Here is a 57671-nt window from a genome sequence, read left to right as displayed (position 1 = left end):
ACCTTATTTTGATTCGTTTTTCAACGGCTTTTCAATGCCTGAAAGAAGATGGGTTTATGCATTAGCTCTATCTACAGCTGGCCTTACTGCAATGCTTGTTCAACATATCCAAATGATCACAGTAAAACAATTTCTTTTAGCATCTGTACCACCTATTTTATTCATTACTATTTCAGCATTTTGGCAACAATCTTTTTATAGTTGGCTCATTTTCATACCAATAATGCTCGTTCTATTATTATTTAAAATAAAACATCCGTTTAAATATTTGAATATAGCTATTTGCTGTGTACTTATTGCATACCAATTTACGCTTATACAAAACTACCAAGATAAAGTTATTAAAAAGTATACACCAAATATTAAAACTGTCAGTAAATCAAATATATATTCACAACAAACATCCTCAAAAATTCAAAAACTAAAAGAAAATCAAATTGATGATTTAAGACGTATTGATATGTTAAGACCACTTTCTATCAATTCAGCAATGTATTATAATTTTAATGGGACTAAACTTTATAGTAGCATTTACGACGCAGAAATACTTAAATTTTATGAAAAAGATTTATTAGTCAGTATGCCAAGAAATAGCAATAGTTATTACGCTAGCTTTTCTGAAAGAACTAACTTAAACAGTTTATTTAATGTTGATTATACTATTAAAGCAAAAGATAATTTACATTATCCAGCACTTTCAAAAAGAATTGACTCCTTTAAAGACCAAGATGAGTATTTCCACATATATGAAAATACAGAAAAATTGCCTAGCGCAAGAGTTGTTAATAACATTTATAATGACACACATTTAGACAGTCCTTTAGAAAAAGAACATGCCATGTTAAACGGCATAATTACAAATGATAAAAAATCAAACAAACAAATTAAACCACCTAATGACTTACTTAAATCAGCAAACATTTCATACAATAACGCAAGTTATAATGGTAAACGTTTAACTGTAAATAAAAATGGTGGTGGCTTAACGATTGATTTACCAAAAAATACTGCTGAAAAATATAAAACATTATATTTAATGATGGACGCTAAAATAATAAAACCTAGAGATATGAACTATTATATTTCAACTAATGAAAATAAAATATTTAGATATAGATTAAACTATCGTTATATTAGACCACATCACACTACAACAGCAAATATAAAATCAACAAATACCGTTCATATAAAATTTAAAAAAGGAACATATCATTTCAATTTAAAAAACATACAAGGTGAAGATTATTCAACATTAAAAAATGCTACTAAAGATGCTCAATCTCAAAATATTAAATTTCATAACAAACACACACATTATGAAATAGATTTAAACAAAAATCCTTCAGGAAATCTCGTTATGCCAATTATTTATAATAAAGGATTAAAAGCATCAATTGATGGAAAACCAGTTAAAATAAATAAAGTGAACTATTTAATGTCTAACATCAAAGTCGATAAAAATGATAAAAAAGTAAAAATAACATATGAAACACCATTTTTCAAAACGAGTATTTGCGGAATGTTGATAGGACTGATATTGCTAGTATGGTTAAGAAAAAAGTATAAATTATAAAAGCATAGATGAATAATCGTTGGAAGAGGCTGAGACAAATTAATTGTCTCAGCCTTTCATTGTGCGGTGTTGATTTTGAGGATGTCTTCGATTAACTTTCGACTTAATCTACAACTTGGCCGATCTCTTAGATTAACTTCCGATTTAATCTACAACTTGATCGATCTCTTCGATTAACTACTGACTTAATCTACAACTTAGCAAAACTCTTAGATTAACTTGTGACTTAATCTACAACTTGGCAAAACTCTTTGATTAACTAGTGACTTAATCTACAACTTGGCAAAACACTTCGATTAACTAGTGACTTAATCTACAACTTGATCGATCTCTTCGATTAACTACTGACTTAATCTACAACTTAGTCGATCTCTTCGATTAACTCCTGACTTAATCTACAACTTAGCCGAACTCTTCGCTTAACTTCCGATTTAATCTACAACTTGGTCAATCTCTTCGTTTAACTTCCGAATTAATCTACAACTTGGTCGATCTCTTCGATTAACTACTGACTTAATCTACAACTTGGCTGAACTCTTCGATTAACTACTGACTTAATCTACAACTTGGCCGATCTCTTAGATTAACTACTGACTTAATCTACAACTTGGTTAATCTCTTAGATTAACTACTGTCTTAATCTACAACTTAGACTATCTCTTCGATTAACTATTGACTTAATCTATAACTTGGCCATACTCTTAGATTAACTCCTGACTTAATCTACAACTTGGTCAATCTCTTAAATTAACTGCCTTATAAATTACATCTTATCCAATTTTTCAAAAAAATTTATTTTTATCCCACTATCTTCATTGTATAAGGGACATAATTCTGAGAAATGTCCGTAAGAGGTGCTGTTAGGGACATAATTCCGAGTAATGTCCGTAAGAGTGCTGCTAATGGACATAATTCCGAGAAATGTCCGTAAGAAATTGTGTCTAATGATCACAATCCAGAATTCTGCTACTAAGAATAATCTAATGAGCACTATCCAGAATTCTGCCACTAAGAACAATCTAACGTGCACAATCCAGAAATCTGCCAGTTAGCACACACTTAGCACACGACCTATAATCAATGCCTTCAAGTTCCACAATCAATCCTATCTTCACAATCCCATTTTCTCTACACAAAAAAGAGCTTAGAATAATATATTCTAAGCTCTTTTCTTTAAGTACAAAGGTCAATGACCTAAGTCTTAATTTATCTAATTTCTTTAATACGAGCAGCTTTACCACGTAAGCTACGTAAGTAGTAAAGTTTCGCACGACGTACTTTACCGCGACGTTTAACTTCGATTTTCTCGATTTTTGGAGTGTGTACAGGGAATGTACGTTCAACACCAACACCGTAAGAAATTTTACGAACTGTAAACGTTTCAGAAATACCGCCACCACGACGTTTAATAACTACACCTTCGAATAGTTGGATACGTTCGCGACTTCCTTCAACGATACGTACGTGTACAGTTAAAGTGTCACCAGCACGGAATGTAGGAATGTCCGTACGTAATTGGTCTTTAGTTACTGCTTCGATTAACTTATGATTACTCATTATTTTCTCTCCTTCTGACTATGTTCTTGCCCAATGTATATAATTCAATTAAATGCTAGCAGCGGATCATAGTGATATTGTGCTCACACACTTATATTAATATATCACATCGGGTAATTTGATTCAATCTATTTTTTATTGCTATTTAAGAATTTTTGATCTTTTTCAGTTAAAGGATATTGCTCTAATAAATCTGGTCTTCTCTGTTGTGTTCTCAATAAGGATTGTTGATGTCTCCAATTTTCTATGTTTGCATGATTACCTGATAACAATACATCTGGAACCTTTAATCCTTCATAATCTGCCGGTCTTGTATACTGAGGATGCTCTAATAATCCAGATGAAAATGAATCATCTTCATGAGAAACTTGATTGCCAAGTACTCCTGGTATGAGCCTCACAATAGCATCTGTCATAGTCATACTTGCAAGCTCGCCACCAGTTAATACATAATCGCCAATTGAGATTTCATCCGTTACACAATGCTCTCTTATACGTTCATCATAACCTTCGTAATGACCACATATAAAGATGATATGCTCACTTTCTGATAATGACTCTGCTTTTTGTTGAGTAAATGGTTCACCTTGAGGACACATTAAAATAACACGTGTCTTTTCAGTTTTATCCAAAGCTTCTAGGGCATTAAATATAGGCTCTGGCTTAAGCACCATACCTTGGCCGCCTCCATAAGGATAGTCATCAACTTGTGAATGCTTATTATTTGCATAGTCTCTAAAATTAACAGTGTTAAACTGAACAATTTCTTTGTCTTGTGCTCTTTTCATTATGGAATGATTAAGCACACCTTCATACATTTCTGGAAATAAAGTTAAATAATCTATTTTCATTAATCTAACAAACCTTCTAATGGTTCGATTTTAATTGTTTTGCGATCAACATCAACTAATTTAACAACATCTTCAATATAAGGTATTAAATATTCTTTATCACCTTTAACGACCCATACATCGTTTGCACCAGTTTCCATAATATCAACGACTCTACCTAAAGCTTCGTCTTGAACAAACACAGTACATCCTATAATTTGATAATAATAGTATTCATTTTCTTCTAGTTCAATCGATTCATTTTCTTGATCTTGAAAAATTTTGCAACCTTTTAAATGTTCAATATCATTAATATTATGAATACCTTCAAATGTTAATAAATGAAAGTTCTTGTGTATTCTATGTGATGCAATTGTAAAAGGAATTTCTTCGTTTTTATTTTTCACTTTTATAAGTTGACCTTTTTTAAAACGTTCATCTGTAAAATCTGAATCGGTTAATATTTTAACTTCACCTTTAATGCCATGTGTATTTACAATTTTACCTATTTCAACATTCATTGAGCCAAGCCTCCTCAACTGTTTCTTAATTAACAATAAAAAAGAGCACCGAATAGGCACTCTTAATTAACTTCTACAAACACTTTCTTGCCATACTCGTTCATTGAACCAGACACAATTGTACGAATGGCTTTAATCATTCTGCCCTTCTTACCAATAATTCTGCCAATGTCTTCTTCATGAACGTCTATATTGAACGTAATGCTAGAATCTTGTTCATCTTTAGATATATTGATGTTCTCCGGATAATCTACGAGCGGTACTATAATTGTTTGTATTAATTTTTCCAATATAATCTACGCTTTACTTAGAAAGTTTAGAATTATGGAATTTCTCCATGATACCTTGAGTTGATAAGATATCACGAACTGTATCAGTAGGTTTTGCTCCATCAGCTAACCATTTTAAAGCTAATTCTTCATTAACTTTGATTTCTGCTTCAGGTTTAGCAACTGGATTGTAAGTACCGATTGGTTCGATAATACGACCATCACGTGGAGAACGTGCATCTGCTACTACTATACGATAAAATGGGTTTCTTTTTGAACCCTTACGTGTTAAACGAATTTTAACTGCCATGTTTAAAAAACTCCTTACTCATTTATAATTTATCTTCTACAAGTAAATACTATAACAGGATATAAATAGTTTGTAAAGTGTTTTCTCTTTACCAATTTGAATTTTACTAAAAAAGAAGAACGATGATGATTATTAAAGTCGTTAATCATACACCGTTCATCGTAATCACATTAAAACGGTAAGTTCATACCTTGGAATGGATTACTAGCTCTTTTGCCCTTTTTACCTTTTTTATTACTACCTGTAAATTGTTTCATCATTTTCTTCATATCGCCAAATTGTTTTATTAATCTATTAACTTCTTGTAAAGATCGTCCAGAACCTTTTGCTATACGACGCTTTCTAGAAACGTTTAAGATTTCTGGATTATTTCTTTCTTCTAAAGTCATAGAACGAATAATTGCTTGTACATTATCAATTTGTTTAGGGTCCATGTTAGCATTCTTCATGCCTTTCATTTTGTTTGCCCCAGGAATCATATTCATTAGATCATCTATTGAACCTAATCCTTTTACTTGTTCCAATTGTTCTAAGAAATCATCAAAAGTAAATGAAGAAGTTCTCATTTTCTTTTCTAATTCTTTAGCTTTCGTTTCATCTACACCCTCTTGGGCTTTTTCAATTAAACTTAAGACATCACCCATACCTAAAATTCTAGATGCCATACGTTCTGGATGGAATAACTCAAGTCCATCAAGTTTCTCACTCATACCGATAAACTTAATTGGTTTATTCGTTACGGAACGAATTGAAAGCGCAGCACCACCACGTGTATCACCATCTAATTTCGTTAACGTTACTCCGGAAACGTCTAATGTTTTATCAAACGATTCAGCAACATTTACTGCGTCTTGACCTGTCATGGAGTCTACTACAAGCATAATTTCATCAGGTGTAGATACTTCTTTAACATCTACAAGTTCATTCATTAACGCTTCATCAATGTGCAAACGACCTGCTGTATCAATGATTACGAAATCTAAATGCTCTTCTCTTGCATATTTCAAAGCATTTTCTGTAATTTCTTTTGGACTAACTTGATCACCTTCTGTATAGACAGGTATATCAATTTGTTTACCAACAGTTTGTAATTGTTGAATAGCAGCTGGTCTATAAACATCACATGCTACAAGCAATGGCTTTTTGTTATATTGCTTTCTCATTAACAATGCTAACTTACCTGCAGTTGTCGTTTTACCAGCACCTTGTAAACCAACCATCATAACAACAGTTGGTGGTTTACTGCTCATATTAATTTTACTATTTTCTCCACCCATCAACGAAGTTAATTCATCTTGTACAATTTTGATAACTTGTTGACCTGGTGTTAAAGATTGCATTACATCTGCACCTAATGCGCGTTCAGATACTGTGTTAACAAAAGATTTAACAACTTTAAAGTTAACATCCGCTTCTAACAATGCTAATCGTACTTCACGCATCATTGCTTTAATGTCTTGTTCTGTAACTTTACCTTTACCTTTGATGCGTTGCATCGTGGCTTGAAGTCTTTCTGATAACCCTTCAAATGCCATAAATTTCTCCTCCTATTCAAGAATTTCTAAGCGTTCTATTGCTTGCTTAAGTTCTTGATTATCTCCTGACAATCTTTTTAATTCGTCTATAATTGTTTGTCGTTCTTTAAATTTGTTAAAGAGTTGTAATTTAGTTTCATACTCTTCTAGTAATTCATCTGTTCGCTTTATATTATCATATACAGCTTGTCGACTCACATGAAAAGTCTCTGCTATTTCACTTAAAGCATAATCTTGTAAATAATACAATTCTAAATAATTACGTTGTTTTTCTGTTAATAAACCTTGATAAAAATCAAATAAGTAATTCATTCTCATCGTTTTAACGAGGTCATTACTTTCCTTCATTATGATCAACTTCTTCAGTAGTATTTTCAATATCTTCATTTGAATCAATCATGTCAGCGAATAGTCCATATACATAACTTTCCGCATCAAACGGTTGTAAATCGTCTAACTTTTCACCTAATCCAACATATTTAACTGGGATTTGTAATTCATTACGTATTGCTAATACAATACCACCTTTTGCAGTACCGTCAAGTTTAGTTAATACGATACCTGTAACTTGAGTGACTTCTTTGAATGATTTTGCTTGAGACAATGCATTTTGTCCAGTTGTAGCATCTAAAGCTAGTAATACTTCATGCGGTGCACCAGGAATGTTACGATCAATAACTTTTCTAACTTTTTGTAACTCATTCATTAAGTTAGCTTTATTTTGTAATCTTCCTGCAGTATCACAAATAAGAATATCTGCACCTCTATTTTTTGCAGCATTTACAGCATCATACATAACAGCTGCAGGGTCAGAACCTTCTTTTTGACTTATTACTTCAACACCAACTCTTTCACCCCATACTTTCAATTGTTCAATTGCTCCAGCACGGAATGTGTCACCAGCTGCTAAGACTACTTTTTTACCTTCTTGTTTATAACGGTGTGCTAATTTACCGATAGTTGTTGTTTTTCCAACGCCATTAACACCAACCATTAATATAACATTTAATCGGTCATCTTCAATGTTCATACGATCAATTTTTTCATCATCTTGTACATATATATCCACAATCTTTTCAACGATAACTTCTCTTAATTCAGATGTTTCAGTTATGTTTTGACGTTTCGCTTCCATACGTAGTTCATCTACTAATTCCATAACCGTGTTGAAACCAACATCAGCTTGAATTAACATTTCTTCTAATGCTTCAAAGAAATCTTCGTCTACTTTTCTATAAACTGCTAATAAATCATTTAGTTTATTTTGGAAATTCTCTCTAGATTTTTCAAGTCCTTGTTTAAATTTCGCACCAAGTTGTTCAGATTCCCATTCCTCAAATTCATCCAATGACATAAGTCCGTCATCAAATTGTACCGCTTCAGGATTTTCTTTTTCATTGGATTCAGGTGGTAAGTCTTGAACTGGTTTTTCTTCTTGAGTCTCTAATTCTTTATTCGTTTCTTCTGAAGGAGAAAATTTACTTTTTAATCTTTTAAAAAAACTCATGATTGTAATGCCTCCAATTCTTCTTCTTTAATTGATTTTAAGTTAACACTCACAAGTTTAGAAATGCCTGCTTCTTGCATAGTCACACCATATAAACTATCAGCGTAAGACATGGTACCTTTTCTATGTGTTATCACGATAAATTGCGTTTCTGCTTTTAATTTATCCAAGTATTCAGCGTATCTGATTACATTTTGTTCATCAAGTGCTGCTTCTACTTCATCAAGTATAACAAATGGAGCTGTTCTCGACTTCAATATCGCAAATAGCAAACTGATAGCAGATAATGCTCGTTCTCCACCACTTAACAATGATAAATATTGTCTATTTTTACCAGGAGGTTGCACAACAATTTCAACTCCCGCATTTAGAATGTCTTTATCAGTAAGCTGCAATTCTGCTCTCCCACCATTAAATAGTGATTTAAACACATTGCCAAAATGATGATTAACTTCATCAAATGTTTCTTTAAATCTTGTTGATACTTCACTATCCATTTCTAAAATAACTTGTTCTAAAGTTTCTTTAGCTTCTAATAAATCAGTTCTTTGATCGCTTAAGAAAGTATATCTTTCATTCACTTCTTTAAATTGATCAATAGCATTTATGTTTACATGACCTAATTCATCTATAGACATCTTAGTTAATTTCACAGTTTTTCGAGCTTCTGAAATATCTTCTGGCATTTCATAAAGTGACTGTGCTTTTTCAAATGTAAGTTGATAGGTTTCATTCAGATGTGACAATTGATGTTCTATCATAATATCAATTTTAGAATGTTTACTTATCATATCTTGAAGTCCGGTTTCTAAACCAGAAATATTTTGATGTAATGTTTGAGTATCTTGTTCTATTTTCCCAATTTCTTCTTGAATCAATTTATACTTATCTTGTTGATCCATCATTTTAGTTTCAATTTCTTGTTTTAAGACAGTAAAATGCTGAATTTGACCTTCTACTTTTTCAAACTGTCCACTGCCTGTATATTCATCAGAATTAATTAATTCTAATTGATCATTTATTTTACTTAGTGTATGTTCTTGTTCATTTAAATCTTCTTTTAATCTTTTCTTATCTCGTTCTTTCAAACGGTTACGTTCTTTTTCGACTGCAAGGTTTGAACGTTTTTCATTCAATTCATTTTGGATAGTCTTTTCACTGTCTTTATTATTAGATAAAGAGGCATTGAGTTGATTAATATTTAAATCAATTTTTTCTAACTCATTTTTTATAGTAACAAGTTTATTTTTCTTTTCTTGTAATGTTTCTTGCCCTTTTACAAAATTATATCCATCATTTTTTTCAAACTCAAAAGTCTCATTTTCTTCTTTCAAACGTTTTTCTTTAGCTAAAACTGCATCTAGTTGTAATGTTACTTCGTGTTCACTTGCTCTAAGTTCTGTACCTCTTTCTTGAGTTGTTGAAAGAGATTCTTCTAATTGCTGAATGTCTGCTTTTAATGATTTTACTTTTGATTCAATTTGCGTAGTTTGTTGCATGAAGTTTTGATATTTATCTTCAGTCGTTTTCAGTTCATCTTTTTGAGATAGCAAACTTGCTTTCTTCTCTTTACCGCCACCTGTCATAGCGCCACCAGGTGTAATAACATCACCTTCAAGGGTAACAATTCTATGCTTAAATTGAATTGTTCTAGCGATTTGATTCGCAGTTTCTAAGTCTTTGGCAATGATTGTGCTACCAAGTAAGTGTTCTACAATATTGCGGTATTTCGGATCAAATTGAACACCTTCAGATGCTACTGTTATAAACCCATTATCTCCACTTATTTGATCGACAATATTTTGCGGTACAAAACGTTTTTTCACAACATTCATCGGTAAAAATGTTGCTCTGCCTAACTTTTTATCTTTTAAATATTTTATTGCAAGTCGAGCATCTTTTTCTTCTTGCACAATAATATGTTGAAGTGAAGCTCCTAATGCTATTTCGATTGCAGTAGTTAATTTTGATGGTGTATCGATTATTTCTGCTACTGCACCTTCTATACCTTTTAAAGATTTTTCTTTTAAAACATGTTTAACTCCAGAATAAAAACCAGAATACTCATCTTGCATACTTTTCAGAGTATTAATACGTGTCTTCATTTGTTCTGTATATCGATAAGCTTGATACAGTTTAGACTCAGCATCTTTATATTCTTGTTCTTTATTTTTCAATAGTGCGTGGTCTGATTTATATTTTTCAGTCGTTTCTTTAAGTTCATTTTCTACTTCATTCAATTTCTGAGTAAAAGAATCTTTTTCTTCCCAAACTTTTTGAAGTGAATCATATACTTCTTTTTGACGACCATCTAATCTAGATTGTTTTTCTTGATGTGTTGTTAATTTATCCTCTAAAAATCGAATATCATTATTTATATCTGATTGTTCAGTCATAAGTTGATAGTAACGATCTTTAAGCTGTTCAATTCTTTCTTCAAATGTACCTTCTTGATTTGAAAGCTGACTTTCTAGTTGATTTATTACTTGAACCATCTCTTGATATTTACTTTTAAAAGTGGATAATTCATCATCAATTTCTTTGATTTGTTCAGAAATTTTATTAATTCTCGTTTGTGAAGCATGCTTTTCTTCTTCTAGTCTTTCATTAGTTGCATCACTATTTTTTTGGCGCTCTTTTAATACTTCGAGTTGACCTGTAAATCGTTCTAATGACTCTGTAGCTTCTACTAATGACTTATTAGATTCTTGAATTTGATAAGAAATGTTGTCTCTTGCTTTTTTCTTTTCATTTAATTCAAACGTCATTGCATCTAGTTCATTTGTTTTTTGATCTTTTTGATTTTGAAAATGCTCAATATCTTGTTCTAATTGTTTAAAATCTTTATTTAAACTTTCAATATCGTATACAGTCACTGTAATATCGCTTTTTTTCATTTCTTCTTTCAAAGCAATATATTCTACAGCAATTGCTGCTTCTTCTCTTAAAGGCTCAACTCGCGCTTCTAAGTCAAATACAATATCTTCGACTCGATTTAAGTTTTGTTCAGTTTCATCTAATTTATGAGTAGCTTCTTTCTTACGTTTCTTATATTTTAAGACTCCGGCAGCTTCCTCTATTAAATATCTTCTATCAGTTGGTTTAGCATTTAACACTTCATCAACTTTACCTTGTGATATTATACTGAATGCTTCTTTACCTAAACCTGAATCTAAAAATAAATCTATAACAGATTTCAAACGTGTACGTTCCTTATTTAAATAATATTCACTATCGCCATTTCTATATAGTCTACGTTCAACAGTGATTGTATCTTCATCTATATTTAATTTTCTAGAATGATTATCTAGTGTTAATTTAACTTCTGCATATTGACATTTCTTACGTTCCTTAGACCCATTGAATATAACATCTTCCATCTTAGAACCACGTAAACTTTTGGCAGATTGTTCGCCTAGAACCCATTTTATAGCGTCCGTAATGTTACTTTTCCCACTACCATTCGGTCCAACAATAGCTGTTACACCATTATCAAAATCTACATGTGTATGTTCAGCAAAAGATTTAAACCCATATGCATCTATTGATTTTAAATAAACCATAAACTACCCCTTATTAACCATTATTCAGCGCTTTTTTAGCTGCATTTTGCTCTGATTCTTTTTTCGTTCTACCTTGTCCAGTTTCTAAAGGATTACCATTTAACAATACTTCTGAAGTAAATAACTTATGATGAGCTGGACCACTTTCATCTAACAAATTATAAGTAATCGTACCTTTATTGCGACGATGCATAAACTCTTGTAATTCAGTTTTGTAGTCTCTATTAGCCGTATAACTGTCATCTATAACATGTGGATATACAACTTTATTTAAAAATACTTCTACAGTATCAAGACCTTTATCCAAATATAATGCACCAATAAACGATTCAAAAGCATCAGCTATAAGAGAAGGTCTTTCACGTCCACCCGTTTTCTCTTCACCTTTACCTAATAAAAGTAATTCATTCATATTCAAACTCATTGCAAATGTTACAAGTGATGGTTCACATACAATTGATGCGCGCAGTTTAGTGAGCTTACCCTCTGGAAGTAATGGGAATTTCTTATACAAAAACTGTGACACCGTCAATTCTAACACCGCATCTCCTAAAAATTCTAATCGCTCATTATGACTTAGTTTATCAAGTTTAAAATCATTAATAAAACTAGAATGAGAGAACGCTTGTACATATATATCATAATTTCCAAATTCGATATCGACTTCATTCATGAACTCATCGAATCTGGCTTTAAACTGGGTTATGATTTGTGATTTATTTTTAAACATGCCTTTCCTCCTTAACATTATGTTTCCTATCTATTTTACGTTATATTTCATAAAAAAAAAAGAATATTATCATAAAGAACAATAACAGTTCATAATCTATATACATATTACAAATAAAGGAAAGAATATAAACATATATCTAATAGAATGCATAAAAAAACTGCCAACAAAATATAAACTTTGTCGACAGTTTGAATTAATTAACTTACATTTAATTAGTTTGGTCTGATAAACCACATTTCACTTTCGTAATCGTGTGTAATTCGCTGAGCAACCTCAGTCTTATCAGTTCCACCACCATACCAATTTTGATCAAGACTTTGGAATTGCATTAAGTTTCCATCAGCATTACCATTTAATACAATTGCTGTATGACCTGCTCCAGAACCAAAATCTCCATTAAATACTACAATATCTCCAGGTTTTGCAACAAATGAAGGTGAATTCTTATAAACTGTAGCTTCACCACTAAAATTATTAGCTGTTGGAATATCTTTTGCATAATCACCGTGTAAACCATGACCATATAAATAATTCCAATAGTAGTTCACAAGATCAAAGCACTGCCACCCATAATAGCCATCAAAATCCCAGCCTTTACCTTCTAATGAATAAATATAATTCATGGCAGCTGTTGAAGATTTCGCAACTTCTTTTTGGACCTTGCTCGATTTTTTATCATAATCTCTATGTTCAATTTCTACGTTCTGTATCTTAGGTGTTTTGTCTTTAGATGTATCACTACCGCCGCCATCTTTAGCATCAGCATCCATATTCATATTCAGTGCAGTCAAACTCGTAAATGCGATCGCTAACAATAATTTAGACTTAATTTTCATACATCCCCTTTAACATTATGTATTTAATATTCCTATTTGGAATATTAAAACATTTTAACATATATAAAGTATACTGGATAGGTTATATAGATTAAGTATAGATTCCAATTTTTGTAAATTATTCAATTAAAAACATAAAAGTAACTGTAAAGAAATCTAGTGTCCTAGAGTTCTTTACAGTTACTTTTATGTTTGATTTTATTTATCTTGTCTTATACTTTTAAATAAATAAAATAAATATAAAACCCCAAAGCAGCAAAAAATAACTATAAATATATTAATAATTATGCTTAATATATTTGGTGTAGGTAAATAGGAAAATAAGAACAACATTGGTATAAAACATATAAATTCTAATAATGTTATACTTTCATATATTTCTTTTAAATTGTTCACAATATACCTCCTGTCTAACTTAGTATTTTACATGCATCATTCCCTCTCTTGTAATAAGTTTTAAATTCTAGTATAGCTATTTTATCTTTTTTACATTATATACCAATTTACCTTTTATTGTAAGAATTTGAATACCTCTTAAAAATACCCACAATACAGAAATCACGGAGGTATAGATGTTTCTCTTTAAGAGCGATTCAGATGGTGTTTCGCTAGAAGTATGAATGAAAAACTTATCAAAGAAGAAAGTGAAGAAATACTAAATCATAATAGTGACTCTCAAGTTATACATGAAGTATATAATAAATAATTAAAGGCTGAGACAAAATTTGTCTCAGCCTTTCTCAAATATAGAATTATTTTTCTAATGATTCAATATATTTAACAGCGTCACCAACTGTGTTGATTTTTTCTGCTTCCTCATCAGGGATTTCCATATCAAATTCATCTTCTAATTCCATTACTAATTCAGCGATATCTAAAGAATCAGCACCTAAATCATCTTTAAATGAAGCTTCAGGTGTTACTTTTTCAGCGTCTACGCCTAAACGATCTACAATAATTTCTTTAACTTTATCGAAACTTGCCATTCCATTCACCTCCTTTAAATAATTGTCTATTCTATATAATAAGAAATACAATTTCTCTTACTACCATGTATTACTATATAATAAATCCTATTGCATGTACATTCCGCCATTAACATGAATTGTTTGACCTGTTATATAACTTGCTTTATCGCTTGCAAGGAACGCTACAGTATTCGCAATATCACTATCTTCACCAAATCTTGCTAATGGTATTTGTGACTTCATTTGTTCTTTTAAATCATCTGATAGTTGATCTGTCATATCTGAAACGATAAAACCTGGGGCTACAGCGTTACAAGTTATACCTCTTGATGCTAATTCTCTTGCGAAGGTTCTTGTCATACCTTCTACACCTGATTTAGTAGCAACATAGTTTACTTGACCAGGATTACCTAAAGCACCAACGACACTTGAAAGGTTGATAATACGGCCTGACTTTTGTTTTAACATAGGTCTTGTAACTGCTTGAACACAGTTAAATACGCCTTTTAAATTTGTGTTAATTACGTCATCCCATTCATCTTGTTTCATTCTCATCAATAAATTATCTTTTGTAATACCTGCATTATTTACTAATACATCAATTGTTCCAAATTGATTCGTAGTTTCTTTAATCATAGCTTTTACTTCATCAATTTCACTAACGTTAGCTTGTATAGCAAATGCATCTACACCGAATTCTTTTATTTCAGAAACAACTTGTTCAGCTTTTTCTTTGTTTCCTGCATAGTTTACGACTACGTTATAGCCTTCTTTACCAAGTTCTAGTGCGATTTTTCTACCAATACCTCTAGAAGCACCCGTTACGATTGCTGTTTTTGTCATTATTCATTCCATCCTTTAATATCATCAATAGTTTGAATTGATGTTATTTTAACATCTCGGCTAATTTTTTTGACTAAACCAGATAAAACTTTATTCGGACCTACTTCAATAAAATGATCTACACCTTGATCAATTAAATATTCGATAGATTGACTGAATTCTACTGGTGAAAATAATTGTTTCACCATGTTTTCTTTTATTACTTTATGGTCTGTTTCAGGTTTTGCATAAACATTTTGAACGATTGGATGTTTCGCATCTTTCCATTCAAATTGGTCAATATAATTTTCAAAATCTTCAGCAATTGTTTTCATCATTGAAGAGTGAAATGGCCCTGAAACTTTCAATGGCATAACACGCTTTGCTCCATGTGATTTACCTTCTGAGACTAATTTATCTATTAATTCTGAATGTCCAGATACGACAATTTGACCAGGGCAATTAATATTTGCAGGTTCAATTAATTTATCTTCTGTAGATAATTGCTCACATATAGCTCTTACTTCATCAATATTTAGTCCTAAGACTGCAGCCATAGAACCTACGCCTTGTGGAAAAGCTTCAGACATTAATGTACCACGTTTATGTACAATTTGAACTGCATCTTCAAATTTTAATACACCTTCTGATACTAATGCTGAATATTCCCCTAAACTATGTCCTAAAGCAAAGTCATAATTTAAATTTTCCAACGCGTTCATTAGTGCTGAACTATGTGTTAATAAAGCTGGTTGAGTATATTCTGTTAAACCTAAAATTTCTTCTGGATCTTTAAACATTATTTCAAGCAAATCAAAAGATAATGATTCATTTGCTCTATCTAAAATGGATGTTGAATTAATTTCTTTTTGATATAAATCCTCGGCCATCCCTACTTTTTGAGAGCCTTGACCTGGAAACATAATGGCAACTTTACTCATTTATTTCACCTACTGCTTTCTTCATTTTATCTACTATTTTAGTATCTGCAGCTAGTTTAGCTTGTTTAATCGCATTATAAAAAGCTCGTTCGTTTGATGATCCATGTGCTTTTACGACGATACCATTCAGTCCTAATAGAACGGAACCACCATATTCGGCATAGTCCATTTTATCATTAATTTTTTTAAAATCTTTTTTCAAGGTAAGTGCAGCTAGTTTATTTTTAGTTGATGCAGTCATTGCCTCTTTTAACATTTTAAATATACCAGTTGCTGTACCTTCTATTGTTTTTAATACCAAATTCCCGTTATATCCATCTGACACAACAACATCACATGCATCTAAAAGTAAAGATTTTGACTCAACATTACCAATAAAATTATCAAATTTTTCTTCTTTTAATAATTGATATGTTTTTTTAGTTACAGCATTACCTTTAGATTCTTCAGTACCTATATTTAGTAAGGCAAGTGAAGGATTATCGATTTTTCTAACTTGTTTTGCATATATCTCACCCATTTTTGCATATTGAACTAGGTGTTCAGGTTTAGCATCTGAGTTTGCACCGATATCTAAAAATACAAATCCTTTTCCTGTTACTGTAGGAAATGTAGCTACTAACGCTGGTCTTTCTATACCTTTAATTCTACCTACAATAAATAATCCACTACTCATCAACGCACCCGTATTACCAGCTGATACACACGCTTCTGCTTTCCCTTCTTTAACAGCATTAGCCATCAAAACCATAGATGAATTTTTCTTTTTCTTTATAGATCTTACAGGTTCATCATCCATAGTTATCACTTCATCTGTATGTTGAAAAGTTATACGTTCATGTTGATAGTTATATTGTTTTTCATCTCCATACAATAAAATTTCTAATTCTGGAAAGTCATGAATTGCTGTTTTTACCGATTCTATTACGATACCTGGTGCTTCGTCTCCACCCATCATATCTATCGCAATTTTAACCATTATTTTCACCCTCGTTCGAATAATACATTTCAAATTGTCCTTGGAAAACAAGTTCCCCATGAACAGTACTTGTTACTTCAACTTTAGCTATATGTTTAGATTTACTAATAACAGTAGCTTTAGCGATTACTCTATCTTTTAAATTTACTGATTTTTTGAATTGAACATTACTCTTAGTAGTTAATGCTAATTCGTCATTGATTAAAGCTACACATAACGAATTTGCTTGAGCAAATAAATAGTGACCTCTCGCAATTTTATTACGTGTAAACACATGTTCTTCTTTAATATCTAAAATTGATATAGCGGATTTATCCAGCTCAATATCAATAATTTCCCCTATTACATCTTCAATGGGCAATGATTTAATTTCATCATGATTTTGTGTTGCTACGTCTTTAATACGTCGTCTTAATTCAGGAATTCCTAGCTCCATTCTATCCAGTCTAATAGTTTGGATGCTTACTTTAAAATATTCACTTAAAGTTTCGTCAGTTATGAAAGGTTCTGCTTTCAAACGATTTGTTAATTCCTTCTGGCGATCTGCTTTCGATAATTTCATTTCATCCATATCCATTCTATTATGTACTTATAGCTAAAATTAGCACCTGCTATCATGACCTACTTTATTTATACTAACACGGGTATAACAATATACTCAACAAATAATACAATAAAAAAGAGTGAAATTTAATTTTTCACTCTTTTAATATAAATTATGATGATTTTTCCTCTACAGCAGTATATATCATACGCTCTTCAAATAATAAAGTTTCAGGATTATAAGTATCACAAGTAATTAATGTTAATTGGTTAGGTTTACCTTTGTGTTCATTCAAAACTTCAACTTGACTAGGTTTAACATTTTTTATGTTATTGATTTTGTATTTTTTTGTACCTTTAACTGTAATGAGCTCAACGCTATCTCCGACTTTAGCTCTATCTAAATTATTAAATCTAATACCTGCCCCTTCGACACGATGACCAGCTATTGCAACATTTTGCTCATTAAGTTGTTCATTTTCATCAACTAATGACAGACCATTTTTCAAATTCTGTTCCGTTGCTGGACCTTTAAATATAGGCTCAGATATATCTGCAGATGGCACTTTTAAATAGCCAACCATATTATCATTAACTTTGAGTTTATTCGTTTCAGTCTTCGTAATCCACGATTCAATCGGATTCACTTTAACTTTATCATTTTGATTTTCATATGATTCAATCACTTTATCATTAACGCGTTCCGTAAAGTAAGTTCTAATATCATTCCAGAAAAATATTGAAATAGCTGTAATGATTAATAAAATTCCTATAATTTTTAAAACCCACCTCATGTATCTTACCTACTCTCAAATTATGGTAATTATAATTTATACAATCCATCTATTGATGTCAATCAAAATTTTGTTCTTCCATTGATTCTTGAACAAGCATTCTTAACTTATCATATTGTGGTTTAAAAAATTCACCCGACTGAACTAATTCACTTGCTTCATCTCTAGCGACTTCCAACATTCTATAATCTTCAACAATATTTGCAACTCTAAAGTCTGGCAATCCACTTTGTTTTACACCAAAGAAATCACCCGGACCTCTCATTTCTAAGTCTCTTTCAGATAAGTAAAATCCATCAGTTGATTCAGTCATAATATGCATACGTTCTACTCCACTTTCAGTTTTTGGAGATGCAACTAAAGTACAATAACTTTGGTGATGACTACGACCTACTCTTCCTCGTAATTGATGTAGTGTAGATAAACCAAATCGATCCGCATCATAAATGACCATATATGTTGCATTAGGGACGTTTACACCTACTTCAACAACCGTTGTAGATACTAAAATTGCTATTTCATTATTGCTAAATTTATTCATAATTTCATCTTTATCGTCAGCATGCATTTTCCCATGAACAAGTCCTACTTTTTCAGAACCAAATCTTAACTGCAACTGTTCATATATTGCTACAACATTTTGAACATCAAGTGCTTCACTCTCTTCAATCAATGGACATATAACATACGCTTGACGTCCCTTTACGATTTCACTATTGAGTTTATTTAACACATTATCTATCTCATCATGTTTAGCCCATGATGTTATAATTTCTTTACGACCTTTAGGCATTTGTTTGATTGAAGTAACGTCCATTTCTCCAAATGCTGATATTGATAAAGTTCTAGGTATTGGTGTTGCAGTCATAAACAACACGTTTGTATCAGCACCTTTTTCTCTTAACTTTTTCCTTTGATTCACACCAAAGCGATGTTGTTCGTCAATAATAACTAAACCTATTTCATTAAATGATACATCATCTTGTATTAATGCATGTGTACCCACTAAAATATCAATTTCTCCAGCTTCTAACTGCTCTAAAAGTATTTTTCTTTTTTTACCTTTAACTGAACTTGTTAATAAGGCTACATTTAACTTTCCACCAAACAATTCATCTAAGCTAATTGCATGTTGTTCAGCAAGTATAGCTGTTGGAACCATTAAAGCACTTTGTTTACCAGCATTATACATAGCATATATTGCTATAGCTGCAACAACCGTCTTACCTGATCCTACATCACCTTGTAATAATCGATGCATTTTAATAGGGGCTTTTAAATCTCTAAAAATTTCATTCACGCTATTTTTTTGAGCATCTGTTAGTTCGAAAGGCAATGTTTCAATAAATGATTTCACTTCATTCACGTCATAATTGAGTCCTTCAATTTTATTAGATTCTTTCTCCAATTTACTTAACCACTTCATTTTGAGCTGAAATAGAAATAACTCATTAAATGAAAATGTACGACGAGCTAATTTTAAATGCTCAAACTGTACAGGTTTATGTAATATAGGTATGACATCTTTTAATGACATTAATTTATATTTTGTCATTAATTCTGGAGATAACCATTCGTCTATATCAACTAGACTTAATGCTTGCTCTATATATTTATTAAGTTGCTTTTGTTTAAGCCCCTCTTTCGATCTATATATAGGGGTTAATGCATTGCCACCATCTTCTTTTTCCGCCATAACTTTTTGACCTGTTATAACTTGTTTCTTTTGTTCCCATTTGCCCTTCACCGTTACCGTTTCACCCATTATGAGTCTTTTTTTCAAATATGGTTGATTAAAGAATGTTACTTTTACAGCTATATTATCTATCATCATATGGCATGTTAATTTTGATTTATTTCTACCAAAAAATGCAACAGTTGGACTAGAATATACTTCTCCTATAACTGTTACAACATCACCATCATTAGCTTCATTTAAATTGATGACTGATTCATCTTCATAACGAGTTGGTAAATACAGTACAAGGTCTTCTAAAGTATAAATATTTAATTCATTTAACAGCTGAAGACTTTTCGGTCCAACACCTTTAAGTTCTTGCAGTGTATGGTCTGTATATATCAGATGTTGCTTTCTCATTTTTATCACCTATATTAATTAATACTCTAATTATAGAACAAATATTTATGATTAACCAATCGAATTCATTTTACAAACAATTGTGTAGAACAATTAACCTTATATATAAACAAAAAAGAGACTGTGACAATAAAGTTTTGTCATAGCCTCTAAATATCCATTCTAGTTACCAAATATTTCTTGTTTTAATCTTTCACCTGTCGGCGTACCTGCCAAACCACCACGTCCTGTTTCACGTAGAGCTGATGGCATTGTTTGCCCAATTTTATACATAGCTTCTATTACTTCATCAGTAGGTATTCTTGATTTCACACCTGCTAATGCCATATCAGCTGAAATAACTGCATTTGATGCACCTGCTGCATTTCTTTTAACACAAGGAACTTCTACTAATCCTGCAACTGGGTCACAAACAAGTCCGAGCATATTTTTTAAACTAATTGCAAATGCTTCTGCAGATTGTTGAGGTGTACCTCCAGCCATTTCCACTGTTGCAGCTGCACTCATTGCAGCTGCAGAACCAACTTCTGCTTGACATCCACCTGCTGCGCCAGAAATAGATGCATTATTTGCAACGACAAAACCAAAAGCACCTGTTGTAAATAAGAAATGAATCATATCTTCTCTAGTTGGATTCAATCTTTTTTTAAGTGCAAACAACACACCAGGAGCGACGCCTGCCGAACCTGCTGTAGGTGTTGCACAAATTTTACCCATTGCTGCATTAACTTCATTTGTAGCTACTGCTTTGCTAACAGCATCAATCATTAAATCACCTGAAAGTGACTGACCACTTTCTAAATATTTTTGTAATAATACAGCATCCATGCCTGTTAATCCAGTTGTAGATGATACACCATTAATCCCACGTTCTATCGCTTTTTCCATTGTATCTAAATTGCGTTCCATATTTTGATATATTTCTTCTTTGGAGAGCTTCGAAACACGCATTTCCTGTTCAATCATGACTTCGTATATTTTTTTATTTTCTCGTTCACAAATTTCTATAAGTTCTTTCACACTTTGGAACATGATAACCCTCCTTCTATTATTCCCCCATTAATGACACTGTTTGTACACCATCGATATCTTTTATTTTCCCTAATACATCTTCTGGGATATCATCGTCTAGTTCACAAGTCATTAAAGCAAGTTCACCTTTTTCTTTACGGGCAACTTGCATACTTCCAACATTAATTTGATGATCACCAAATACATTTGTAACTTTTCCAATCGTACCAAACGTATCATTATGGAATACTAATAATGCTGGATAATTCCCACTGATCGCGATTTGGAAACCATTTATTGCAACGATTTCCACTTTACCGCCACCAATAGAAATACCTTCAACTGAAATTTCCATTTCTTTATTTCTCATACTTATTATTGCAGTATTAGGATGCGATCTTTCCTCGAACATTTCGATAAAGTTAACATCTATTCCTTGTTGTTCAGCTTCTTCTAAGCTCGTTTTAATTCTGTCGTCATCAGTATCATAACCTAAAATACCTCCAACAAGTGCAACATCTGTTCCATGACCTTTATATGTTTCCATAAAAGACCCGTACAAATATATATCTATATGATCTGGTTTCCCATCAAATAACCCTCTAGCTATCAAACCAATTCTAACTGCTCCTGCAGTATGTGATGAAGATGGTCCAACCATGACAGGACCTATAATGTCAAAGACACTTCTATATTTCATCAATAATCACTCGCTTCTCTTTTAATTTCACCTTATCATTATAACAATTTTAATACATTTTGTAAGCGTTTTAGAATATAAAAAACAACAATGCTTTTTGTTTAACATTGTTGTTTTTTTATTTAACAAAATTATTCTACTGAGAATAAGAATGAATAGATCGGTTGATCACCTTGATGTACTTCTACTTCAACGTCTTCATAGTTTTCTTCAATGTATGATTCTAATTGAGCAACTTCGTCATCAGAAGCATCTTCACCTTTTATAATTGTAAGGATTTCACTATCTTCATCAATCATTTCATCGATTAATTTCTTACTAACTGAAAGATGATCAGCATCACTTACTTTAATACTGCTTTCATGTATTCCCATGTATTCGCCTTTTTTAATAGTTATACCATCAATATTTGTATCTCTAACAGCATAAGTTACAGATCCAGATTTAACAAAACTCATCGCTTCTTCCATTTGAGCTTTGTTTTCTTCAATTGATTGTTCTAAATTAAGGTTTAACATCGCTGAAAGTCCTTGAGAAACTGTTTTTGAAGTCACAACAGCTACTGGAATATCAACTAAATGTCCTACTTGCTCAGCTGCCATTATAATATTTTTATTATTTGGTAATATGATTGCATTTTTACAACCAGATTGTTTAACAACTTTTACGATATCTTCTGTTGAAGGATTCATTGTTTGGCCACCACTTATTACATGTGTAGCACCAAGTGATTTGAATAACTTAGTTATACCTTCGCCCATAGAAATCGTAATAATAGCTGTGTCTACAGCTTCTTGTTGCTGTTCTTGCTTAATTTTCTTATCTGCACTTTTTCTAAGTACTTCTCTATGTTGTTCACGCATATTTTCGATTTTAATTTTGATAAGTTCTCCGTACTGGCTGCCATATGTAAGCACTTCTCCCGGAGTTTCTGAATGCACATGAATTTTAACGATTTCATCATCTGAAATCACTAATAAAGAATCACCAAATTGACTCATATCTTCTCTAAATTGGTCTTCATTGAAAGGTTTTTTATCTTTTCCAAAGCGAACCATAATTTCAGTACAATAACCAAATACGATGTCTTCTGTATTCATAACACCACCAAAATCGTGGTCATCATTTATAAATTCATCAGTATTAACTTTTTCTTTATTAGGTTCAATTTTTTCACCTTTTAAAGTTGCTAAGAAGCCTTCGTATACAAACATCAAGCCTTGTCCACCACTATCAACTACACCGACTTCTTTAAGTACAGGCAATTGATTGGGTGTATTTTCTAACGCTTTTTGTCCTTGTTCAATTACAGCTTCCATAATTGTAATGATATCATCTGTCGTTTCTGAAGAATTCATAGCTGCTTCACCTGCAACTCTCGCTACAGTTAAAATAGTTCCTTCTACTGGCTTCATAACAGCCTTATAAGCAGTGTTAACACCAGACTGGAAAGCTTTAGCAAATTGTTTAGCGTCAATTTCACTTTCATTCTCAATTGATTTTGAGAATCCTCTAAATAATTGAGATAAGATAACACCTGAGTTACCTCTTGCTCCCATTAATAAACCTTTTGAAAATACTTTACCCACTTCACCGATATGTGCGCTATCTTGAGATTTCACCTCAGCAGCACCAGATGACATAGATAAATTCATATTTGTACCTGTATCTCCATCTGGAACTGGAAATACGTTTAAAGAATCTACAAAGTCTGCATTGTTTGATAAACTGTCTGATCCTTGAACGATCATGTCAGCAAACAATTTGCCGTCAATCTTTTTCATACTCTAATTGCCTCCCTATGCTTCCTCATCATCATTAATAACTCTAACACCTTGGATATATATGTTTACTGCGTTGACTTTTAAATTTAATGATTGTTCTAAAGTATATTTAACAGCAGATTGGACATTGTTTGCTATTTCTGAGATTTTCGTACCATAACTCACAATTATATACATATCTACATCAAGTACACCTTCATTTTGAGATACAATAACACCTTTGGCATAATTGTCACGTCCTAGAATTTCAGCAATTCCATCTCTTACTTGGTGTTTACTTGCCATTCCTACGATACCATAACATTCTACTGCAGCTCCGCCAGCAAGTGTTGCGATAACATCATTTGAAATATCGATACTTCCATACTCATTTGTAATTTCTAAAGTCATGATTACGTCCCTCCTACACATCTAAGTTATAAATAACTATCTTTACTTTTATATGTTCTGTTTAATTATACTTAATAACATACTCAAATCGCAAGAATTCATAATTTTATTCACGTTATTTTATACAACGTTTTCACAAGATATCATTATAACAAATAAATCGAACTTTAAAACACTTTTTCCGAAATTTGTTATTATTTTTTCTGTTTTTTGTAAAAAATCCGTTGAATAAATTATACCTGCGTGTTATATTATTAAAGTGTGTAAACGTAAATAAATGTGTATTTATATTTCATTAAAGGAGGATATTTATGGCTAAAGAATGTTTCGTAACAGGTCGTAAAGCTAGAACGGGTAATAATCGTTCTCACGCATTAAATGCTAACAAACGTCGTTGGAACGCTAACTTACAAAAAGTTAGAATTTTAGTTGACGGTAAACCTAAACGTGTATGGGTTTCTGCTCGTGCTCTTAAATCAGGTAAAGTTACACGCGTTTAATGAATATAAGTCACATATAGTAAAGAGAACCTTTGTGTGGAAGGTTCTCTTTTTTTATTTATCTTTACTTTGAATCACTAATATATTTCCAAGCTCAACTGTTACTTTAGGCTGTTCAAACCCTTCTTTAAACTCATTACTAATAGTCAAAGTCGAACCTTGTTCTAAAGTTGTATATGGTAATTCATATTTAAATTGTTCTAATTTCACACGAATATTTGATGTTAAAGGTACAAAAGAGATATACTTCATACCCTCATTTTGTGAAATTCTATGATTCCCCCGTTTCAAAACATTAATTATATTTTGATGATCAATTAGAGATATTTTAATATCATCTGCTAAAAATTCTGGTTTAGTTAATATTTGAATTGCACCCATAAAGTGATCTAAGCGACCACCAGTTGCTCCATATATCTTAATTTCAGAGTAACCTAATTCGACTGCAAGATTAACTGCTAATGCTAAATCTGTATCATCTTTTTCCTTTTTTACTGGGTCAATTTCAATTTGTTCTTTTATTTGATTTAACTCTTTCTCTGTGACTGAGTCAAAATCACCAACTGCTGCTATAGGTTTTATTTGATGATTTAATAATTCTAAAGTACCTCTATCTACACCTATCCAGTCAGATTGTTGTTCTAGAAAAACACTTTCATCTACATTACGTAAACTACATAATAAATTCACTTTCAAAATTATTCACCCTTTAATTTACGAACTGGTTCTTTATAGTCTTCATGTTTGAAATAATAAGATCCTGCAACTAAAATATCTGCTCCTTGATCTTTACATAATTTTCCTGTTTGATCGTTTATGCCACCATCTACTTCTATTTCATAGTTTAAATTATTATCTTTTCTATATTGATTTAACCAAGTTATTTTATCTAATGTACTTTCAATAAATCCTTGTCCACCAAAACCAGGGTTTACCGTCATGATAAGTACGAAGTCTACATCAACTAGTATTTGAGATAATAGTACTACAGGTGTACCAGGGTTAATAACAACACCTGCTAATTTATTATGTGACTTAATTTGTTGAATTGCTCTATGAATATGGTTTGTTGCTTCATAATGTACAGATACCATATCACTTCCTGCTTCACAAAATAAATCGATCATTTGTTCTGGATTTTCAATCATTAAATGTGTATCAATTGTCATATCTGTTACTTTTCTCAATGATTCTAAGATTGGTAATCCAATAGAAATATTTGGTACGAATTGACCGTCCATTACATCAAAATGAAGTATCTCTGCTCCAGATTCTTTAACGCTCGTTACTTCTTCTTTCAATATTGCAAAATCACATGCTAAAAGTGAAGGTGCTATTTTAACCATTAATATCTTACCTTTCTATTTTGAATTTCTTCAAACAATGTTAAATAGTGCTTATATCTTAATTTATAAAATTCTTTTTCTTCGATAAGTTCTTTTACTGCACACTTTGGTTCGTTAATATGTGTACAATTTCTAAATTTACATTCTGACTTGATCGCTTCAAATTCTGGAAACAGGTCAGCCAACTCTTCTTTTTCTATATGAGAGAAATCTAAAGCACTAAAGCCAGGTGTATCCGCTAAGTAACCATCTTCCATTTCATACAATTCTACATGTCTTGTCGTATGTTTACCTCTATTAAGTGCTTTTGATATTTTATTTGTTTCCAAGTTTAAATCTTTAAATAGACGATTCATAATTGTTGATTTACCGACACCTGATTGTCCACTTAATACAATTATACCTTTGATTAACGGTTTAATAGATTGTGTTAAATCATCGTCTTCACCAACAAATAGTGTTTCATAGCCGACTTCTTCATAATTTTTTAATATTTCTTCTATTTTACTAATTTCAACTTTATTTGCTAAATCTTTTTTAGTGACGCATATTATAGGGGTAATATGATATGAATGTACCACTACTAAAAATCTATCTAACAATTGTTGACTAAATTCAGGTTCAATCGCACTAATCACTACAATGACTCTGTCTATATTAGAAACAGGTGGTCTTAATAAAATATTTTCTCTTGTATGGATATGATGAATATAACCACCAGTCTTATTTTCAACTTGAAAATCTACTATATCTCCTACTACTGGAGACATTTTCTTCTTTCGAAATAAACCTCTAGCTTTTGTAATATATACGCCATCACTAGTTTGAACTGAATAATCGCCACTAATTGATTTTATTATACGACCAGTTTTCAATATAACACCTGCCTCACTTTATTTTTATTATACCAAATGAGGATAACTTTATAGTCATCACACATTATTTTTGAACAAAATTGTAACTTTAGTACCTTTATCAACTTCACTATTAAAGAAAATATGAGCATCATGATGTTCAACAATAGAATCAACAATCGATAAACCTAGACCATTACTATCAACATGCACATTATGTGATTGATCCCCTTTATAAAATCTATCTTTAATCTGACTTAATTGTTCTTGTGACATTCCATAACCTTCATCAATGATTGCTACAGTTATAAAGTCATCTTGTTGAAATACTTTAATTTGAATCATGCTATATTCTGGAGAATATTTAATCGCATTATTTAAAATATTATAAAATGCTTGGTATAACAATTTATTATTACCTTGAATTACTATTTCTTCCATATCAAAAATTATAGATACTTCTTTCTCGTCTAATAAATAATTTAAATTTCTGACGACTTCTTTCATAATTTTATTTAATTCAACAGTCTCATTAAATGAAAGGTGTTCGCTATTATCTAATTCAGATAATAATAATAGTTGTTTCGTCAAATTACTTAAGCGATATGCTCTACCGTATATATCCTCTATGATTTGTACTCTTTTACTTTCAACTTCTTCGTATTCTAGTTCTCTTAACAAACTTAGAATAGATTGTAATGGGGATTTTATTTCGTGAGATACGTTTTGTACAAAAGATTGGCGCATTGTTTCAAGTTGTTTTAACTCGTCTCTCATTTCAATAAATCTATATTGTAGAATTCCGATTTCATCGTCTCTTGTTACTTTAATTTGCACATCAAAATCACCTTTACCTAATGACTCTGTCGTCTTCATTAATCTTCTGATTGGCGTAGCAAGTGAGTGACTTGAAAACATCACTAACACTAATGAAATAATGACCAATAGCACAAGTAAAATCGCTAAAAATATTCTAAATTCACCTAGCATTAAGCCGACACTTGGTCTTAAAAACAGAGCATATTCCGCTCCTTGATGCTCTAATTTCACACCAACAGTATTTCGTGTTTCATTGTCAAAGAACCCTGTTATAAAAATATTAAATGGGCGTTCTTTTATTCCATGATACGTGTTACTACTCAATACTTGTTTAACAGCTTTCTCATTTAAATTATATTTTCTAAAATGATCACCATAATATGTTGCTTCCATCTTATCATCGTATAAAATAGCTTGATAATGCAGTTCACTTAAATGTTGTAAATATGCATTCAAATCCAATTCATTATCTTTATCAATATACTTTTGAACTTGTTTTAAAGTTTTTGTAACTTTATAGTCATTCTTTTCTTTTAAATCTATGTGATAGTATATATTTGTCAGAATAAACCCTAAAATTGAACTGACTGCCATAACTACGATTGTATAAATTGTAATGCGCTGTGCTAATGATTTAAACTTCATCTTCAAGCACCGCCTTGTAACCAACGCCTCTCACTGTTTTTATCAAGACATCGCTCTCCAACTTTTCTAGTCTTTTTCTTAATCGCTTTATATGGACATCAAGTGTTCGTTCATCACCTTCAAAATCTATGCCCCATACGACCTCAATAATTTTATCTCTTTGCAATACTTTATCTTTATTTCTCATTAAATAATCCAAAAGTGCAAATTCTTTTTTAGGTAGCAGCATTGATTTCTGATTAATTGTTATTTCCATATCAACAGAATTCACAAGCGTGTTTCCTATTTTTAATTCACTTGAAGAATTAATTTTAAACCTTCTTAAAACAGCCTTAATTCTAAAGAGAAGCTCTTTCATTTCAAATGGCTTAGTGACATAATCATCTGTTCCGGCTAAGAAAGCATTTTCTTTATCACTCAGTTCATCTCTAGCAGTTAACATGATAACTGGAATATCAAAACTTTCTTTAAGCGTTTGGCATAATTCAAAACCATTCATACCTGGCATCATAATATCTACAACAGCTAAGTCTATATATTTATGTTCAACAACTTCCAATGCTTCTTCTCCGCTGAGGCTAGTTACAACATTTATATTTTCACGTTCTATTTCTCTTTTCAAATCATTTAATATAAATCGATCATCATCGACTACTAAACAAGTTACCATGTTATCACCTCTTTCCTATAATGATACCAAATATGTTGTGTATTTATTACAAAAAACTCAAATATATAACGCTTCACTTAAAAAAAGACTACCAACAAATTATATTTTTTGTTGGTAGCCAATTACATTTAACTATTTGAAATAGCGTAAAGTTATTAAACAGATTCTACGTTACGGTTAACTAACGCATTTACATTTTCAATAATTGTTCCACTTACAACTCGACCAGGTAATTTGTTTAATTTCACAGATAAATCTTGGTCTTGTTTCATATCATATGAAATATTTCTTGCGAAGTATTTCATTGATTCTTCCATAATGATGATTGTCATCCATTCACCAGCACAACGGTGATTTGTATTATAATCTCCGCCACCTTGTGGAATTAAATCAAACGGACTACCATCCCAATCACTGAAACGGTTAGGATAGAATCTTTCAGGATTTTCCCATAAACCTTCTTTATGCAATGTTCCGTAAATATCCATTATTAAGAAAGTATCTTTTTCAATAGTATATCCATCAAATTCAATATCAACTGCCGCTTTACCAGGTAAGAATGGCACGAAAGGATAGAATCTTCTTACTTCTTGCACAAATTTATAAGCATAGTCATCTTCGTTATTGAAGACTTTTTCAGCTTCTCCTGGATAGTCATGTAACGCTTTAACACCAAAGCTAACGAAACGGTTAATCGCTACTAGAGGACGTACTACGTTCATTAAATCAATAGCACATAATCTAGAATCCATTAAGTTACCTTCGAAATCTTCCCAATGACTAAATTCATGTAAAGCTGTACCTTGTGGAGGCGTTAATTTGCCTTCACGTACCGCAATAATTTGATTTTCAAGGAAAGTTTCAACTCTAGCTCTAGCTTGTTTAGCTTCTTTATAACCTTTAAATGCTGTACCGATATTTTTAAATGAATCTATCATTGTATCCATATCTTTCGCGCAGCTTTCAATTTCTTCTGGAGAAGCAATGATACCAGCCCATCTAAATCCTACTTTAGTTAATAAGACTATAGATTCTTTATAAACATTTACTTCATCCATTCTTTCCATACGTTCAGTATTCATAAACCAAGTACTACGTGTAAGTTCTCTTAAGTAGTCTAAGTTCTCTTCAGTCATTAAAGACATAAATAGAGCTTTACGGTCTATATGTTTTTTACCACCAGTAGTATGTATAGCACCTTTACCGAATAAAGTATTTACAACACGTTTAGGTAATGTTCCTTGTCTTTCAATTAACTCATTGTTATAAAAAAGCTCTGCAGCTTCTTTACCGCTAATTACTACTGTTCTTCTTCCGCCTAAAGCTCTTAATTCGAAAATATTAGAATCAAATTTTTCAAGTCTACTAGGCACATAATTATATCCTTCTTTTAAAACTTTAAATGTACTATCAAGCCCTCGATCTTTTGGTATTTGCTTACCCATAAAATCATTGCCCCCTAAAAATTATTGTAAATTTCATATACTTACATATTATTTCATTTTCTTGGAAAATAATCAATCAACTACTATTATCAATTGAAAATTTTATATCTTTATCTACAATTGCGTGTCTTTTTGACCATTCGATTAATATTTCCGGGTATATAACTTCATCTTTTATTTCATTGTTCACATTCTCGACAGGAAACGTTAATACAAATCTTTGGTCTATAACTTCATCTACTAAATTAAAAAATTTCAAATTACCTTTAGTTGGTCGTCCTACAAGATTAACAATTCCCGAATTTGATACTTTATAAACTAACCATTCAGCTGCATTTTCAGTATCTTTATCAATTAAAATCGTTATTTTTTCAAAACGACTTAAACCAATAAAGTCGATTTTATTGTCATCAAAATATTCCCAGTTACCTGAAGGTTGATCCATTAAATTTTGATAAAATGCTTGTTCATTCATTTCTTCGCATTGTTTAAAAATTCGTTCTATTTTTTGTTTATATAACGATTTATGTCGTTCACGGTCAATCACTATATGTGTGTCACTAGTTAATATTGTTTCTTGATTGCCAATTTCATAAAAATATGGAATAAGAAATTCTGCAATACTTAATTTATCAAAAGTTGCTTTCCTAAAATCAAATATTATATCCTTTGATGACTGTTTAATTTTGGATAATTGATATAAAGCTTCCACAGTTTGTTCAAACGTAATATTACCAACAAACTCTGCAATAGGTGTATTTTCTTTAATATACACATTGATCGAAGCCTCATCATTTAATTGATACTTTTTCAATTCAAAATGATAATACTGATTGCTTCTCTTTACATCCACTTCACTTTGAAACGTCAAAATATGTTCCCATTCTTCACGATGATAAGGTTCATCGCCTAACAAACGTTTATATCGCTTCCTACAAAATTCTATAGGATCTCCAGATAATGTTACAATTTCATCGCCTAATACAAAGCGAATATCATTTATAACTTCTGTTACTACAAGCGAATCTTTAGTTGCTCTAACTTTAATGCCAACTTGTTTTTCAGGTTCTTTTAAAGATTTTATTTTCGTATTAAATAGACCAATATCAAAGAAATAATTATTCATTACTTCTATAAATACTTGGTCCGTTAATTGTGGTGAAGTAACGATATTTTTATATTCGTCATAGATATTATACTTCTCATCAATATTTTGAATAGCATGTTCAACCTGTTTGTGCATATATTCATACAAAGATACATATGGAAGCATATTTTCACCTCGGATTCATTTTCTAAATTTTACTAATAACCGCTTATTAAATCAATTAAAAATATAAAAAATTATAAAAAAAGCTACTTCCACAACTAACATGTCTAAAAAGGATGATATCAAGACATTGGCAAGTTATGAAAATAGCTATATTATTAATTAAAAATCATCGTAATCGATTGTATTGCTTTCTATTTCTTTACCGTCTACTTCTACACGATATTCAGCTGATTCACCTTTAGGAATCGTGAAATCAATACTTTTCGTTGTATCTTTCTTAATAGTAAATGAATCAGATACTTCTTTTATATCATTAGTTTTATCTTTTACAAAAATTTCTACTTTTTGACCTTTATTCTTATCTGATCCTGTAAAAGGTATATAAACAGATTGAGTATAAGTCTTGTCTCTAAGACTGTCTTTATCATCAGATTTGTCGCCTTGCTTATCATCAGATTTGTCGCCTTGCTTATCATCAGATTTGTCTTTGTTAGAGTCTTTGCCTTTTGACACATCAAGATATATCGTGGATTCAACAGGTAGTTGACCATTTTTAAATGACTGCTTAACTACAGTATCTTTTGATTCTTCACTGTCAACCTCATTAGTTTCAACTTTAAATCCTAATGATTCTAGTTCAGAAGTTGCTGTCGCAACCTCTTCACCAGTATAGTCTTTAACATATTCTTGTTGTACACCTATTGATTTTGTTAATATAATCATCGTGTCTTTAGGCACTACTTTACTACCTGGTTCAACATTTTGGTTAATAATTGTACCATTTTCAGCTTTGTCATATTCTTCTTTTATTCGAACAGATTCAAAGCCTTGCTTCTCTAATTGCTTTTTAGTATTATCAGCTGATTTACCGACGTAATCCTCTATTGTAAATGTCTTAACACCTTTTGAAATAACTAAATCAACTTTAGACATTTCTTTTACTTTCGTACCTACTTTAGGTGTAACTTTCATAACTTCGCCTTCTTTGAAGTTATTACTATAGTCTTCAGTGATTTTTCCTTTACGCAATCCTTTTTCATTTAATAAAGCAGTTGCCTCACCTCTAGATTTGCCTAGTAAGTTTGGTACGTCTTCATATTTAGGTGCCGTTAAAGCAAATCCTATTGCTCCAACTAGCATACATAATAAAAGAATTGGTACAAAGACAATTAACCATTTGTTTCTTTTATGTTTAGGTTTTTCATTTTCTTGATTTACACTGTTTGAAGTACTGTGACCTGTATCTGCAACTGGAACTGTCTTGGTTTGGTCTCCATTGTCATCAGTTTTTACGACAGGTATTGTCTTTGTTTCAGAACTCGATTCGTATCTTGGTGTTTCATCTTTACGCTCTTCATCTAAAGCCGTTAATAAATCATTATACATTTCATTAGTATCACGATACCTTAAAGCTTTTTCTTTTTGTGTTGCTTTCATTATAACGTTTTCTAAACTTTGAGGTACTGATGGTCGTTCATTTCGAACAAAAGGCAGTTCTTCTTGAATATGTTTAATTGCAACACTTACAGGTGTTTCTCCATTAAATGGCGGATGTCCTGTTAACAATTCAAATAATACGATACCAATTGAATATATATCAGATGATTCATCAGTAGATTGACCTTTAGCTTGTTCAGGAGATAAATATTGAACTGATCCCATTACATGATTCGTTTCAGTCAATGCAGTTTCACTTAAAGCTCTAGCTATACCGAAATCTAATATTTTTAAAGTACCCTTTTTAGTCATTAAAATATTTTGTGGTTTTATATCTCTATGAATAATTCGATGATGATGTGCATGTGCAATGCCTTTTAATATTTGAAGCGTCATTTCTACCGCTTCTTCTGCAGATAACTTACCTTCTTTACATAAATACTCCTTTAATGTAGGACCATCTATATATTCCATAACTAAGTAATAACAATTATCATCTTCTTCAACGTCCAACACATTCACAATATTATTATGACTCAAAATAGTTGTGTTCTGAACTTCTCTTTCAAAACGTTCAACTGCTTTTTCTTTTTCATATGGCGGTATATTGATGACTTTAACCGCTACATCACGGTTTAAGATGTTATCTTTTGCTAAATAAACATTACTCATGCCACCGCCACCTAGATATTTCACAAATTCATAGCGACCGGCGATTATGCGACCTATCATATTTTCCCACCTTCAAATGGGTATAATACTAAAGAAATATTATCTTTACCTTCAGCTTCAACGGTTTCTTCTATAAGTGTTTCACCTATATCTTCCGTTGAACCTTTATGAGTCATAATAATTTGTTGTACATCATCTTCACGTAAATAATCAGTTAAACCATCAGAATTTAATAAAAGATAGTCATAATATTTAGTGTTATAGTAAAAAACATCTGGCTTAACTCGTTTATCTGTACCCATTACTTTCGTTATTATATTTCTTTGAGGATGTGTAAAAGCCTCTTCTTTAGATATTTCTCCAATCGTAACAAGATGATTAACAAATGTATGATCATTTGTTAATTGCATCATTTCACGACTGTTAATCAGGTAAGCACGTGAATCACCTATATTAGCAACAACGATATCTTTTTCATATACAATTATACAAACACAAGTTGTACCCATGCCTCTAAATTCTTCGTTGTTCATAGACTCGTTATATAATTGTCTATTAATATCTGCAAGATTGGATTTCAACCAATCTTCAGCATGATCATATTCAATATAATTTTCTTCTTCGAATCTATCCTTTAGTGAATCATTCACAAATTGACTTGCAACTTCACCTGCAGCATGTCCACCCATTCCATCACAAATCACTAATAGGACTTGCCCAGTTTGGTTCGTGTAGATACCACCTGCATCTTCATTTTGTTCTCGAAATTGACCGACATCTGTAAAAAAACGTGCTTCCATGATTTCTTACCTCGTTTCTTCTTTTCGCTCTTTTGCTCTTAGTTGACCACATGCAGCATCGATATCTGCACCTTGATTACGTCTAATTGTAGCATTTATGCCATTTCTTTTTAATTCTTTTTCAAATTTAAAGATATCTTCTTTTGAAGTCTTAACATAATCACGTTCAGGTACATGATTTACTGGAATTAAGTTAACATGACAATTTAAATTTTTGATTAATTTTGCTAAAGCTTTTGCATGATGTACTTGGTCATTTACGCCACCAAATAAGCCATATTCAAAAGTGATTCTTCTGTTTGTTTTACTAACATAATATTCTATAGCTTCCATTAATTTATCTAAATCATAAGCTCTGTTTATTGGCATTAATCTTGAACGTGTTTCATTATCTGCAGCGTGTAAACTTACCGCAAAATTAATTTGAAGAGATTCATCTGCGAAATCATAAATTTTAGGAATGATACCTGATGTAGATACTGTAATATGACGTGCACCGATATTCAAGCCTTTATCATGATTAATAATTTTTAAGAAGCCCATCATTTCATCATAATTTTCAAATGGTTCACCAATTCCCATAATTACAACTTGGCTTACACGTTCATCTGATTCATCTAAAGCTTTTTGAACTGTTAATACTTGAGCCACAATTTCTCCTGCTTCAAGATTACGTTTTAACCCACCTATAGAAGATGCACAGAATGTACAACCTATTCTACAGCCTACTTGTGTTGTTACACATACTGAGTTTCCGTATTCATGTCTCATTAAAACTGTTTCAATAGTATATCCATCTTGTAATTCAAATAGGAATTTAATTGTACCGTCTTTACTTTCTTGTTTAACAGCTACTTCTAACGTTGTAATTTCAAATGATTGAACTAATTTTTCTCTTAATTCTATTGATAAATTAGTCATTTCACTAAAAGCATCTACTCTTTTAACGTATAACCAATCAAAGATTTGTTTAGCTCTAAACTTCGGTTCTGATTGATCAATCAACCAATCTTCTAATTCTCCTAACTGTAAAGAGTATATTGAAGGTCTTTCGAAGTTTGGCATAAATTTATTGCGCTTTTTCTGTATCGCTGGCATATTATCTTTCCTTTCTCTTAATTTTAGTAATAAAGAATCCGTCTGAATTATAATCTTGCGGTAATAACTGTAATGTTTTTGTTTCTTGATTGGTTCTTGGATCATTAAATAGAGCAAACTCAAACTCTGGATTTGCTTTTAAAAATGAATAAACAACATTTTCATTTTCCATTTGTTCAATCGTACAAGTTGAGTAAACAAGCTCTCCACCAGGTGCTAGAGATTTACTTGCATTTTCCAATATTTCTAATTGTAAATGCCATAATGATTCTACATCTTTAGCAGTTTTATCATATTTAATTTCTGGCTTTCTTCTCATAACACCGAATCCACTACAAGGAGCATCAACTAGTACATAATCATATGTCTTATCAAATGGTTTAGTTGCATCATGAACATCTGTTGTAACATTTTCTAATCTTAATTTTTTGACATTAAAATCAATTAAATCTATTTTATGGGGATGAATATCATATGCATCAACTTGGCCAGTTTGGTTCATCATTTCTGCAATATGACAAGTCTTTCCGCCAGGTGCACTACATGTATCTAATACAGTACTGTTTTCTTTTGGATTTAAAATTTCTGCTACGAACATTGAACTCTTATCTTGAACAGATAACAACCCATCTTTAAATAATCGATCATTGACGATTGGTTCACCTTTAATGTGTAAACATCTTTCGATATCTTTATCTATTTCGACAGTATAACCATTACTTTGTAATCTTTCAACTGCATCTTCAACCGATATTCTTGTCGTATTGACTCTGACAGTAGTGTTTGGAGGCGTTAAACTTAATAAACACATTTCTCTTGTCTTCTCATAACCAAAATGTGTAATCCAATGTTTAGTTAACCAAAGTGGTACGCTTCCTTCAATAGATAATCGTTTATCATCATGTTTAATTTCATCTAAAGTTCTTAGCGGAGATGACATAAAGTTTCTAAGAATTGCATTAATAGCTTTACTATTATGCAAATCACCTCGTACTTTTGCAATATTAACTGCCTCGTTAATTATTGCATGGTCAGGTACTTTATCCAAATACACAAACTGATATGCGCTCATTGTTAATAAACGTTTCATCCAACCTTTTAACTTGGTTTGAATAAATGGCTCTATTAAGTATTCTAAAGTAAGCTTTCTTTGTAGTGTGCCGTATACTAGTTCAGTTAGTAGTCCTACATCTTTTTTAGAAATTGCTTCATTTTTTATTGCTTCATTAAGTTGTAGATTACTGTATGCTTCTCCAGTTAATACATCGTCTAGAATCGTTAATGCAACATATCTTACATTGTTTTTCATCATATTAGTTTAGTCCCATCAATTTTTGATTGTAATCCGCTCAAGTAATCACGTGTTTTAACGCGTTTTTTACCCGCTAATTGTATTTCTGTTAAAGCCACACCATTGTCAGATCCAGTTGCAACAATTATAGAGTCTTTTGTCGTTTCTGCAATTTCACCAGGTTCACCTTTAACATTTTCAACAATTTCACTTCTCCAAAGTTTTAAATTCTTATCGTTCATCGTCGTGTAAGCAACTGGCCATGGAGATAGTCCTCTTATATGATTGTGAATTGATTGAGCATCTTGTGACCAATCAATTCTTTCATCTTCTCTTGAAATATTAGAAGCAAAGCTTACTAAAGATTCATCTTGAGGTGTACTTTCGTTCGTTCCATTAAAAATAGTAGGTAAAGTTCGTTTCAATAACTCTGTACCAAGTACTGCTAGTTGATCATGAACATCCCCTACTGTATCGTTCTCTTTAATGATTATCTCATCTTGACTAATGATATTACCTGCATCTAGCTTTTCAGCCATATACATAATTGTGACACCCGTTTTCTTTTCACCATTCATCACTGCATAATGTATTGGTGCTCCACCTCTATATTTAGGCAATAGAGAAGCATGTACATTAACTGCTTTATATTTCGGTGCATCAAGTAATGATTTTGGTAACAATTGCCCGAAAGCAGCAGTCACAATTAAATCAGGCTTTAAATTTATAATTTCTTCTAATTCAGAAGAATGATTTAATTTTTCAGGTTGATAAACAGGAATATTATGTTTGATTGCTACTTCTTTTACTGGAGGTGGCGTTAGTACTTTCTTACGACCTACAGGACGATCTGGCTGAGTAACAACAGCAATGACTTCATTATCTTCAATAAGCATTTCTAAAATACCTGTAGAAAAATCTGGCGTACCCATGAATACGATTTTACTCATCCTTATACATCTCCTCTAGTTCTTCTTCACTAACTTCTCTCGTCATTTTATCAGTAAACAACTCACCATATAAATGATCGACCTCATGTAAAATAATTCTAGCAACATCATCGTATGCCGTTAATTCAACACTATTTCCATTCAAGTCATTACTATTAACAACAATCATTTTACTTCTATTAACTTCCCCAAAAACACCCGGAACACTCAAGCAACCTTCTACATCTGCTTCAGTTTCTTCAGATTGAGAAACAATTGTTGGATTGATAAGCTGCAAAATACCCTCTTGCTCCATATCAACAATCGCAACTTTAAGATCAACACCAATTTGAGGAGCAGCAATACCTACCCCATCATTTTCATACATTGTGTCCTCTAAGTTAGAAATCAATTCTTTTAAAGATTCATCGAAAGTAACAACATCTTTAACTTCTCTATTTAATATTGGATTTGGTACCGTAACAAGTGGTTTTACAGCCATCTCTATCGCTCCTTTTTAAAAACTCATCGTATAATTATAACGTAAATCAACATAAAAAGCGACAGAGAATATTTATCCTCCATCGCTAATTACATTTGTTTAATTTTGAGTTCTCTTTAAAAAAGTTGTCACACAAACTAAAGATAAAATCACAAGTGAGAATAATGCAAATTGGATTATACCATTTTCACTTTCACCTGTATTAGGTAAAACCATCTAATGGTCTTGAATGATGACCGACGAACAAGTCATTCGTTCTACGTTTAGAAACATAAAATAGAAGATAGTATTAATTGCTTATACATACGAACACTTCACACCTTTGAATTTGGATTTTAATCCCTAAACATATTTTTATGTCTCAAGGTGATTTCTATGTATACCTATTATTTATTAAAAATGGAATTTCATTGTAGATGTTAATTATATAATATTATACAATCTAATTATAAGTAAATCTACTTTTTTTATAACAATATAGAAAGGATAGTCATATGAAAGCTAACGATTATATTAAATACGTAACTGCACTGGAAGGAAGAACTTTATTAAGTAAGGAGGAAAGGAATTTTTTAATTACTTATCATAATGGAGAGGAGGGTGAGAAATATTTTACTGCTATGTTAAATTCTCTCAATAATATTTATTATATTCACTCATTCGAATTTGGTTCTACTAATCATGTTCAAATAGATTTTCTAGTTGCTACTAGTAATAAGTTTGTTGTTTTTGAAGTTAAACATTATAAAGACGAATGGTACTTTGAACATGATACTTTGAAAAATAATTATGGAATTATAACCAAATCTCCTATAATCCAAGTCCGTAATATAAAGCATGAGCTTCAAAAATCACTTCATAGATGTGGAATATTTTTAGATATTGAATCTTACATCGTATTTACTAATCCTCATTTAATCCCTTTAGGAACATGGCCAAAAAATCAAAATATAATACTTCCACATGAATTAGATAAAATCTCAAAAATACTATCACCACAACTTCCAAATGATAACCATCAAATATTGAATTTACTTCTAGAAAATGAATCGAAACACTCCACTTATTATCAAAAAGACATTACGACAAAATATGATTTAAAGTATGCCGGTATAAAATGCCCCAACTGTAGAAAAATGCATACTATAAAAATATTAGATAACAAAACACTTTATTGTTGCTCATATTGTAAGTCGGAAATTAAATGTGAAGATATAGTATTCTTTAATTTAAAAGAGCTTTATATTATAAAGAGAGACAGTTTTACTTTTGAAGAAGCTATAGCATGGTGTTATCCAGTGAAAAAGTATACTATTGAACGCGTTTGTAAAAAATACTTTTTTAACATTAACACGGAGAAACAGAAAATTCTTTTTAGATAGTAAATAGATATATCTTTATCAGCAGTTTCTTCTCAATTTGCTTTTAATGCCACTCTTATCAGCAGTTTCTTCTCAAATTGCTTTTAACACCACTCTTATCAGCAGTTTCTTCTCAATTTGCTTCTAACGCCACTCTTATCACCAATTTCTACTCATATTGCTTTTATAAAACACGTACTAAATACTTTTTTATCCTTAAAATTAAGAAAACCCGTGAAAATCCTCGAATTTTCACGGGTTTTCTACTTACATCATCATTTGCGGATTAATATCTATTTCTAATGAGAGTTTGTCTTTCATATATTGTTCATGGTAATAATCATCTAGATATTTCAAAGCTGTTAACAAGTCTGGTTCATTCTTGAACTTTATGAGTATTTGGAATCTATGTTGGTTATTTATTCGTGACAACGGACTTGGTGATGGTCCTAATATGAAGGACTGTGTTGTTACATGTTGTACAAGTATGCCATGGATATGTTTGGATGCTTGCAACACTTTCCTCTTATCCACATGACTGATTGTTAAATTCACTAGATAGTAATAAGGTGGATATTTACCGACTTGTCTAAATTTCATTTCTTTTTGATAAAATGACAAGTAGTCATTCTTTGTTACATCTAATATAGCGTAATGATCAGGATTATATGTTTGAATCATTACTTCTCCTTGTTTCTTATGCCTACCTGCTCTACCTGCTACTTGTGTGAGTAATTGGAATGTCTTCTCACTTGATCTAAAGTCTGGTAAATTGAGCATAGTATCAGCGTTTAATACGCCTACTAATGTAATATTTTCAAAATCTAATCCTTTAGCAATCATTTGAGTGCCTAATAAAATATTTGCTTCTTGATTACCAAAAGCTGTTAACAATCTTTCATGTGCACCTTTTTTAGACGTTGTATCTACGTCCATTCTAATCACTTTAGCGCGATCAAATGTTTCATATATAATTTCTTCTACTTTTTGAGTTCCGACACCCATTTGTCTAATATGTTCGCTTTCACAACTTGGGCATTTTTGTGGCATAGGTTCACTATAACCACAGTAGTGACATTTTAAGTCATCATGTGTTTTATGATATGTAAGCGAAATATCACAGTTGGGACATTGTGGTACGTGTCCACAATCTCTACATAACACGAAAGATGAATGTCCTCTTCTATTTAAGAAAAGTACAATTTGTTCACCTTTATCTATTCTTTCTTGAATGGCTTCTGTTAAATGATGAGAGAACATAGATCTATTTCCTTCTTGTAATTCTTCTCTCATATCGATTAATTCAATTTCTGGCATCTTCTGTTGATTAACTCGATCAGGTAATCCTAAATATTGATATACATTTTTTTCTGCTCGAGCAAATGTTTCTAAACTTGGTGTTGCTGATCCTAATACTACTGGACAATGGTGATATTCACTTCTCCATATAGCAATTTCTCTTGCATGGTACCTCGGATAGTCTTCTTGTTTGTAAGTTGATTCGTGTTCTTCATCAATAATAATGAGGCCTAGCTTTTCAAAAGGTGCAAACACACTAGATCTTGCTCCTACTGAAACACTCGCTTTACCATCTCTGATTTTTTGCCATTCATCATACTTTTCACCTTTTGATAGTCCTGAATGCAGTACTGCAACTTCATCACCAAATCGTGCTTTAAAACGATTGACCATCTGCGGTGTTAATGCAATTTCAGGTACGAGCATGATAGCTTGCTCACCTTTTTTTAAGACATTCTCAATTGTTTGTAAATAAACTTCTGTTTTACCTGAGCCTGTTACACCATGTAATAAAAATGTCTTAGATTCATTTGCTTTAACCGCTTCATCAATTTGAGTAAAAGCTTCTTGTTGCGCTTCTGTTAAAGCTTTATTGTGTTCTTTTTCAAAAATTCTATGCTCATAAGGGTCTCTATTTACAATGGCTTCGTATTTTTCTAGAACTTGATTTTTAACTAAAGTATTAATACTAGAATTAGAAAACCCTTCTTCTTTTAATGTTTTTAACAATACATCTTCATGTCTATGTTCTATTAAATAATTAAGGATATCTAATTGTTTTTCTCTCGTACGTAAAGATTCGATAATTTCATCCAGTCTATCTGTCGGTATAATTCTTACACACGTTGCGTACTTTCTCGTTAATTGTTGCCCTACAATCGTATCTTTAGTTAAGGCTTCTGTTTTTGCATAGCTTTCTAATTCTGCTACGATTTGTAGTGTTTGAGCTTGATCAAAAGTTAACATACCTTCTTTATTAAAATGATTTAAATATTGTGCAGGAATATCATCCGGATCTTTTATGATATATACTTTTTGATATTTAGCTTTAATAGCACTAGGCAACATGATTTCTAATGCTGAAATTCGTTTAACTAAATGAAAATTAGACATCCACTCACTTAGTTTGATTAATTCAGAAGTTAATTCTGGTTTAAAGTCTTTAACTCTAATTAAAGACTTTAATTTAGACTCGTCTATATCACTTGATAATTTTTCACTAATACCAATAACAAAGCCTTGAATTTTCCTTGAACCAAAAGGCACTTCAACTCTAACACCGACTTTAACAATATCCTCTATATCTTGAGGTATAATATAATCAAAAATTTTGTCGACGTTTTTAGCTGGAATATCCACTACAACATTTGCGATCAATCTTCCCACCTACTAGTGATTTCATTTAATATTTTAAAAGCTATTTTCTGTTTTGATTCTTTAGCTAAAGGTACTCTATCTCCATTTGCAAAAAACATTTCGACTTCATTGTCTGATGATCTAAATCCAATTTCTTGGTTTGCTACATGATTTGCAACAATAACATCAGCATTTTTCTTTTTCAGTTTGCCCATAGCATAAGTTTCCACATTATCTGTTTCAGCTGCAAAGCCAACCAAATATTGTTTATCCTTATGTTCCCCTAAATATTTCAAAATATCTGTCGTTCTTTTAAAAGTAAGCTCTAAATTACCATCTTGTTTTTTCATTTTATTATTTACTGTTTTAACTGGAGTATAATCAGCTACAGCTGCTGCTTTAATAATCATATCCATATCATCCATTCGTTCTTTAACTGCCTGAAACATTTCTTCAGCGCTAGATATTTGAATAAATTCTACTCCACTTGGTTGTGATAAACTCGTTTCACCACTTACTAATATGACATTTGCCCCTAAATTTCTAGCAGCTTCTGCTAAAGCATATCCCATCTTACCACTTGATCGATTTGTAAAATATCTTACTGCATCGACTTTTTCTACTGTTGGTCCAGCAGTTACGAGTACATTTTTGCCTTGGAGAGCAAAGGTTTGTGGATTTGATTGTTCTTTAAAATAATCATCTATAATAGTTAGTATCGTTATAGGTTCTTCCATTCTACCTTTTGCAACATAACCACATGCTAAATAGCCTTCTCCTGGTGCAATAAATTTATATCCATAATTTCTAAGTTGTGACATATTCTTAACTATTGATGGATGCTCTAGCATATGTACATTCATAGCTGGCGCAATAAATACTGGAGCAGTTGTTGCAAGCAATGTAGATGTCACAATATTATCAGCTAATCCATTTGCTAACTTGCTAATCGTATTTGCTGTTGCAGGTGCAACAATAACCGCATCTGCCCAATCTGCTAACGTGATATGTTGTATTTCACTTACATCTTTTTCATCAAAAGTGTCCGTATAAACATGGTTACGACTAATTGCTTGAAAAGCTAATGGTGTAACAAACTGTTGTGCATTCTCTGTTAACATGACACGTACAGTATAACCACTTTGAGTTAATTTGCTCGTTAAATCTATTGCTTTATAGGCAGCTATTCCACCAGTTACAGCTAGAAGTATATTCTTCATTTGTGTAATCCTCCGATAAATTCGATTCTAAATCTTTATATTTATTATACATTCTTTAAAATAGACTGTCATGAATATAAACTACTTACCTTCATTTAAATAAAAAGACCTTTTATGAAGGGATTATATTTCCCATACATAAAAGATCTTTTTTAGATAATGATAATTAGTCTTCTAGTTTAGCATATACTTTATGTGCTGCAATTTCTTCTAGTGCTTGACCTACATTTTTTAATGAACGATATTCATCTAATAATAAACTATCAGGGTGTTCTTGTAGTTCTCGGGCTCTTTTAGCTGCAGTCGTAACGACTAAATATTTAGAATTAATACTGTCTTTTAATTCATTTTGTGGTGGATATAACATTATTTTTTTGCCTCCAATATCATTTTTCTATAGCGCGCTTCAACACGTTCTCTTTTTAAATGTTCTGCTTCTACGATTGATTGAATACGTTCTTTAGCTAATTCAACTTCATCGTTTACAACAACATAATCGTAAAGGTTCATCATTTCTACTTCTTTACGTGCTTCTAAAATACGGTTTTGGATGATTTCGTCTGATTCAGTACCGCGTCCAACTAACCTTTCTTTCAAGTGTTCTAAACTCGGCGGTGCTAAGAAAATAAATAAAGCTTCAGGAAATTTCTTCCTAACTTGTTTAGCACCTTCAACTTCGATTTCTAAAAATACATCATAACCGTTATCCATTGTATCTCTAACGTATTGTACAGGCGTACCATAATAATTACCTACATACTCAGCATACTCTATAAATTGGTCATCAGCAATTAAAGCTTCGAATTCTTCTCTTGATTTAAAGAAATAATCTACACCATCTGTCTCACCTTGACGCATTTTCCTAGTAGTCATAGAGATAGAATATTTAAAATCCGTACTAGGATCATCAAATATTGATTTACGTACCGTTCCTTTACCAACTCCAGATGGGCCAGAGAGCACTATCAGTAACCCTTTTTCAATGTTCATGTCAAACGACCTTTCCTAATGAATACTAACAATTTATTATCATTTTGTTTTTTATATCTTACCATATTTCAATTATATATGGCTAGAGAGGTTGTAAGATTAAACAGAATTATACTCATTTAATCCCTTACATGTTACAATAAATTGACTTTTGATAAAGGTGTGAGTGCAAATGGCTTTTGATGGCTTATTTACAAGAAAGATTGTTGAAGATATTCAATCGCTCGTTTCTGGGCGAATTCATAAAATTGCTGAACCAAGTTCAGATACGATTATCTTAACAATTCGTAGTGAAAGAAAAAACAAACAACTATTATTATCAACACATGCAAATTTTAGCCGTTTTCATTTAACAACGGAAAAGTATGACAATCCTTTTGATCCTCCAATGTTTTTAAGAGTATTACGAAAACATTTAGATGGAGGAATTATACAAAGTATTACTCAAATAGGAAATGATAGATTAGTTGAGATTGATATACATTCAAGAGATGAAATTGGAGATTTAAGAAAACGAACAATTGTATTAGAAATTATGGGACGACATAGTAACATTATTTTAATAGATGGAGAACGTAAAATTATCGATGGCTTTAAGCATCATACTCCAAATACAAATACTGCTCGTACAATTATGCCTGGTTTCAAATATGAATATCCTCCTACTGTTAAAAAATTAAATCCATTTGAAGTAGACGATGTAAATAAATATATCAATTATAATGCAGGTAAAATAGACCGACAATTATTACAACAATTTGAAGGTTTTAGTCCACTGATTACAAAAGAAATTGTGTCTCGAAGACCATTTATGAATCAAGAAACGTTAGTAGAATCTTTTGATGAAGTAATGAATGAGGTAGATCAAACGCCTAAACCTGTAATTTATAGTGATGATTCAACAAATAAAGAAATCTTCTATTTCATGCCATTACATACTTATGGTAATAATTATATGGCATTTGATACAATTCATGAATGTTTAGATAGATTTTATGAATCACGTGGAGAGAGAGAACGCGTTAAACAACGTGCGCTAGATTTAGTAAAAATTATAGATCAACATTTACAAAAAAATAGAAATAAATTAGAAAAATTGATTAACGAAAAAGAGGCAGCTCGTACTAAAGATGAGCAACAATTATATGGTGAACTGATTACCGCTAATATGTATCAAATCAACCAAGGTGATAAAACGTTAGAAACAATCAATTACTATAATAATGAACCTATTTCTATACCATTAAATCCAACTAAATCACCTTCAATGAATGCACAATATTATTACAAACAATATAACAGACTCAAGACAAGAGAAATAGAATTAGAAAAGCAAATTAAACTTACTCATTCTAACATTCTATATTTCGAGTCATTAGAACAACAACTTGCTCATATATCAGTAGAAGATATAGACGATATAAGAGAAGAATTAGAAGACCAAGGTTTTGTAAAAAAACGTAAAAGTAAGAAAAAGAAAAAATCAAATAAAATAACAATCACGACATTTGTTTCTTCAGATGGGCAAACAATATTACTTGGTAAAAACAACAAACAAAACGATTATCTTACTCATAAAGTAGCAAGAAAAAATCAATTGTGGTTCCATACGAAAGATATTCCAGGTTCACATGTTGTTATACAAGAAGACGAACCAACAGATACAACAATTGAAGAAGCAGCAATGATTGCAGCTTATTATTCTAAAGCAAGTCAGTCAGCACAAATACCAGTAGATTATACTGCAATAAGAAATGTCCACAAACCAAGTGGCGCAAAACCAGGATTTGTAACTTATGATAGTCAATCAACTCTGTATGTTACAACAGACTATGATGATATTAAAAAATTATTAAAACAATAAATAAAACGAAGTGCTATATTGATTCAATAGCACTTCGTTTTTATTTTGAAAGAAAGTTTATTATTGCTGTTCTGGTAAAGCTAATTGGAAATTAACACCGTATTTATCTTGTACCCATGCAAATTCTCTGAATGTTGGTGGTAATTCCGTTTTAGGCATTAATATTGCACCACCAGATTTTAATTTAGAATATAGAGTCTCCATCTCCATAGCAGATTCACATGTTACATACAATGACATAGCTGGATTCATTTCTATTTCCACACCATTTCCTTGATCAATAGCCATAAATATTTGTCCGTTTATTTTAAAAATAGAATGTTGTACAGTACCAGGTTCCCCTGGCCCTTCTTCTCCATATTTAACCATAGTTAAAATTTCACTATCTTGAAAAATTGATGTATAAAATTTAATAGCTTCTTCAGCTTCACCGTTAAACATTAAAAATGTTGTAATTTTTGGTATCATGTAATAAACACTCCAATATCATATTTTAAAAATTTCTTATATCTTATATAATTTAGTATAATATTTATAAGAGACAAAGACAAAGGAGAGATTTTATGTCAATTTCATTATTGTTACCTATTGTTATTATGTTAGCCGTTATTATCATTGGGTACGTCTTTATCAAACTATTTATGGACTAATTCTTATGAAAATTCTTTAATTTATAAAATGGGTATCGTGCGTTTTACCTGATTTTGAACGGAATCGCACGATATCTCGAAAGTCTTCGTGCGTATTAACCTGATTTAATCCTAATTACTCAAAATAAAGACTCTCCTTGCCGTTATATGTAGTTCCACGGTATGGGAGAGTCTTTTTATTAATTATTTTTATTTAGTTGCTACAAATTCAATTCCAAATAACCATGGTACCATAAACCAAACGAATCCTACTATGATGACACAACTGATTAAGTTTAACCAAAATCCTGCTGTTGCCATTTCTCTGATTGTTACTTTATCTGTACCAAACACAATCGCATTTGGAGGTGTACCTACTGGCAACATAAATGCACAGTTTGCTGCCATTGCTGCTGGAATCATTAAAGCTAACGGATGTAAATTAATGCCTACAGCTATTGTTGCAAGTATCGGTAAAATCATTGTTGCTGTTGCTGTATTCGATGTAATTTCTGTTAAGAATAGTACAAAGAGCGCTACAATAGCAATGATTAGAATAATGTTTACACCTTCTAATCCAGAAATTTGTTTACCCATCCATTTATCTAAACCACTTTCTGTAATAGCTGAAGCTACTGCTAAACCACCACCAAAGAGTAATAAAATACCCCACGGTAAATCTTTAGCAATCGACCAATCTAAAATTCTAGCAAACTTTCTTTTAGCTGGTATTAAGAATAATATAACAGCAATAAACATTGATATTGTTCCATCTTTAACTAGCTCTGTAAAAGGTAACTGTGATAATAAGAATTCTCTTGATACCCATAAAAATGCTGCTAAACAGAATAACGTAAATACGACTTTCTCTTCATATGATGTCTTTCCTAATGCTTTTAATTCTCTAGTAATAATTCTTTTACCACCAGGTAATTCTTTCATGTCATGTTTAAACATGACAAAATTCAAATATGCCCAAGTTATTGCTAATAATATAATTACTGTTGGGACACCCATTACCATCCATTGTCCAAATCCAATTTCTTCACCAAATATTTTTTCATATTGACCTTTTAAAATAATTAAAGGTGGCGTACCAATTAATGTTCCAAGTCCACCAATTGTACCCGCATAACCAATACCTAATACAAGTGATTTTTCAAATTGAGTTAAACTATCGGAATCATTCCCGTCAGCTGTAAGTTCATTAGCTTCTTTAATAATCGCCATACCGATTGGAATCATAATCATAACAGCCGCTGTGTTTGACACAAACATTGACAATGCACCAGTTGCAATCATAAATCCTAATAAAATTCTACCAGTACTTGTTCCTATACTATTAATAATGACTAGTGCAATTCTCGTATGTAAATTCCATCTTTCCATTGCAATTGCAATAATAAATCCACCTAGGAATAAGAATACAATATCATTACCATAGGCGCTGGATACTGTTTCACTATCCATAACTCCACCTAATGGAAATAAGAATAAAGGCATTAAACTAGTGGCCGGAATCGGAATAGCTTCTGTAATCCACCATACTGCTATCCATAAAGTTGCTGCCATTACGTATACTCCAGTTTGGCTTAACCCATCCGCTTTGAAAAATAGCAATATTACTAAAAATAATAGTGGCCCTAAAATTAATCCGATTAATTGAGCTGTATTATAAGCTTTTAATTCAGGATCTGGTTTGTTTTGAGATTTTAATGCATCTGAAGAAAAGAATTTTAACATTTCTTTAGTTCTACTACTTTCTTTCCAAAGCTTTTCTGTAAATTTTTTATCTTGTTTACCCATATTATTACGCCCCCTTTTATTGTGTATTCGTTTACATTTTAACAAAGTTTATACAAAAGTAGTACTATTTTCTGAATATTCTATAATATTTATGCATATATTTACTAATTATATTTTTTGTAGTATTTTATCTAACTACCGCAAAAAAAGAAGCTAAGACAAATTAATTGTCTTAACTTCTTGTTCACTTCCCATTACTTATCAGAGTCTTTTGTATTAAAAACTCCATTTTCTTCAAGCTCTTTTTTTATGCTTTTAAATATATTTTTATCGTCTAAATCATAACTTCTCTGTCTATTTACATTAGTGTTATTCGTGTATCCAGTACGTTCATTTAAATTATGATCTCTTACTTTATAATGATTAAAGTCAGGTTTTTTATTAGTATCTTTTTTTAGAAAATCATTTATATGTTCCCATTTTTTTATCTGTTCTTTTTGTTGTTCAACAGATAGTTTATGCTGGCTACTCATAAAGACCCCCCTTATCTAGACTTTATTATAAAGTATCTTTCCATTCTTTTAAAGTTTTTATATCTTTATTTTGGATATATCCTTCTTTTTCTGCAACAGAAATAAGTTCGTCATAATTTGATAAAGTATAGTAAGGAATATCTTTTGATTCGAAAGCTTCTTCTGCCTTCTTGATTCCGTAAGTAAAGATTGCAAATACACCTATTACTTCTGCTCCGTCTTCAATTAATGCATCAACTGCATTAATTGAAGATCCACCTGTTGAAATTAAATCTTCTATAACAACTACTTTTCTTCCTTTGCTTAATGCACCTTCGATTTGATTCCCTTTACCATGCCCTTTACTTTTAGACCTTACATAACTCATTGGCAATCCTAATTGATCAGCAATGAAAGCAGCATGTGGAATACCTGCTGTAGCAGTTCCTGAAATGATTTCAACATCATGAGCATGTTCTTTAATTAATGATATAAGTCCTTTGTAAATCGTTTCTCTAATTTCTGGATAAGCTAATGTGACTCGGTTATCACAATATATTGGAGATTTAATACCTGAACTCCATGTATACGGATCTTCTGGAGATAATGTTACAGCTTTAATTTCTAGTAATGATTGTGCGATATTTTGAGTCATATGAATTATCCTTCCCATCTATGTAATATTTCATGATATCTTGAAACTGGATTTTCATGCTGAGTTATAGAACGACCAACTACTATATGTGTTGATCCCAACTTTTTAGCTTCTTCTGGTGTTGTTACTCTTTGTTGGTCATGCGTTTTGTCGGATTCTAATCGTATACCTGGTGTTACTTTTAAGAAATCTTCTCCGATATTTTCTCTAATGAGTGTCGATTCTAACGGTGAACAAACAACGCCATCAAGTCCTGCTTGTTGAGTGATCTTGGCATAATGAACTACAGCATTTTCTATTGATGTTTGAATGTTTTGTTCATCTCTCATTTGTTCTTCAGTCGTTGATGTTAACTGTGTTACAGCGATTAATTTAGCTCCAGGATTTGTAGCACGTAGTCCTTCAAGTCCTGCAGCCATCATTTTCTTACCACCAGCTGCATGTACATTAATTAAATCGATATTAAATTTACCTAATCCTTTTAATGCGCCTTTAACAGTATTAGGAATGTCATGTAATTTTAAATCAAGAAATATATCATGCCCTCTATCTTTGATGACTTTTAGCGTTTCAGGACCATTTTGTAAATATAATTCCATACCCACTTTTACAAAAAGAGGTTCGTTAAATAAATCAAGAAACTGTTCAACTTCACTAAGCGTTGCAAAGTCTAAAGCTATTATTGGTGTGTTTTTCATTTATTTAACAACTCCTTGTTGATTATATGTTCGACCTTTAAGTTCTGAAATATGTTGAACACCTAAGTTATCGAGTAATGTAGGTAATTCATCTATAATATCTTTACATACAGTAGGATTCTCAAAATTAGCTGTTCCTACTGCAACTGCATCTGCCCCAACAGAGATATAATCAATTACATCTTGAGCAGTTCTAACGCCACCCATAGCAATAATCGGTATATCAATATTTTGGCTAACTTCATAAACCATTCTTAATGCTACTGGTTTAATTGCAGGACCACTTAAACCTCCAATAACATTACTAATGATAGGTTTGCCGGTTTTAGAATCTATTCTTAAGCCAACGAGCGTGTTAATCATCGTAATACCATCAGCATATTCTGAGATAGCTTTTGCCATTTCAACGATATTCGTAACATTCGGTGATAATTTCACATATACTGGGACTTCAGAAACTGCTTTTACTTTTCTTGTTAACTCACGTGCAACTTCTGGTACAGTTCCAAATTGAATACCACCTTCTTTAACATTTGGACATGAAATATTTAACTCTAGCGCATGAACATTTGGTGCGTTAGAAATATGTTTTGCTACATATACATATTCTTCTTCAGTAGAACCTGCCACATTTGCAATAATCGGTACATCGAATTGCTCTAAATATTTAAGTTCATGTTCTAAAATATGATGAACTCCCGGGTTCTGTAGACCAATTGCATTAATCATACCGCTAGCAGTTTCAGCAACACGAGGTGCCTCATTACCATATCTAGCAAGCTGAGTTGCAGCTTTAATCATAATAGAACCCAACTCAGATAAATCATAAAATTGACTAAATTCCTTACCAAAAGCAAAACATCCACTTGCTGGCATAACTGGGTTTTTTAAATTTAGACCTGGTAAAGTTACATTTAATCTACTCATATGATCACAGCTCCTTTTTCAAATACTGGTCCATCTGTGCATACTTTTACATAGCCCGCTTCATCATTCGTATGACAAACACATGCATAACAAGCTCCAATTCCACAACCCATACGTTCTTCTAATGATATATAACCTTTAATATCACTTAATTGTTCTGTTAATGCTTTAAGCATTGGTTTTGGTCCGCAGCTATAAAAAATGTCGAAGGGTGTTTCAATATTATCAATAACAGTTGTAACAAATCCTTTTGTACCTAAACTTCCATCAACAGTTGCGATATACGTGTCACCGAGTGCTTTAAATTCTTCAATATAGAAAGCATCTTTAGCACTTTGGAATCCTAACACATGGATTGTCTTTATACCTCTTTTATTTAATTGTTTAGATAACTCATAAAGTGGTGGCACACCAATACCACCTCCAACTAACAAGGCAGTATTTTGTGCTTCTTCTACAGGGAAGCCATTCCCTAAAGGTGCAATCACATCAATTGGATCTCCAGATTTCAAAGTAGAAATCATTTCAGTACCATGACCTTCTTTTCTAAAAAGCATTGTGAATGTCTCTTCTTCATGGTTTACTTCACAAATAGATATTGGTCTTCTCAACATATGTTCAGTACCTGTACCTGCTTTAATATGAACGAATTGTCCTGGGTTTTTCATATTTTTCGTGAGATTTCCATGTACTTTTAATTCAAAGATAGCATCTGCTATTTGATTGTTTGATACAACTGTCATTATTTTAGACATAATACTCCCCCTCTACATTTGTTCGGTTTTGAAAGTCATACTTTCAATTACATCTGCAAGTGCATTTGCAGTATCAAGTGAAGTCAAACATGGTATGCCATTTTCAACTGATTCTCTTCTAATTTGGAAACCATCTCTATCATATAATTTCCCTTTCGTCATCGTATTCACAACTAGTTGAACTTCACCTTTTTGAATAACTGAAAGTAAGTCATGTTCTCCACCAATTTTTCCTACTGTGTATACTGGAATGTTTTGTTCGTTAAAGTATTTTGCAGTACCAGCTGTGGCAAAAATACGATACCCAATTTCATGGAATCTTTTCGCTATTGCTAAAGCTTCTGCTTTATCTTTATCACTAACCGTAAATAATGCTGTGCCTTGATCTTGTACCTTTAACCCGCTAGCTGTTAAGCCTTTGTATAATGCTTTTTCTAAAGTACTATCTTTGCCCATTACTTCACCTGTTGATTTCATTTCAGGCCCTAATGTTATGTCTACATTTTTAAGTTTGCTAAAGCTGAATACTGGTGCTTTTACGTATACACCTTCTTTATAAGGTGCTAATCCACTTTCATATCCTTGTTCTTTTAATGAAATGTTAGCAATTGCTTTTGTAGCAATTTTAGCCATTGGGATATCTGTGATTTTACTTAAGAAAGGTACAGTTCTACTTGCTCTAGGGTTTACTTCTAGAACAAATACCTCACCTTTAGACAATACAAACTGAATATTGATAAGACCAATTATGTTTAAGCCTTTAGCTAATCTCGTTGTGTAATCTACTAATAAATCAATTTCTTTATCAGTTAAAGTTTGAGGTGGATAAACTGCGATTGAATCACCTGAATGAACTCCAGCTCTTTCAATATGTTCCATAATACCTGGGATGACAACTGTTTCACCATCTGATATTGCGTCCACTTCTATTTCTTTGCCTGTTAAGTAACGGTCGATTAATACAGGATGTTCTGGACTTGCTTTAACAGCTTGTTCCATATAATTTTTCAATTCTGGTTCTGCATAAACAATCTCCATTGCTCTTCCACCTAATACGTAAGAAGGTCTTACTACAACTGGATAACCGATTTCATTTGCATTGTCTATTGCTTCTTGAACTGAAGTAGCTGTTTTACCATGAGGTTGCGGAACATCAATTTTTTGTAATAATGCTTCGAATTCTTTTCTATCTTCTGCTCTATTAAGATCTTCTAATGACGTTCCTAGAATTTTAACACCTTTTTTAGAGATTTTGTCAGCTAAATTGATAGCGGTTTGACCACCAAATTGAACAACTACGCCTTTAGGTTGTTCATGATTAATAATACTCATTACATCTTCTTCAGTAAGTGGTTCAAAGTATAATTTATCTGATATAGAGAAATCAGTAGAAACTGTTTCTGGGTTGTTATTAATAATAATTGCTTCGTATCCAGCTTCTTGTATTGCCCAAACTGCATGAACAGTAGCGTAATCAAATTCAACGCCTTGTCCAATTCTTATTGGTCCGGATCCTAGCACAATAATTTTTTCTTTTTCAGTCACTACAGATTCATTTTCTGTTTCGTAAGTGCCATAAAAGTATGGTGTTTCAGATTCAAATTCAGCTGCACATGTATCAACTGTTTTATAAACTGGATTAATTTCATTTTGTTGTCTTAACTCGTATATCTCTAACTCTGATTGTTCCCATCTATGTGCAATTACTTTATCACTAAAGCCATATTGTTTTGCCCATAGTAATGCTTCTAAGTCACCTTTATTATTTTTTAAGTCATGTTCTATTTCGATGATGTGTTTAAATTTATTTAAGAAGAAATAATCAATTTGAGTTAATTCATGAATTCTTTCTAAAGAAGTTCCTCGTCTTATTGCTTCACCAATAAAGAATAATCTTTCATCATCTTGTGCTTTAATTCTTTCTTCAATAAAATCAAGTTCAAATTCATCACCATTTGGTAATCCTAAATGGTGTACACCATATTCTAATGAACGAATGGCTTTTAATAGTGACTCTTCATAGGTTCTACCTATTGCCATTACTTCTCCAGTAGCTTTCATTTGTGTACCTAAATGACGTTCCCCTTTTTCAAATTTATCGAATGGGAATCTCGGTATTTTAGATACGACATAATCAAGAGCAGGCTCAAATGCAGCATAAGATGTTCCTGTAACTGGATTTAACATTTCGTCTAAAGTCATTCCGATTGCAATCTTAGCTGCTAGTTTAGCAATTGGATAGCCTGTTGCTTTTGAAGCTAAAGCTGATGATCTTGAGACACGTGGATTTACTTCTATAATATAATAATCTAATGAGTCTGGATCTAGTGCAAGTTGTACGTTACATCCACCTTCAATTTTCAATGCACGAATAATTTTTAATGAAACATCTCTTAACATTTGATACTCAACATCAGATAATGTTTGACTCGGCGCTACAACAATTGAGTCCCCTGTGTGAATACCAACAGGGTCGATATTCTCCATGTTACAAACAACAATAGCATTATCATTTTTGTCTCTCATCACTTCGTACTCTATTTCTTTAAAACCTGCTATAGATTTTTCTAATAAACATTGTGTAACAGGGCTGTATTTCAAACCATTCTGAACGATTTCACTTAGTTCTTTTTCATCGTGACAGATTCCGCCACCAGTACCACCCATTGTGAATGCTGGTCTAACTATTAGTGGGTATCCTATTTCATTAGCAAATTTTAATGCGCCTTCTAAATCATTCACAATATCGCTTTCTGGTACCGGTTCATTTAGTTCATTCATTAACGTACGGAATAAGTCTCTATCTTCAGCTTGTTCGATTGAAGTAAGTTGTGTACCTAGTAAACGGACATTATTTTCTTCTAGTACACCATTTTCGTGCAATTCAATTGCCATGTTCAAACCAGTTTGTCCACCTAATGTTGGTAATAATGCATCTGGCTGTTCTTTACGAATAATGCGACTTACGAAGTCTAAAGTTAGTGGTTCAATATATACAGTGTCAGCTATTTCAGTATCAGTCATAATTGTAGCTGGGTTTGAATTCACTAAAATAACTCTATAACCTTCTTCTTTTAATGCTAAGCATGCTTGTGTACCTGCATAGTCAAATTCTGCTGCTTGTCCAATGATGATTGGACCTGAACCAATTACTAAGATGGATTTGATATCTGTTTGTTTAGGCATTGATTGTACGCTCCTTCGCTTTATGTAATTTAATCATTTCAATAAATTCATCGAATAAATAGTTAGAGTCATGTGGACCTGGTGAAGCTTCTGGATGATATTGTACTGAAAATGCTGGGTATTTTTTATGTCTTAACCCTTCGATAGATTTATCATTTAATGCTAGATGTGTAACTTCTAAATCTGTATTTGCAATTGAATCTTCATCTATTGCATAACCATGGTTTTGACTTGTTAAATCAACTTTACCTGTTTGTAAATTTTGAACTGGATGATTAGCACCTCTATGTCCAAATTTCATTTTGTAAGAAGTTGCACCTTGAGATAGTGCAAAAAGTTGATGACCTAAACATATCCCGAAAAATGGTATCTTGCCAATTAATTGTCCAATTGTTTGTATTGTTTCTTGAACACTTTCTGGATTACCTGGACCATTAGAAACCATGATACCATCAGGTGAAATATTCATAATTTCTTCAATTGATGTTTGATAAGGTACTACCGTTACATCACAGCCTCTTCTATTTAATTCTCTAACGATATTTTCTTTTTTTCCGTAATCAATTAATACAATTTTATAGCCATCTCCTGTAGAAATATAAGGTCTAACTGAAGATACTTGTTCAACTTCATCCGTTCTCAATGTTTCATTATTCAAACGTTGTACTAATGCATCAATTTCGTTAGCATTATCCGTGAAGCCTGCTTTTAGAACACCATATTTTCTTATTTTACGTGTTAAACTTCTTGTATCAACACCTGAAATACCAGGTATTTGATAAAATTTCAACGTTTCATCTAATGACTTGCTTGATCTGAAGTTGCTTGGATAGTCACATACTTCTCTTACGACAACGCCATTTAAAGTAGGACTTAATGATTCGAAGTCATCTCTATTGATACCATAATTACCGATAAGAGGATAAGTAAACGTAATAATTTGTCCAGTGTATGACGGGTCTGAAATCGTTTCTTGATAACCTGTCATAGCTGTATTAAATACAATTTCACCTAAAGTTAATTCATCAGAGCCTAAAGCATATCCTTTATATGTAGTACCATCTTCTAATACTAAGTATCTTTTATTTTTCATCTTATACTTCCTCCTTATAGACGATCTCACCATCACAAATTGTTAAAATTGGATAGCCTGACACGACTTCTCCAATAAATGGTGTATTACTACTTTTAGAAGCAAATTCTTCAGCAAGTATCGGTCTTTCTGTATCTAAATCAATAATCGTTATATCTGCATAACTTCCTTCTTCTAAACGTCCATAAGGTAAATTAAACGTTTCGCATGGTTTAGTCGTTAAGAATGACACAAGTTGTTCTAAAGTAAATTTACCGGTTTTCACGAAGTTTGTATAAAGTAATTGGAAAGCTGTTTCACTTCCTACGATACCAAAAGGTGCATCTACCATTGGCACTTCTTTTTCTTCTTTAGCATGTGGTGCATGATCTGTAGCAATACAATCAATTGTTCCATCAAGTAATGCTTCTATTAATGCATCTCTATCTTCTTTAGCTCTTAATGGTGGGTTCATTTTATAAATAGCATCATCACCTGGTACATCTTCTTCTGTAAGTAATAAGTGGTGCGGTGTAACTTCAGCTGTAACTTTTATACCCGCTTTTTTAGCATCTCTTATAACTCTTACACTTTCTTTAGTAGAAACATGGCATACGTGATAATGACAATTGGCTGCTTCTGCTAATAGAACATCTCTCGCTATTTGAACCGCTTCACAAATGGCCGGTATACCAGGAATATTTAATTCTTCGCTACGTTTACCTTCGTGCATAGCGCCACCATATATTAATGAATTATCTTCACAGTGTGCGACGATTGCTTTATCTATTTTAGCTGCTTCTTGCATTGCTTCATACATCATAGATGCTGTTTGAACACCTACTCCATCGTCAGT

At 31.8% G+C, this 57671-nt stretch carries 55 protein-coding genes (1 of these 55 running past the window's edge); 4 read left to right on the top strand and 51 right to left on the bottom strand.

The window, feature by feature from the left end; translation table 11 throughout:
- Nucleotides 1–1573, top strand: partial view of a YfhO family protein gene (locus B2G86_RS00270; RefSeq protein WP_078356131.1) — the 3' portion only. 995 nt of this gene lie to the left of the window's left edge; the window shows 1573 of its 2568 coding nt (coding positions 996–2568); its start codon lies off the left edge, out of view; the stop codon is at nt 1571–1573.
- Between the two features lie 1206 nt (nt 1574–2779).
- Here B2G86_RS00270 and rplS read toward each other — a convergent pair.
- The 23 genes from rplS to B2G86_RS00160 form a co-directional block, all read right to left on the bottom strand.
- Complete coding sequence (rplS, locus tag B2G86_RS00265; RefSeq protein WP_078356130.1) at nt 2780–3130, bottom strand: 50S ribosomal protein L19; 351 nt, start codon at nt 3128–3130, stop codon at nt 2780–2782.
- A 128-nt stretch (nt 3131–3258) separates the two neighbouring features.
- The gene (gene trmD / locus B2G86_RS00260) at nt 3259–3981 is read right to left on the bottom strand and encodes a tRNA (guanosine(37)-N1)-methyltransferase TrmD (protein ID WP_078356129.1); all 723 of its coding nucleotides are present in this window, start codon (nt 3979–3981) and stop codon (nt 3259–3261) included.
- Entirely contained in the window at nt 3981–4481 is a 501-nt protein-coding gene (gene rimM / locus B2G86_RS00255) for a ribosome maturation factor RimM (protein ID WP_078356128.1), read from the bottom strand. Before rimM ends, trmD begins: the two co-directional genes overlap by 1 nt.
- Before the next feature lie 62 nt (nt 4482–4543).
- On the bottom strand, nt 4544–4771 hold the full coding sequence (locus B2G86_RS00250) for a KH domain-containing protein (RefSeq protein WP_016910740.1): 228 nt from the start codon (nt 4769–4771) through the stop codon (nt 4544–4546).
- Between the two features lie 13 nt (nt 4772–4784).
- Nucleotides 4785–5060: a 30S ribosomal protein S16 gene (rpsP, locus tag B2G86_RS00245; protein ID WP_078356127.1), complete on the bottom strand. Its 276-nt coding sequence runs from the start codon at nt 5058–5060 to the stop codon at nt 4785–4787.
- Between the two features lie 170 nt (nt 5061–5230).
- On the bottom strand, nt 5231–6595 hold the full coding sequence (gene ffh, locus B2G86_RS00240) for a signal recognition particle protein (protein ID WP_078356126.1): 1365 nt from the start codon (nt 6593–6595) through the stop codon (nt 5231–5233).
- Nucleotides 6596–6607: 12 nt separating this feature from the next.
- On the bottom strand, nt 6608–6943 hold the full coding sequence (locus B2G86_RS00235) for a putative DNA-binding protein (protein ID WP_078356125.1): 336 nt from the start codon (nt 6941–6943) through the stop codon (nt 6608–6610).
- Complete coding sequence (ftsY, locus tag B2G86_RS00230) at nt 6930–8102, bottom strand: signal recognition particle-docking protein FtsY (RefSeq protein WP_078356124.1); 1173 nt, start codon at nt 8100–8102, stop codon at nt 6930–6932. The genes B2G86_RS00235 and ftsY overlap by 14 nt, the downstream gene beginning before the upstream one ends.
- Nucleotides 8099–11665 carry a chromosome segregation protein SMC gene (gene smc / locus B2G86_RS00225; RefSeq protein WP_078356123.1) on the bottom strand — a complete coding sequence of 1189 codons (3567 nt, stop codon included), beginning with the start codon at nt 11663–11665 and terminating at the stop codon, nt 8099–8101. Before smc ends, ftsY begins: the two co-directional genes overlap by 4 nt.
- Before the next feature lie 13 nt (nt 11666–11678).
- The gene (rnc, locus tag B2G86_RS00220) at nt 11679–12395 is read right to left on the bottom strand and encodes a ribonuclease III (RefSeq protein WP_078356122.1); all 717 of its coding nucleotides are present in this window, start codon (nt 12393–12395) and stop codon (nt 11679–11681) included.
- A gap of 215 nt (nt 12396–12610) precedes the next feature.
- Nucleotides 12611–13234 carry a CHAP domain-containing protein gene (locus tag B2G86_RS00215; protein ID WP_078356121.1) on the bottom strand — a complete coding sequence of 208 codons (624 nt, stop codon included), beginning with the start codon at nt 13232–13234 and terminating at the stop codon, nt 12611–12613.
- Nucleotides 13235–13432: 198 nt separating this feature from the next.
- Nucleotides 13433–13630: a DUF6007 family protein gene (locus B2G86_RS13465; protein ID WP_142242917.1), complete on the bottom strand. Its 198-nt coding sequence runs from the start codon at nt 13628–13630 to the stop codon at nt 13433–13435.
- A 356-nt stretch (nt 13631–13986) separates the two neighbouring features.
- A complete protein-coding gene (locus tag B2G86_RS00210; protein WP_078356120.1) occupies nt 13987–14220 on the bottom strand; it encodes an acyl carrier protein in 234 nt (77 codons plus the stop codon).
- 87 nt (nt 14221–14307) lie between these two features.
- Complete coding sequence (gene fabG, locus B2G86_RS00205) at nt 14308–15045, bottom strand: 3-oxoacyl-[acyl-carrier-protein] reductase (protein WP_078356119.1); 738 nt, start codon at nt 15043–15045, stop codon at nt 14308–14310.
- Complete coding sequence (gene fabD, locus B2G86_RS00200; protein WP_078356118.1) at nt 15045–15965, bottom strand: ACP S-malonyltransferase; 921 nt, start codon at nt 15963–15965, stop codon at nt 15045–15047. Before fabD ends, fabG begins: the two co-directional genes overlap by 1 nt.
- On the bottom strand, nt 15958–16944 hold the full coding sequence (gene plsX, locus B2G86_RS00195) for a phosphate acyltransferase PlsX (RefSeq protein ID WP_078356117.1): 987 nt from the start codon (nt 16942–16944) through the stop codon (nt 15958–15960). Before plsX ends, fabD begins: the two co-directional genes overlap by 8 nt.
- Complete coding sequence (gene fapR / locus B2G86_RS00190; RefSeq protein WP_078356372.1) at nt 16937–17506, bottom strand: transcription factor FapR; 570 nt, start codon at nt 17504–17506, stop codon at nt 16937–16939. Before fapR ends, plsX begins: the two co-directional genes overlap by 8 nt.
- Before the next feature lie 154 nt (nt 17507–17660).
- Complete coding sequence (locus tag B2G86_RS00185) at nt 17661–18281, bottom strand: class A sortase (protein ID WP_078356116.1); 621 nt, start codon at nt 18279–18281, stop codon at nt 17661–17663.
- Nucleotides 18282–18339: 58 nt separating this feature from the next.
- On the bottom strand, nt 18340–20379 hold the full coding sequence (gene recG / locus B2G86_RS00180; RefSeq protein ID WP_078356115.1) for an ATP-dependent DNA helicase RecG: 2040 nt from the start codon (nt 20377–20379) through the stop codon (nt 18340–18342).
- Nucleotides 20380–20541: 162 nt separating this feature from the next.
- The gene (gene sdaAA, locus B2G86_RS00175) at nt 20542–21411 is read right to left on the bottom strand and encodes an L-serine ammonia-lyase, iron-sulfur-dependent, subunit alpha (RefSeq protein ID WP_078356114.1); all 870 of its coding nucleotides are present in this window, start codon (nt 21409–21411) and stop codon (nt 20542–20544) included.
- Nucleotides 21412–21427: 16 nt separating this feature from the next.
- Nucleotides 21428–22090, bottom strand: a complete 663-nt coding sequence (gene sdaAB / locus B2G86_RS00170; protein ID WP_078356113.1) for an L-serine ammonia-lyase, iron-sulfur-dependent subunit beta — start codon at nt 22088–22090, stop codon at nt 21428–21430.
- Nucleotides 22091–22221: 131 nt separating this feature from the next.
- Nucleotides 22222–23874 (bottom strand): fatty acid kinase catalytic subunit FakA, encoded by a 1653-nt coding sequence (gene fakA, locus B2G86_RS00165; protein WP_078356112.1) that lies wholly within the window; start codon nt 23872–23874, stop codon nt 22222–22224.
- Nucleotides 23875–23889: 15 nt separating this feature from the next.
- Nucleotides 23890–24264, bottom strand: coding sequence for an Asp23/Gls24 family envelope stress response protein (locus B2G86_RS00160; RefSeq protein WP_016911554.1), 375 nt, complete (start codon nt 24262–24264; stop codon nt 23890–23892).
- A 311-nt stretch (nt 24265–24575) separates the two neighbouring features.
- Here B2G86_RS00160 and rpmB point away from each other — a divergent pair, with 311 nt between their 5' ends.
- A complete protein-coding gene (gene rpmB, locus B2G86_RS00155; protein WP_078356111.1) occupies nt 24576–24764 on the top strand; it encodes a 50S ribosomal protein L28 in 189 nt (62 codons plus the stop codon).
- Nucleotides 24765–24818: 54 nt separating this feature from the next.
- On the opposite strand, the gene B2G86_RS00150 is transcribed toward rpmB, so the two are convergent.
- The 14 genes from B2G86_RS00150 to B2G86_RS13600 form a co-directional block, all read right to left on the bottom strand.
- Nucleotides 24819–25460: a thiamine diphosphokinase gene (locus B2G86_RS00150; protein WP_078356110.1), complete on the bottom strand. Its 642-nt coding sequence runs from the start codon at nt 25458–25460 to the stop codon at nt 24819–24821.
- Nucleotides 25461–25462: 2 nt separating this feature from the next.
- Nucleotides 25463–26110, bottom strand: coding sequence for a ribulose-phosphate 3-epimerase (gene rpe / locus B2G86_RS00145; protein WP_078356109.1), 648 nt, complete (start codon nt 26108–26110; stop codon nt 25463–25465).
- Nucleotides 26110–26985: a ribosome small subunit-dependent GTPase A gene (rsgA, locus tag B2G86_RS00140; RefSeq protein WP_078356108.1), complete on the bottom strand. Its 876-nt coding sequence runs from the start codon at nt 26983–26985 to the stop codon at nt 26110–26112. The genes rpe and rsgA overlap by 1 nt, the downstream gene beginning before the upstream one ends.
- A gap of 57 nt (nt 26986–27042) precedes the next feature.
- The gene (locus tag B2G86_RS00135) at nt 27043–28428 is read right to left on the bottom strand and encodes a sensor histidine kinase (protein ID WP_078356107.1); all 1386 of its coding nucleotides are present in this window, start codon (nt 28426–28428) and stop codon (nt 27043–27045) included.
- Complete coding sequence (locus tag B2G86_RS00130; RefSeq protein ID WP_078356106.1) at nt 28418–29098, bottom strand: response regulator transcription factor; 681 nt, start codon at nt 29096–29098, stop codon at nt 28418–28420. Before B2G86_RS00130 ends, B2G86_RS00135 begins: the two co-directional genes overlap by 11 nt.
- A gap of 155 nt (nt 29099–29253) precedes the next feature.
- A complete protein-coding gene (locus B2G86_RS00125) occupies nt 29254–30543 on the bottom strand; it encodes a cytochrome P450 (RefSeq protein ID WP_078356105.1) in 1290 nt (429 codons plus the stop codon).
- Between the two features lie 76 nt (nt 30544–30619).
- A complete protein-coding gene (locus tag B2G86_RS00120; protein WP_078356104.1) occupies nt 30620–31816 on the bottom strand; it encodes a hypothetical protein in 1197 nt (398 codons plus the stop codon).
- A gap of 159 nt (nt 31817–31975) precedes the next feature.
- Nucleotides 31976–33985, bottom strand: a complete 2010-nt coding sequence (gene pknB, locus B2G86_RS00115) for a Stk1 family PASTA domain-containing Ser/Thr kinase (RefSeq protein WP_078356103.1) — start codon at nt 33983–33985, stop codon at nt 31976–31978.
- Complete coding sequence (locus tag B2G86_RS00110) at nt 33982–34728, bottom strand: Stp1/IreP family PP2C-type Ser/Thr phosphatase (protein WP_078356102.1); 747 nt, start codon at nt 34726–34728, stop codon at nt 33982–33984. The genes pknB and B2G86_RS00110 overlap by 4 nt, the downstream gene beginning before the upstream one ends.
- Before the next feature lie 3 nt (nt 34729–34731).
- The gene (gene rlmN / locus B2G86_RS00105) at nt 34732–35823 is read right to left on the bottom strand and encodes a dual-specificity RNA methyltransferase RlmN (RefSeq protein ID WP_078356101.1); all 1092 of its coding nucleotides are present in this window, start codon (nt 35821–35823) and stop codon (nt 34732–34734) included.
- 1 nt (nt 35824) lies between these two features.
- Nucleotides 35825–37135 (bottom strand): 16S rRNA (cytosine(967)-C(5))-methyltransferase RsmB, encoded by a 1311-nt coding sequence (gene rsmB / locus B2G86_RS00100; protein ID WP_078356100.1) that lies wholly within the window; start codon nt 37133–37135, stop codon nt 35825–35827.
- On the bottom strand, nt 37132–38064 hold the full coding sequence (fmt, locus tag B2G86_RS00095; protein WP_078356099.1) for a methionyl-tRNA formyltransferase: 933 nt from the start codon (nt 38062–38064) through the stop codon (nt 37132–37134). Before fmt ends, rsmB begins: the two co-directional genes overlap by 4 nt.
- The gene (gene def, locus B2G86_RS00090) at nt 38057–38545 is read right to left on the bottom strand and encodes a peptide deformylase (RefSeq protein ID WP_078356098.1); all 489 of its coding nucleotides are present in this window, start codon (nt 38543–38545) and stop codon (nt 38057–38059) included. Before def ends, fmt begins: the two co-directional genes overlap by 8 nt.
- Nucleotides 38546–38644: 99 nt before the next feature.
- Nucleotides 38645–38761, bottom strand: a complete 117-nt coding sequence (locus B2G86_RS13600; protein WP_078356097.1) for an LPXTG cell wall anchor domain-containing protein — start codon at nt 38759–38761, stop codon at nt 38645–38647.
- A gap of 278 nt (nt 38762–39039) precedes the next feature.
- On the opposite strand from B2G86_RS13600, the gene B2G86_RS00080 reads away from it, so the two are divergent.
- Nucleotides 39040–39927 carry a nuclease-related domain-containing protein gene (locus B2G86_RS00080; RefSeq protein WP_078356096.1) on the top strand — a complete coding sequence of 296 codons (888 nt, stop codon included), beginning with the start codon at nt 39040–39042 and terminating at the stop codon, nt 39925–39927.
- Nucleotides 39928–40173: 246 nt separating this feature from the next.
- Here B2G86_RS00080 and priA read toward each other — a convergent pair whose 3' ends face one another.
- From priA to gmk, 4 genes are all read right to left on the bottom strand, one after another.
- Nucleotides 40174–42582, bottom strand: coding sequence for a primosomal protein N' (priA, locus tag B2G86_RS00075; RefSeq protein ID WP_078356095.1), 2409 nt, complete (start codon nt 42580–42582; stop codon nt 40174–40176).
- Nucleotides 42579–43781 carry a bifunctional phosphopantothenoylcysteine decarboxylase/phosphopantothenate--cysteine ligase CoaBC gene (coaBC, locus tag B2G86_RS00070; RefSeq protein WP_078356094.1) on the bottom strand — a complete coding sequence of 401 codons (1203 nt, stop codon included), beginning with the start codon at nt 43779–43781 and terminating at the stop codon, nt 42579–42581. The genes priA and coaBC overlap by 4 nt, the downstream gene beginning before the upstream one ends.
- Nucleotides 43782–43947: 166 nt before the next feature.
- Nucleotides 43948–44148 (bottom strand): DNA-directed RNA polymerase subunit omega, encoded by a 201-nt coding sequence (rpoZ, locus tag B2G86_RS00065; RefSeq protein ID WP_016911048.1) that lies wholly within the window; start codon nt 44146–44148, stop codon nt 43948–43950.
- Nucleotides 44148–44771, bottom strand: coding sequence for a guanylate kinase (gene gmk / locus B2G86_RS00060; RefSeq protein ID WP_078356093.1), 624 nt, complete (start codon nt 44769–44771; stop codon nt 44148–44150). Before gmk ends, rpoZ begins: the two co-directional genes overlap by 1 nt.
- A gap of 172 nt (nt 44772–44943) precedes the next feature.
- On the opposite strand from gmk, the gene B2G86_RS00055 reads away from it, so the two are divergent.
- Nucleotides 44944–46635 (top strand): Rqc2 family fibronectin-binding protein, encoded by a 1692-nt coding sequence (locus B2G86_RS00055; RefSeq protein ID WP_078356092.1) that lies wholly within the window; start codon nt 44944–44946, stop codon nt 46633–46635.
- Nucleotides 46636–46695: 60 nt separating this feature from the next.
- On the opposite strand, the gene B2G86_RS00050 is transcribed toward B2G86_RS00055, so the two are convergent.
- The 10 genes from B2G86_RS00050 to B2G86_RS00005 all read right to left on the bottom strand — a co-directional run.
- Nucleotides 46696–47103, bottom strand: a complete 408-nt coding sequence (locus B2G86_RS00050; RefSeq protein WP_078356091.1) for a VOC family protein — start codon at nt 47101–47103, stop codon at nt 46696–46698.
- 371 nt (nt 47104–47474) lie between these two features.
- Entirely contained in the window at nt 47475–49007 is a 1533-nt protein-coding gene (locus B2G86_RS00045) for an SLC13 family permease (protein WP_078356371.1), read from the bottom strand.
- Between the two features lie 257 nt (nt 49008–49264).
- Complete coding sequence (locus B2G86_RS00040; protein WP_078356090.1) at nt 49265–49543, bottom strand: hypothetical protein; 279 nt, start codon at nt 49541–49543, stop codon at nt 49265–49267.
- A gap of 25 nt (nt 49544–49568) precedes the next feature.
- A complete protein-coding gene (gene pyrE, locus B2G86_RS00035; protein WP_078356089.1) occupies nt 49569–50177 on the bottom strand; it encodes an orotate phosphoribosyltransferase in 609 nt (202 codons plus the stop codon).
- Nucleotides 50178–50182: 5 nt separating this feature from the next.
- On the bottom strand, nt 50183–50875 hold the full coding sequence (gene pyrF, locus B2G86_RS00030) for an orotidine-5'-phosphate decarboxylase (RefSeq protein WP_078356088.1): 693 nt from the start codon (nt 50873–50875) through the stop codon (nt 50183–50185).
- The gene (locus tag B2G86_RS00025; protein WP_078356087.1) at nt 50876–51802 is read right to left on the bottom strand and encodes a dihydroorotate dehydrogenase; all 927 of its coding nucleotides are present in this window, start codon (nt 51800–51802) and stop codon (nt 50876–50878) included.
- Nucleotides 51799–52557, bottom strand: coding sequence for a dihydroorotate dehydrogenase electron transfer subunit (locus B2G86_RS00020; protein ID WP_078356086.1), 759 nt, complete (start codon nt 52555–52557; stop codon nt 51799–51801). The genes B2G86_RS00025 and B2G86_RS00020 overlap by 4 nt, the downstream gene beginning before the upstream one ends.
- Before the next feature lie 12 nt (nt 52558–52569).
- The gene (gene carB, locus B2G86_RS00015) at nt 52570–55743 is read right to left on the bottom strand and encodes a carbamoyl-phosphate synthase large subunit (RefSeq protein WP_078356085.1); all 3174 of its coding nucleotides are present in this window, start codon (nt 55741–55743) and stop codon (nt 52570–52572) included.
- Nucleotides 55736–56836, bottom strand: coding sequence for a carbamoyl phosphate synthase small subunit (locus tag B2G86_RS00010; protein WP_078356084.1), 1101 nt, complete (start codon nt 56834–56836; stop codon nt 55736–55738). Before B2G86_RS00010 ends, carB begins: the two co-directional genes overlap by 8 nt.
- Nucleotide 56837: 1 nt before the next feature.
- Nucleotides 56838–57671, bottom strand: an 834-nt coding sequence (locus tag B2G86_RS00005; protein ID WP_078356083.1) for a dihydroorotase, incomplete at its 5' end; no start/stop codon positions are given.

It is taken from the genome of Mammaliicoccus fleurettii, assembly GCF_002018435.1.
Lineage (GTDB): Bacteria > Bacillota > Bacilli > Staphylococcales > Staphylococcaceae > Mammaliicoccus > Mammaliicoccus fleurettii.
Note: the sequence above shows the minus strand (reverse complement) of the source record. Positions and strands in the feature narration are given on the sequence as shown.

What these genes read in the sequence shown, in the direction of transcription:
- rplS (WP_078356130.1), bottom strand. Translation starts at nt 3,130, where the DNA reads ATGAGTAATCATAAGTTAATCGAAGCAGTAACTAAAGACCAATTACGT.
- trmD (WP_078356129.1), bottom strand. Translation starts at nt 3,981, where the DNA reads ATGAAAATAGATTATTTAACTTTATTTCCAGAAATGTATGAAGGTGTG.
- rimM (WP_078356128.1), bottom strand. Translation starts at nt 4,481, where the DNA reads ATGAATGTTGAAATAGGTAAAATTGTAAATACACATGGCATTAAAGGT.
- rpsP (WP_078356127.1), bottom strand. Translation starts at nt 5,060, where the DNA reads ATGGCAGTTAAAATTCGTTTAACACGTAAGGGTTCAAAAAGAAACCCA.
- ffh (WP_078356126.1), bottom strand. Translation starts at nt 6,595, where the DNA reads ATGGCATTTGAAGGGTTATCAGAAAGACTTCAAGCCACGATGCAACGC.
- B2G86_RS00235 (WP_078356125.1), bottom strand. Translation starts at nt 6,943, where the DNA reads ATGAAGGAAAGTAATGACCTCGTTAAAACGATGAGAATGAATTACTTA.
- ftsY (WP_078356124.1), bottom strand. Translation starts at nt 8,102, where the DNA reads ATGAGTTTTTTTAAAAGATTAAAAAGTAAATTTTCTCCTTCAGAAGAA.
- smc (WP_078356123.1), bottom strand. Translation starts at nt 11,665, where the DNA reads ATGGTTTATTTAAAATCAATAGATGCATATGGGTTTAAATCTTTTGCT.
- rnc (WP_078356122.1), bottom strand. Translation starts at nt 12,395, where the DNA reads ATGTTTAAAAATAAATCACAAATCATAACCCAGTTTAAAGCCAGATTC.
- B2G86_RS00215 (WP_078356121.1), bottom strand. Translation starts at nt 13,234, where the DNA reads ATGAAAATTAAGTCTAAATTATTGTTAGCGATCGCATTTACGAGTTTG.
- B2G86_RS00210 (WP_078356120.1), bottom strand. Translation starts at nt 14,220, where the DNA reads ATGGCAAGTTTCGATAAAGTTAAAGAAATTATTGTAGATCGTTTAGGC.
- fabG (WP_078356119.1), bottom strand. Translation starts at nt 15,045, where the DNA reads ATGACAAAAACAGCAATCGTAACGGGTGCTTCTAGAGGTATTGGTAGA.
- fabD (WP_078356118.1), bottom strand. Translation starts at nt 15,965, where the DNA reads ATGAGTAAAGTTGCCATTATGTTTCCAGGTCAAGGCTCTCAAAAAGTA.
- plsX (WP_078356117.1), bottom strand. Translation starts at nt 16,944, where the DNA reads ATGGTTAAAATTGCGATAGATATGATGGGTGGAGACGAAGCACCAGGT.
- fapR (WP_078356372.1), bottom strand. Translation starts at nt 17,506, where the DNA reads ATGAAATTATCGAAAGCAGATCGCCAGAAGGAATTAACAAATCGTTTG.
- B2G86_RS00185 (WP_078356116.1), bottom strand. Translation starts at nt 18,281, where the DNA reads ATGAGGTGGGTTTTAAAAATTATAGGAATTTTATTAATCATTACAGCT.
- recG (WP_078356115.1), bottom strand. Translation starts at nt 20,379, where the DNA reads ATGAGAAAGCAACATCTGATATATACAGACCATACACTGCAAGAACTT.
- sdaAA (WP_078356114.1), bottom strand. Translation starts at nt 21,411, where the DNA reads ATGTTCCAAAGTGTGAAAGAACTTATAGAAATTTGTGAACGAGAAAAT.
- sdaAB (WP_078356113.1), bottom strand. Translation starts at nt 22,090, where the DNA reads ATGAAATATAGAAGTGTCTTTGACATTATAGGTCCTGTCATGGTTGGA.
- fakA (WP_078356112.1), bottom strand. Translation starts at nt 23,874, where the DNA reads ATGAAAAAGATTGACGGCAAATTGTTTGCTGACATGATCGTTCAAGGA.
- B2G86_RS00160 (WP_016911554.1), bottom strand. Translation starts at nt 24,264, where the DNA reads ATGACTTTAGAAATTACAAATGAGTATGGAAGTATCGATATTTCAAAT.
- rpmB (WP_078356111.1), top strand. Translation starts at nt 24,576, where the DNA reads ATGGCTAAAGAATGTTTCGTAACAGGTCGTAAAGCTAGAACGGGTAAT.
- rpe (WP_078356109.1), bottom strand. Translation starts at nt 26,110, where the DNA reads ATGGTTAAAATAGCACCTTCACTTTTAGCATGTGATTTTGCAATATTG.
- B2G86_RS00135 (WP_078356107.1), bottom strand. Translation starts at nt 28,428, where the DNA reads ATGAAGTTTAAATCATTAGCACAGCGCATTACAATTTATACAATCGTA.
- B2G86_RS00130 (WP_078356106.1), bottom strand. Translation starts at nt 29,098, where the DNA reads ATGGTAACTTGTTTAGTAGTCGATGATGATCGATTTATATTAAATGAT.
- B2G86_RS00125 (WP_078356105.1), bottom strand. Translation starts at nt 30,543, where the DNA reads ATGGGTAAGCAAATACCAAAAGATCGAGGGCTTGATAGTACATTTAAA.
- B2G86_RS00120 (WP_078356104.1), bottom strand. Translation starts at nt 31,816, where the DNA reads ATGCTTCCATATGTATCTTTGTATGAATATATGCACAAACAGGTTGAA.
- pknB (WP_078356103.1), bottom strand. Translation starts at nt 33,985, where the DNA reads ATGATAGGTCGCATAATCGCCGGTCGCTATGAATTTGTGAAATATCTA.
- rlmN (WP_078356101.1), bottom strand. Translation starts at nt 35,823, where the DNA reads ATGCCAGCGATACAGAAAAAGCGCAATAAATTTATGCCAAACTTCGAA.
- rsmB (WP_078356100.1), bottom strand. Translation starts at nt 37,135, where the DNA reads ATGATGAAAAACAATGTAAGATATGTTGCATTAACGATTCTAGACGAT.
- fmt (WP_078356099.1), bottom strand. Translation starts at nt 38,064, where the DNA reads ATGAGTAAAATCGTATTCATGGGTACGCCAGATTTTTCTACAGGTATT.
- def (WP_078356098.1), bottom strand. Translation starts at nt 38,545, where the DNA reads ATGGCTGTAAAACCACTTGTTACGGTACCAAATCCAATATTAAATAGA.
- B2G86_RS13600 (WP_078356097.1), bottom strand. Translation starts at nt 38,761, where the DNA reads ATGGTTTTACCTAATACAGGTGAAAGTGAAAATGGTATAATCCAATTT.
- B2G86_RS00080 (WP_078356096.1), top strand. Translation starts at nt 39,040, where the DNA reads ATGAAAGCTAACGATTATATTAAATACGTAACTGCACTGGAAGGAAGA.
- coaBC (WP_078356094.1), bottom strand. Translation starts at nt 43,781, where the DNA reads ATGAAGAATATACTTCTAGCTGTAACTGGTGGAATAGCTGCCTATAAA.
- rpoZ (WP_016911048.1), bottom strand. Translation starts at nt 44,148, where the DNA reads ATGTTATATCCACCACAAAATGAATTAAAAGACAGTATTAATTCTAAA.
- gmk (WP_078356093.1), bottom strand. Translation starts at nt 44,771, where the DNA reads ATGAACATTGAAAAAGGGTTACTGATAGTGCTCTCTGGCCCATCTGGA.
- B2G86_RS00055 (WP_078356092.1), top strand. Translation starts at nt 44,944, where the DNA reads ATGGCTTTTGATGGCTTATTTACAAGAAAGATTGTTGAAGATATTCAA.
- B2G86_RS00050 (WP_078356091.1), bottom strand. Translation starts at nt 47,103, where the DNA reads ATGATACCAAAAATTACAACATTTTTAATGTTTAACGGTGAAGCTGAA.
- B2G86_RS00045 (WP_078356371.1), bottom strand. Translation starts at nt 49,007, where the DNA reads ATGTTAAAATTCTTTTCTTCAGATGCATTAAAATCTCAAAACAAACCA.
- B2G86_RS00040 (WP_078356090.1), bottom strand. Translation starts at nt 49,543, where the DNA reads ATGAGTAGCCAGCATAAACTATCTGTTGAACAACAAAAAGAACAGATA.
- pyrE (WP_078356089.1), bottom strand. Translation starts at nt 50,177, where the DNA reads ATGACTCAAAATATCGCACAATCATTACTAGAAATTAAAGCTGTAACA.
- pyrF (WP_078356088.1), bottom strand. Translation starts at nt 50,875, where the DNA reads ATGAAAAACACACCAATAATAGCTTTAGACTTTGCAACGCTTAGTGAA.
- B2G86_RS00025 (WP_078356087.1), bottom strand. Translation starts at nt 51,802, where the DNA reads ATGAGTAGATTAAATGTAACTTTACCAGGTCTAAATTTAAAAAACCCA.
- B2G86_RS00020 (WP_078356086.1), bottom strand. Translation starts at nt 52,557, where the DNA reads ATGTCTAAAATAATGACAGTTGTATCAAACAATCAAATAGCAGATGCT.
- carB (WP_078356085.1), bottom strand. Translation starts at nt 55,743, where the DNA reads ATGCCTAAACAAACAGATATCAAATCCATCTTAGTAATTGGTTCAGGT.
- B2G86_RS00010 (WP_078356084.1), bottom strand. Translation starts at nt 56,836, where the DNA reads ATGAAAAATAAAAGATACTTAGTATTAGAAGATGGTACTACATATAAA.